The sequence below is a fragment of the Symbioplanes lichenis genome (genome assembly GCF_030709675.1).
Taxonomy (GTDB): Bacteria; Actinomycetota; Actinomycetes; order Mycobacteriales; family Micromonosporaceae; genus Actinoplanes; species Actinoplanes lichenis.
Window position 1 is genome coordinate 1 of sequence record NZ_JAUZQD010000022.1, and the last position, 56956, is coordinate 56956.

Sequence of the window (56956 nt, forward strand, 5' to 3'; positions counted from 1 at the left end):
AACCCCGCAACGCCAAATCGGGGGGTCACACCGTCCGCAGATCGAGGGTGTTCCAGGTCAGCGCGTCCGGATCCCCGGTCGCCCACCACAGCACCCCGTTGCGGCAGAACACTCCCCGCACCGCCGGACTGATCGGCAGCAACCGGTCCGCGGCCAGGTCGTAGACGTCGAGCGCCTCGGTCCCCGTGACATCCGACGTGGGCCCCGGCGTCGACACCACCTCGAACCGGTCCAGCACCGCCACGTCGTCGATCGCCGCCCGCGACGCCGGTCCCGCGATGCGCCGCCGGCCCGTCCCGTCCACGCGTACGGCGTCGATCCGGGCCAGACCCCCCGACGTGACCACCAGCACGCGGCACCAGACCGGGCTGCACACCGGCTGCTCAGTGTTCGTGGTCGGCCGGCCCGCCGACGCGCCGGTGCGCAGGGACCGCAGAGCACCCGCGCCGTCGGTCAGCCACGGCCAGGCGGTCAATGACCACGAGCCCTCCTCCCGGCGTACGACCACGGCGCCCCCGGCCAGCGGGACCGACCGGATCTCCGTGACGTCGGTCGCCGACGCCGTGACCCACCACACCGCGGACTCGGCGACCACCACGTCGTACGCCGATGCGTTGAAGATCGTGTTGCCCATGTCGGCCACGAGGTTGCGTACCCCGGTGCCGTCGGTCCTGGCCGTCCAGAGCCCGACCTTGCCGCCGTCGACCGACTCGGTCCACACGAACCCGCCGTCGAAGGTGGTGACCGTGCCGAACTCCGGGTTCCCGGCGGCGGGCAGGCGACGCAGCTCGACGTCGCCGAGCAGGAGACGCACCGAGGAGGAGGAAGGAGCCGTTCCCACCGCCGTGCGCGCGTCGAGGAAGGCAATCGGATGCAGTTTCAGATCACGGAGAACGGCTCGCTCCCCGGCGACGCGAGGAGCAGCGGGCGGAGACGGCGGGAACGCGACCAGCACCCCGCCCGCCCCGAGCGCGAGCACCAGGCCGATCGTGCGGGCGCTCACTCGTACTGCTGCTTGGGTGGGGTGATCTCCTGCCACCCGGTGACCTGGAGGTAGGGCACCTCGGCGTCGTTGACCGGGTCCTTGGCGACCTTGCCGGCCCAGGTGCCGGTGACCTGGACCCACGTGTCCGGGGCCACGCCCGCCGGGACGTCGCCCGCGAGCCCCACCTTGATCGGCCGGCCGTCGGCGGCGCAGCAGGACAGCACCATGCGCGCCAGCGTCGGCTCGCCGCCGGGCCCGGGGGTGATGAAACCCGTCAACCGCAGCGTACGGCCGTCGAGGCTGCGCCCCGCGTCGAACACCGCCCGCGACGCGTAGTCGAGCAGCCCCACGTCGACCGGCTCGCCGTCGGGCAGCGGCGGATAGTCGGAGTCGGCGTTCTGCGCGGTGAGGACGGATCCGGCCTGCCCCGCCGCGTACGACCCGAGGGCGGGCGGCGCCACGAGCAGCAGTCCGAGCACGGGCAGCAGGAGCAGCCAGCCGACCCGGGGCTCGTGATGGTGCCCGTGCCCGTCGTCGTGCTCCTCCGCGCGGCGTGACCGGAGCTCGTACCAAAGGGTCATGACGGCCGCGGCCACCAGCAGCACGCCGGCGCCGATGAGGAAGGGCCGCAGACCTTCCTTCACATACCGGAGGTACGTGTCGCCGAGGCTCGCCCGCAGGATGGCGCCCCCGAACAGCAGCATGATGACGGCCTGCGCCTGCCGGTTCACAGCAGCACCGCCCCGAAGCCGGCGCCGACGACGATCGCCGCGACGAACGTGGCCGGCGCGAACCGGACCGCGAACCGCCGCCCGAACACCCCGGCCTGCATGCTGATCAGCTTGAGGTCGACCATCGGGCCCACCACCAGGAACACGAGTCGCGACGTGAGCGAGAACTGCGACAGCGACGCGGCGACGAACGCGTCGGCCTCACTGCAGATCGACAGGAGTACGGCCAGAGCCGCGAGCGCCAGGATCGACAACAGGTGGTTCCCGGCGAGCGCGTTGAGCCAGCGCTCCGGAACAAGCACATTGATCGTCGCCGCCGCCGCGGCCCCGAGCACGAGGAACCCGCCCGCGTGCATCGTGTCGTGCCGCACCGCCGCCCAGAACGCCTGCGCCCGCGACATGCCGTCCAGATCGGGCCGGTGCGGCAGCTTGATCCACTCGGCCTTGCCCAGTCGCAGCCACAGCCAGCCCATCGCGACGGCCACGACCAGGCTGGCGACGCCCCGGCCGACGACCATCTCCGGGTTCCGCGGGAAGGCGACGGCGGTCGCGGTCAGCACGATCGGATTGATCGCGGGCGCGGCCAGCAGGAACGCCAGCGCGGCGGCGGGCGTGACACCCCGGCGGATGAGCGACCCGGCGATCGGCACGCTGCCGCACTCGCACCCGGGCAGCACCACGCCCGCGAGCCCGGCGGTGGGCACGGCGAGGGCCGGATGCCTCGGCAGCGCCTTGGCCCAGAAGCTGCGCGGCACGAACACGGCGATGACGGCCGAGAGCACGACACCGAACACGAGGAACGGCACGGCCTGCACGAGCACGGACACGAACACCGTGGTCCACGTCTGCAGCCGCGGGTCGGAGATCAGCGACGCGAGCGGGTTCCGGAAGACGACCAGGAGCACGAGCAGCCCGGCCAGCACCTCCACCGACCCGATGCGGCCCTTCTTCGGCGACGGCGGCGCGGGCGCCTCGGGCTGCGCTGTAGCGGTCAACAAACACTCCCCAGGGGGCGACGGTCGCGGTCACCCTACCCGCCCCGAGGCCCTCCCCGCCCTGTCCGTACGAGTGACCGACGCATGCTGAACTGCGCATCAGTCCAGGATCGAGCGGAGGGCGGCGGCGAACTTGTCGGGTTGGCCGTGGCCGGGGAGGAAGCCGCCGTGGTGGCTCGGGAAGACGGTGGGGGTCAGGCCGAGGAGGGCGGCGACGCCGTGGGTGGTGCGGCCGGTGTACGTGTTGCCGGTCTCCTCGCCGACGGCGATGACGATGCGGGTGGGGACGCCGGTGAGGCGGGCGGGGTCGGGCTGGTAGTCGGTGATCGGCCAGGAGGCCTGGGACAGGAGTGGGTCGTCCCCGGGTGACGAGAGAGACGCCGGGGGCAGCGGAGGGAGCTGGGCGAAGTACTCGTCGGTGAACTCGCCCGGCCACTGGGTCATCGCCATGAAGGCGGCCATGCCGGCGTCGCGGCCGCCGGCCAGGTACGCCTCGTGGAAGTGCGCGCGGGCCCGCGCGGCACCCGCCGCGTCGGGGAGGACGGCGTTGATGGGCGGTTCGTGGGCGACGAGGGTGCGGACGTCGTACGGGTGGGTGGCCACCAGCTCGAGGGCGGTGACCGCGCCGCCGCTGCTCGCGAAGACGTCGACCGGGGCGAGGGCCAGGTGGTCGATGAGCCGGTGCAGGTCGGCCGCCTGCTGTTGCGGGGTGTTGTCGGTGCGGCCGTCGGTGCGCTCGCTGCGGCCGAGGCCCCGGGGGTCGTAGCGGATGACGGTCCGGTCGGTGAAGAGCTCGGCGAGCGCCGTGAAGCCGTCGGCCGTCATGGGCTGGCCGACCATCAGCAGCGGGACCCTGTCGCCCGGGACGTGACGAACGTCGTAGGCCAGCGTGGCGCCGGGAACGGAGAGTGTGCTCATCAGGTGACACTATGACGCGGTGACGATCGACACGCATGACGCTGCGACAGCTGTCGCCCGAAAGATCGCGGACGGGCTGATCCCCGGGGCGATCGCTCGCGACCGGGCGGGCGCGGAGGCCGTACCGGCGGAGGCTCTGGCCTTGCTCGACTCCTCGGGACTGCTCGGGATCACGGTGCCCCGCGAGGACGGCGGGCCGGGGCTCGGGCCGGTGACGCTGGCCGAGGTGACGCGGATCATCGCGGCGGCGGACCCGGCCATCGCGCAGGTGCCGCAGGCGCACTTCCTGCTCGTCGACGTGCTCGCCGTGCACGGGGACAAGGAGACCCGCACCAAGCTGTACGCGGACGTGCTCGCCGGCAAACGCATCGGCAACGCGCTGGCCGAGCGGGGCGGCAAGCACGCGCAAGACCTCAAGACGCGCATCGAGCGGGACGTCCTGACCGGCAGCAAGTTCTACACCACGGGCGCGCTCACGTCGGCGTGGATCGCGGTAAGCGCCCTCGACGCGAGCAACAGGCTGACGCTGGCCTTCGTGCCGCGCGAGGCCGAGGGCGTGACGGTCGACACCGACTGGGACGTCATGGGCCAGCGGGCGACGATCAGCGGCACGGCGACGTTCGACCACGTGCCGGTGGCGCATGTCATCGACTACGCGAGCGCGTACGCGGTGCCGCAACAGCTCGGCGCCCGCGCGCAGCTGGTCCACGCGGCCATCGAGGTCGGCATCGCCGGGGCGGCGCTGCGGGACGCGCGCGCCTACCTGCGGGAGAAGGCCCGCCCCTCCACCGAGGCGGTCCGGGCGGGTGCGGCGGTCGCGGCCGACGATCCGCACGTCCTCCACCGGTACGGCCGGATCGCCGCCAAGGTCCGCGCGGCCGAGGCGCTGCTCGCGGACGCCGCCCGTACGCTGGAGGAGATCGGTCTCGTGCCGGCGACCGCCGGCGACGCCGCCCGCGGGTCCCTGGCCGTCGCGGCGGCCAAGGCGTTCGGCAGCGAGGTCGCGCTCGAGGCGGCGTCCGACTTGTTCCAGATGTGCGGCACCAGCGCGACGGCGAGCAAGTACGACCTCGACCGCCACTGGCGCAACGCCCGCACGCACAGCGTCCACGACCCGCTGGACTGGAAGTACCACCACCTGGCGGCCTATGAGCTTGCCGACATCCTTCCCCCCAACCACGGGCAGTTGTGACGGCATAAGATCCACTCGCAAGGTGACGGCGACGGAAGCCGGTGCAAGCCCGGCACGGTCGCGCCACTGTTACCGCCGCTAGGACAAGCGGTGGGAGTCAGACCCGGCGCCGTCACGACATGCCCACCAAGGGACGCGATGTTCCCGGGGAGGTTTCCGTGAAACGACTTCTCGCCGCTCTGCTGCTGTTCGTGGTGGCCGGCTGTTCGACGCCCGCCGCGGACAAGACCGACACCTTCAGCGTGGCGCTGCAGTTCCCGCCCCGATCCGCGTACGCCTTCGACGCCGACGACGGCGCCCTGCTCATGACGCTCGGGGTCGCCGAGACGCTCACCACGGTGGACGACAAGGCGGAGCCGGCGCCTTCGCTGGCGGTCAAGTGGGAGCAGACCGGGAGGACGTGGCGCTTCCACCTGCGCCCGGGCGTCACGTTCCACGACGGGACGCCGCTCACCCCGGCCGCGGTCGTGACGGCTCTCACGTACATCGCGAAGGTCAGTGCCCCGCCGCGCGCCATTCGCGGCATCGGCTTCCAGATCGCGGCGGCCGGCGCGGAGGCCGTCGACATCACGACCGCGCAGCCCGACCCGGTGCTGCCCCTGCGGATGAGCAGCGGCAACCTGGCCGTCCTGGCCCCGGCGGCGTACACGAAGGGGCAGCCGGCGGTCATCCGGACCGCGACCGGTCCCTACGTACTCGAGGAAGTGCAGGGCGCGGACCAGGCGGTCCTCGCCCGCAACGACCACTACTGGGGTACGCCCGCCGGCGCGCGCCGGGTGACCGTCCGCTATCTGACCGACCCGCAGAGCCGCGCGCTGGCCCTGCAGTCCGGTGACGTGCAGTTCGCCGAGGGCCTGCCGGACGCGTCGCTCGACCAGCTCCGGAAGGCCGGCGCCGAGGTCACCTCCTATCCGGCCGCGCGCACGATCGAGCTGCTGCTCAACCAGTCGGCGCCGCCCTTCTCCGACCTGCGTGTCCGGCAGGCCGTGACCGCCGCGATCGACCGTCCGGCCCTCGCCTCCCAGGTGCTAAACGGCGCCGCCACTCCCGCCGCCGATCTCTTCGGACCGGCCGTGCCGTGGGGCGTGACCACCGCCCCGGCCGGCGCCGACGTGGCCCGGGCGAAGCAGCTGCTGGCCGAGGCGGGCCACCCGAGCCTCAAGGTGCGGCTCTGGACCTTCCCGAACCGTCCCGAGCTGCCGCTGCTCGCCACCGCCATCCAGGCCATGCTCGCGAAGGCCGGCATCGAGGTCGAGGTGTCCGTGGGCGACTACGCGGCGCAGGAGCCGAAGGTGCTCGCGGGCGAGTTCGACATGTTCCTCAACTCGCGCAGCTACCTGTCCGACTTCGCCGACGCGGCGAGCGTGCTGACCTCCGACTACACGTGCCAGGGCAGCTACAACATCGACCACTACTGCTCGCCGGAGTTCGACGGGCTCGTCGCCGGGCTGTCCGCGTCCGAGTCGGTCCCGCGGCGGCAGGCGGGCTTCGCCAAGGCCGCCGCCATGCTGACCGAGGACGCGGCCGGAGTCATGATCGTGCACCCCGCGAACACGGCTGGGCAGCGCGGCGTGACCGGCTTCGTGCCCGACCCGCTGGGCGTCCGGCCCGTGCTGCCGCAGCTGCAGCCCGCGGGGTGAGCCGGCTGCTGCGGCGGCTGGTGCTGATCCCGCCGGTGCTGCTGGCGGTGTCGGTGCCGGTGTTCGCGCTGCCGCGGCTCACGGGCGCCGATCCCGTACGCACCGTCCTGCGCACCCGCGTCGCCTCGGAGGTCCCGGACCCGGCCGTGCAGGCCCGGGTCGCCGCCGACTTCGGGCTGGACGGCTCCCCGGTCACGCAGTATCTGCACTGGCTCGGGGCGGCGCTGCGCGGCGATCTGGGCCTGTCGTTCGTCACGCGGACCCCGGTGGCGGCCGCGATCGGCAGTGCCCTGCTCGTGTCGGGGCTGCTGGCCGTCCTGGCCCTGGCGCTGGCCGCGGCGGTGGGGCTGCCCGCCGGGGTCCACGCCGCCCGCCGCCCCGGCGGCCCGCTCGACAAGGCCCTGACCGGCGCCGGGATCCTCGGCGTGGCGGTGCCGGAGTTCGTGCTCGCCCCGGTGCTCGTCCTCGTCTTCGCGGTCGGCGCCGGCGTCGTGCCGGCCGTCGGCTGGGGCTCGCCCCGGCACCTGATCCTCCCCGTGGTCACCCTGGCCGTCTATCCCGCCGCGCTCGCCGCCCAGCTCGTACGCGCCGAGACCGTCGACGTCCTCGCCCGCCCGCACGTCCGGACCGCCCGCGCCAACGGCCTCGCCCCGGCCCGGGTGCTGTGGCGCCACGCCGCCCGGCTGTCCACCACGTCGGTGCTGGCCCTGTCCGGGATGTTCACCGCCGGGCTGATCGGCGGCTCGGTCGTGGTCGAGGTCGTCTTCGGCATCCCGGGGCTGGGCCGGGTGCTGCACGACGCGGTCCTCGCCCAGGACCTGCCGATGATCCAGGCCGGCACGCTCACCGTCGTCGCCGTCGCCCTGCTGGCCGGGGTGCTCGCCGAGGCCGTGCAGCTGGCCCTCGACCCGGTCGCCCGGTGAGATACGCGCCGGCCGCCGGCCTGCTGCTCGTGCTGGGCGGGCCGTTCTTCCTGCCCGACCCGGTCGCCGCCGACTTCGGCGCGATCCTCGCCGGTCCGTCCCCCGCCCATCTGCTCGGCACCGACCAGCTCGGCCGCGACGTCCTCGCCCGGCTGCTCGTGGGAGCCCGGCTCACGCTCGGCCTGACCGCCTCGACCCTCGCGGTCACCGCGGCGGCCGGAACCCTGCTCGGCCTGGTGGCCGGGTGGACCGGCGCCCGCGTCCTGGTCCGGCTCGCGGACATCCTCGCCGCCCTGCCGACGATCCTGCTCGGCCTGCTCACGGCGGCGGTGCTCGGCCCGGGAACGGCCTCGATCGCGGTGGCGATCGGCGCGGTCGGCTGGACGCCGTTCACGAGACAGGCCTACCACCTGACCGTACGGGAGGCCGGCCGCGACTATGTGACGGCGGCGCGCTCGCTCGGCGCCGGGCCCGCCCGGGTGCTGATCCGGCACATCGCCCCGAACATCGCGGCGCCGCTGGTCGCGCATCTGTGCACGCGGTTCGCCGGGACGCTGCTGACCGTGTCGGGGCTGTCGTTCCTGGGACTGGGCGTGCAGCCGCCGGCGCCGGAGTGGGGGGCGATGGTCGCGGACGGCCGGGCGTACCTGGTCAGCGCCCCGCACCTGGTCCTCGCCCCGGCCGCCGCCGTCGTCCTCACCGCGACCCTGGCGACGGTCCTCGGCCGCCGGTCGATCGCCCCGAACCAGTGACGCGGCCACGACAGCTTGGTTCGGCCCGGTCAATCGCCCAGGACCAGTGACGCGACCTCGTCGGCACAGCCCCACGAGAGCGTCATGCCGGCGCCGCCGTGACCGTACGCGTGGACGATCCGCCCGCCGGGGCGCTGCTCCACCTCGACGCGCGGGCCGCCGTGACGCGCCGGGCGCAGGCCCACCCGCTCCCCCAGCAGCGGCGCGCCGGCGAGCTCCGGGACCAGGGCGACACACCGGGCGATGATCGCGTCGCGGGTCGCCGGGTCGGGCGTGAGGTTCGTGTCGTTCTCCTGGTACGTGCCGCCGAGCACGACGTCGGCCCGGCGCGGATGCACGTACGTCTCCCCCACGTCACGGACGGACACCGTGATGCCGGGATTGGCGACGATCGCGATCTGGCCGCGTACCGGATGCACCGCGGGGTCGTCGCACAACGCACCCGCCGCCAGACCGGTGGCATTGACCACCACCGGCGCCTCGGCCAGCGCCTCGTCGAGACTGCTCACGCGGCGCCGCACGACGACCGGCAGTTGCCGCCGCAGCCACGGCAGATAGGTGGCCATCTCGGTCAGCGGCGCCCGGAAGCGCAGCTCACGGGTCCACGGCGCGGGGGCGTCGGCGACCCGCACGTCCCCGGCGGCGGCCGCCCACCACGGCTCGCCCGCCGGCTCGCCGCGCTCGAGGTTGCGGGTCTCGCGCACCAGCACGCCGGGCACACCGTCGGCCGCCTGCTGGACAAACTTCGTGTACGTCGCCGTGGCCCACGCGAGCACGCGCGGGTCGAAGGCGGTGCGCGTCGGGTACCAGACGGCGGCCGCCACTGCCGACACCGTGTCCAGCTCGTCGTCCGCGGACCAGAGCGCGACGTCCGCCCCGCGCTCGTGGAGCCGGACGGCCGCCGTCAGCCCGATGATCCCGCCGCCGACCACGATCACGTCCACCATGCCGTTCATCCTGCGGGCCGCCGGGGCGTGCGGCCAAGCCGTAGAGTGCGCGGGGTGGCGTACGTCATCGGGGTTGTGATCTTCGCCCTTGCCCTCAGCCTGTCGGTCGCGCTGCACGAAGCCGGCCACCTGTTCACCGCGCGGGCCTTCGGCATGCGGGTGCGTCGCTTCTTCGTGGGCCGCGGCCCGACGCTGTTCTCGGTCCGCCGCGGCGGCATCGAGTACGGCGTGAAGGCCCTGCCCCTCGGCGGCTTCTGCGACATCGCGGGCCTCACCGCGCTCGACGAGCTGACCCCGGCCGAGGAGCCGCGCGCGATGTGGCGGCACGCCACGTGGAAACGCATCGTGGTGCTCGCGTCCGGCTCGGTCACCCACGTGCTGCTCGCGCTGACCATTGTGTACGCGGCCGCGGTGAGCACCGGACTCCCGAACCCTTCGCCCACTGTGCCGCCGGTCGTCGCCTCGTCGGCGGCCCCCGCGCTGCTCCCCGGCGATCGCATCCTCGCCGTCCGCGGGCAGCCGACGCCGGAGTGGGACGACGTCGTCGCCCGGGTTCGCGCGTCGTCCGGGCCGACGCCGATCATTGTCTCCCGCACCGGCGAGACTCTGCGCCTGACCGTCGACGTGCCCGCCACGCGGCGGATCGGTGTCACGGCGCAGCTGCCGCCCGCGTTCGTGACCTATGGACCGGGCGCGGCGGTGGGGGCGACTCTCGCGTACACGGGTGATCTGACCACCGGGTCGCTGCAGCAGCTGGCCCGCTTCCCCGAGCGCGTGCCGGCCGTCGTCTCGGCGATCGGCGGCGGCGAGCGTGACCCCGACACGCCGGTCAGCATGGTCGGGGCGAGCCGGCTCGGCGGGGAGGCCGCCGACCGGGGGCTGTGGCCGGTGTTCCTGCTCCTGCTCGCGAGCTTCAACCTGTTCATGGCGCTGTTCAACCTGCTGCCGCTGCTCCCGCTGGACGGGGGCCACATCATGATCGCCTGGTACGAGAAGCTGCGCGGGCGGGGGCCGGTCGACTACACGCGTCTGCTGCCGCTGACCGTGGCGCTCATGATCGCGGGCGGGGCGATCATGCTGCTCACCGTGGCGGCCGATGTGGTCAATCCGATCCGGTTGTCCTGACGTTGGCTTTCAGCACGTCCACCTCGGCGCCTGGGGTGTGGGGGTCGAAGCCGTGCTCGGACAGCCAGCGGATCGCCGTCAGGCTGCGCAGGGCCCACCAGCCCCGGATCATGTCCACGTCGATGTCGGTGCCGTAGCCGGCGAGCAGGTCGTCGAGCCGCTCCTCGTGCCCGAGCGTCAGGATGGCCAGGTCGAAGTGGGCGTCACCCCGGCTCGCCTCGGACCAGTCGATGATCCCGGTCACCTCGTCGCCCTCGGTGAAGACGTGGGTGATCTGCAGGTCGCCGTGCGTGAACACCGGCGTCCACGGGCGCAGGACGGCCTCGGCGAGCTTCCGGTTGCGGTTCACCAGGGCGGCGGGCAGGGTGCCGCTCGTCACGAGCCATGCGCACTCGCGCTCGAGATCAGCGGCGTACTCGTCGATCGGCCTGCCCTCCCACGGCGGCAGCGGCGCCTCGTGCAAGCGCCGGATGACCGATCCCGCCGCAGCCCAGGCCCGCGGCGACGCGGCCGAGGGCTTGCCTAACACACCGAGAGCTTCCCCGCGTACGGCGGCGATCGCCAGCACGGGCGGCTTGCGCCAGAGGACCTCGGGCGTCGGCACGGGCGCCATGGCCATCGCCTCGACCTCGACCCGCGTCCGCGAGGGATGCGCGTCCACCTTGAGAAACATGTCCCCGACCCGGAGAGTCGCCCGCTCACTGTGGGCGACGACGACCTCGACCTGATCCACCGCGCCATTCTCGCGGCGTGGCGCGAAGTCGTCACCGCAATTGATCCGACGATGGTGTCGATCCGGCCGCCGCTCGTTCGACCGGTAGGTGCGCGGGCCGGACGGCGGCCACGCCGAGTGAGGAGACTGTGATGGCGAAGTACCTGTTGATCATGCGGGGCACCGACGCGTCGAACGCGGCGATGATGGCGGACATCGAGGAGCTGATGGGCCGTACGCAGGAGTTCATCGAGTCGGCAGTCGAAGCCGGCGTGCTCGTCGCGGCGGAAGGCTTGGACGATCCGGCGAAGGGTGTCGTCGTCGACTTCAGCGGCGAGGCGCCGGTCGTCACGGACGGCCCGTACGGGGAGACCAAGGAGCTCTTCGGCGGCTTCTTCATGCTCGAGGTCCCGGCCCAGGAGGAGGCGGTCGAGTGGGCCAAGCGCGTCCCGGCCGCCCCGGGCGCCAAGATCGAGGTCCGCCGCGTCCCGGGCGCCGACGAAGCCCCGCCGACCGGCCACTGATCGGGTCCGGGGCGCCCGGCGCAAGTGGACCGGGCGGGGTGCTGCCCGTCCCGCCGGTGCGCCCCTGGCCCCGGCAAGCTTCCGCACCTCCGCCCGTGTCCTCGGCGCGCCGCGATACGCCGTGCGCGATCTCGGCCGCCCCGCAACTCATCGCGCTGTTCAGCCCGGCCGCTTCCGGATCGCCGCCGGGCCGATTTCGCACGACGACCGTCGCGCCGGCTTTGAGGCGACGGGGCGGGTCAGGCCTCGCGGGGCTCGAGGGAGGTGTCGGCGGGCGGGGGCTCGTGCGGGTCGGCGGTGCGGGAGGCGTCCTGGGTGCGGTCCGCCGCCTCGGCCTGGTCGTCGTCGGTGGGTTGGGTGCCGGGGGGTTCGCGGTCGGGGGTGGGGGCGCCCGACGGGTGGCGGACCAGGTAGCGGATGGCGGTGTTGAGGACGGCCAGGAGGGGGACGGCGATGAGGCCGCCGACGATGCCCGCGACGACGATGCCGCCGGCGATGGCGAGGATGACGGCGAGGGGGTGGAGGGCGACCGCCCGGCCCATGATGAGGGGCTGGAGGACATGGCCCTCGAGCTGCTGGACGGCGATGACGATGATCAGGACGATGAGGGCGCTGACCCAGCCCTTGGCGACCAGGGCGACCAGGACGGCGACCGCGCCGGTGACGGTGGCGCCGACGACGGGGATGAAGGCGCCGAGGAAGACCAGGGCGGCCAGGGGCAGGGCGAGCGGGATCTGCAGGACGAAGAGGCCGATGCCGATGCCGACCGCGTCGACGAAGGCGACCAGGACGGTCGCGTGGACGTAGGAGACCAGCGTCTTCCACGAGTAGTGCCCGGCGCGGGCGGTCGGGACGCGGGCCTCGCGCGGGAGCAGGCGGCACAGGAAGCGCCAGATGTGGCCGCCGTCGCGCAGGAAGAAGAACAGCGTGAACAGGGTCAGGAAGAAGCCCGTGACCACCTCGCCGAGCGTGGTCGCGGTGCTCAGGGCGCCCGACGTCAGCGCGCCCTGGTTCTGGGTGATGGTCTGCTGCAGCCGGTCGACGTAGTCGTTGAGCTGGGCGTCGCTGATGTGCAGCGGGCCCGAGGCGAGCCAGCTCTGCACCTCGTTGATGCCGTCGCTGACCTGGCTCGACAGCGTGTCGATCTGGCTGATGAAGGTGCGCACGATCAGCCCGAGCCCGCCGAAGACGATCACCAGCGTGGCCAGGAGGACCAGGGCGGCGGCGAGCGACCGGTTCATGCCGCGGTTGACCAGCCCGGTCGACACAGGCTGGAACAGCGCGGCGAGCAGGATCGCGATGACCACCGGGATCAGCACGACGTGCAGCAGGGAGACCAGGCGCAGCAGGATGTACGCGGCCACCACGAACGCGATGAACCGCCAGGCCCACGCCCCGGCGACCCGGACGCCGCGGGGCAGCACCTCTTCCACGCCGTGCGGCTGATCGACGACCACCACCGGCGCGGGCGTCACACCCTCCTCGGCGAAGGGGTGGTCGTCTCTTTGGGCCGCCGCGAGGCGATTCCGGGCCTGCTCGCGGAAGGCGCGCATCCAGGTCAAAGTGTCCTCCAGAAATGACAAGTCGCCGGAGGTCATGCCCCGTTTCCTGCGCTTTCACGCTTCCCGGCCAGGTGAGCGCGGCGCGAAGGCCGGGGAGTACGGTCGGCGCCATGACGGACATGGATCCCGCCGGCCCGGGACTGCCCGGCACCTTCGCCCGTACGTTTCGCAGCCGTCTCATCCCGGCGGGGGACGTGACCCTGCACGCGGTGACCGGCGGCGCGGGCCCGGCATTGCTGCTGCTCCCCGGCTGGCCCCAGACCTGGTACGCGTGGCGCGAGGTCATGCCGGCCCTGGCCCGCGACTTCTCCGTGGTGGCCGCCGACCCGCGCGGCACCGGGCTGTCGGACAAGCCGGGCAGCGGCTACGACACGGGCACGATGGCCGAGGATCTCGTCCGGATGATGGCCGCCCTGGGCCACGAGCGGTTCGCGGTGATCGGCCAGGACGTCGGGGCGTGGACGGCCTACGCGCTCGCCGCCGACCACCCCGCCCACGTGACCAGGCTCGCCCTGGTCGAGGCGACGATTCCCGCGCTCGGCGAGGACGGGCAGCAGTGGCACGTCGCGTTCAACCGGCTCGACGGGCTCAACGAGGAGCTGGTCCGGGGCCGCGAGCACCTCTACTTCGGGCATCAGTTCGCGACGAAGGCGTACCAGGCGCTTCCGTCCTACGCGGTCGAGCACTACATCGACATCTTGCGGGACCCTGACGCGCTGCGCGCGAGCTTCGAGCCGTACCGGGCCTTGGAAGTGACCTACGCCCAGAACGAGCGCCGCGCGGCCAAGCGCCTCGGCCTGCCGGTGCTCGTGATCGGCGGGGCCCAGTCGGTCGCCGGCCGGCCGGGGGTCATGCTCGCCCCGGTGGCCGGCGACCTCACCGGCGTCGTTCTCGACAACTGCGGGCACTATCCGGCGGAGGAAGTGCCCGCCGAGTTCCTCGAGGAGATCGGCGACTTCTTCTAGGCGGTGTTTCGCGGGTCAGGGCGAGTCGCCGGCGAGGTCCAGGTTTCGTCTCGCCAGTGGGGCGGAAGGTCCGATACCGGGGTTGTATCGGGCCTTCCGCACCGCGCCGCGAGGCGGAAGCTGGGCCCGGCGGCGGCCGTCATGCCCCGCGAAACACCGCCTAGCTACCGATGGTGGCCTGCGGGCCCGCGTAGGTCTTGACCAGGGTGGGCACGTCCGCGGCGGCGTCCAGCGTGTACGAGTAGTAGCTGCTGGGCGTGAACGCGGATCCGTTGGTCTGCTGCTTGCCCGAGCTGTTGACCACGATGCTGCCGCTCTGCTTGAGCTGGGCGGCGGACGTGTCGTTGTAGTACGGGTTGGCGACGTTGTCGAAGTAGCTGTTCTCCAGGACCAGCTTCGTGCTGCCCCGCGACAGGTTGCCGTACGACGTGATGTTCTGCATGTAGTTGTTGTAGAGGTGGGCCAGGGCCACGTTGTCGACGCTGGGGTTGCGCTGGTTGGTGTCGTGGATCCAGTTGTGGTGGATCGTCATGCGCGCCGTCACGTTGTCGGTCCAGCCGATGCCGAAGGCCTTGTTCTCCGACGCGAGCACGTTCCATGACACGGTCAGGTAGCTGGTGTCCTTGCGGCTGTCGATCAGGCCGTCGTTCATGCGGGTGATCGTGTTGTGGTCGATCCAGATGTGGTCGGCGGTGTCCATCTGGATGCCGTCGTAGTCGTACACCTTGTCGTCGGGGTCGTCCTCGGGCATGGCCGCGTCGCGGATCGTCAGGTTGCGGATGATGACGTTCTTGACGCCCGCACCGAGGAAGAATCCGCCGCCGACGATGTGACCACTCGTGCCCACGCCGACGATCGTCTTGTTCGACTTCACCTTGAGCTCGGTGCCCTTGGGCGTGATCGTGATCGCCGAGGCCACCTTGATCACGTACGGCTCGGTCGCCGTCACGTACTTGGTCAGGTCGGCCAGGTTCGTGACCGTGACCGTCGCACCGGCCGCGCCGCCGGTCGTGCCGCCGCCCGTGGAGGCGAAGCCGTCGGCCGTGTTCGACCAGGTCCGGCCGCCGGTGGACACGGCGTTGAAGGCCCACTGCTTGTTCGTGTTGGCCGTACAGGTCTCCTGGATGATCGCCGCCCCCGATGCGGTCGACGCGTCCTTGTCCGAGAGACACAGCCCGCTGCCCACGTTGACGACCTGGAACGTGTTCGTCCCGCTCGCGGTCAGCTTGAACTGCTGGTTCGCCTGTCCCGAGGCACAACCCCACTGCTGCACCTGTACGCCCGAAGCCGTCGAGCTGCCCGGCACGTCGATGCAGCGGCCGCTGTTCACGTTCTGGATCAGGTAGTTCGAGCCGGCCGCCACGAGCTTGAACTGCTGCCAGTTCGCGCCCGCCGTGCAGCCCCACTGCTGGAGCAGGGCGCCGTTGTCCTTGGACGCGGACGGCACGTCGATGCACTTGCCGCTCTTGGTGACCGACAACGTGTAGGTCGTCCCCACGGTCGGCAGGGTCGCCGCGTCCGACGGGAGCACCGAGTAGCCGACGATCGCGACGGGGACGGCGAGCAGCAGCGCCGCCAGGGAAACGCGCTTCTTCTTCATGATGCCTCTCACGAGATCGGGTTCCAGCCGTCGCTGCCGGCCAGGTACTTCTGCGGGGTGTAGTTCGCGGCCTGCGCGTCGGAGAGCTGCGGCCGGTTGCTGTTGGTGGTCGCGCCCGAGCCGGTGTTCTTGTACTCACCGAAGCGCGCGTTCTCCCAGACGTTGCCGGACATGTCGGTCCACGGCTCCGCGGTCTTGATCGTGGCGCTCAGCGACGACTCGCGGTAGAGCACCTGCGCGTCGGGCCGCCACGGGCGCCCGAGCTGGGTCGTGTTGTTCGTCGCGCCGGTGATCGTGGCCTTGTAGAAGAGGAGGCCGTACGTCTTCGTGGCCGCCGTGCTGGCCGCGGTGACCGGGCCGCCGGTGGTCCGCTTCTCGTAGATTTTGCTGCTGTCGAAGACCGCGGTGCCGCCGCCGAAGATGAAGTCGACGGTGCCCTCGACATAGCCACCCTTGAAGTACGCGCGGGTGCTGTCGTTGACGAGCAGCGTGTCCTGGTCGCCGAGCAGCCGCACGTCCCGGAAGATCGCCCGGTCGGCGTTGAGGTGCAGCGCCACGGCCTGCGCGCCGCTCGTGACGGTCGACTCGTCGAAGTCGTTGCTGATCGTCAGGTTCTGGGCGACGAAGTCGTGGCCGTGGACGAACGCGGTCGCCGAGCCCGACGTCCCGTGGGTGTTCGCGCTGTGGTTGTTCACGATGACGACGTCGTCGGCCGAGTCGCCGGTGCCCTGCAGCGTGACGTAGGGCTTGGTCGCCGGCACGGTGACGATCTCGCGGTACGTGCCCGGCTTGATCGTGATCGTGACGCGGCTCGCGTTGCCCGTCCCCACGGCGTCGATCGCCGCCTGCACGGTCCGGTAGGTGCCGGTGCCGTCGGCGGCGACCGTGTTCGTGCCGGTCCCGCCCCCGCTCACGGCGTTGAAGGCCCACTGTTTGTTCGTGTTGGCCGTACAGGTCTCCTGGATGATCGCCGCGCCGGAAGCTGTGGACGCGTCCTTGTCGGAGATGCACAGGCCGCTGCCGACGTTGACGATCTGGAACGTGTTCGTGCCGCTCGCGGTGAGCCGCCACTGCTGGTTGGCCTGCGCGCTCGCGCAGCCCCACTGTTGCAGCTGGACACCCGAGGCGGTGGACCCGCCCGGCACGTCGACGCACTTGCCGCTGCTGACGTTCTGCAGCAGATAGTTGCTGCCCGCCGCCACCAGCTTGAACTGCTGCCAGGTGGCGCCGGCCGTGCAGCCCCACTGCTGCAGCAGGGCGCCGTTGGCCGTGGACGCGGACGGCACGTCGATGCACTTGCCGCTCTTGGTGACCGCGAGCTGATAGGTGCCGCCGGTCGCCGGCAGTGCCGCGGCGTCGGACGGCAGAACCGAGTACACGACCGCGGCGGTGGGGACGGCGGCCGTGAGGGCGGCCAGCAGCACGCGTCTTTTCCTGTTTGCGGGCACTTCTCGTCCTCTCGGGGGTGGGAGCGCTTCCATGCGGACACGCTGAGTGACGGCCGCCCCGGTGGAAGGCGGCACCCTGGTAGATGCGCGGGCCACCCGGCGATAACAGGTTTCTCGAAATTCTTTGGTTGTCGGAGCATCGACGCTCGTGCCACCATGGGTTCGCCGTTGTTAATACTGATGACTGTCGATGGATGGGGACGCGGGCCGGTGACGCAGAGTCAGATCGCTCCGACCGTGGCGCGGCTGGTCCGGCGGGCCCGCGAGGGCGACGCGGCGGCCACCGAGGCGCTGGTCCGGGAGCATCTGCCGCTGGTCTACAACATCGTCGGGCGCGCGCTCGCCGGGCATCCGGACGTCGACGACGTCGTGCAGGAGACCATGTTCCGGGCGTTGCGGGCGCTGCCGTCGCTGCGCGAGCCCGAGCGTTTCCGGTCGTGGCTCGTCGCCATCGCGTACCGGCAGATCCAGCTGCACCTGCGCGCCCGCCGCACGTCCCGGCTGCAGCTGGTCCCCGAGCAGGCCGAGGTGCCCGACCCGGCCGGCGACTTCGCCGAGCGCACGACCGCCGAGCTCGTCCTCGACGGCCAGCGCCGCGACCTCGTCGAGGCGGCCCGCTGGCTCGACGCGGACGACCGGCGCCTGCTCGGCCTCTGGTGGCAGGAGGCGGCCGGCGAGCTGAGCCGCACCGAGCTGGCCGACGCGCTGGGCGTCCGGCCGAAGCATGCCGCGGTGCGCGTCCAGCGGATGAAGGCGCAGCTCGATGCCGTACGCGGCGTCGTGGGCGCTTTGCACGCCCGGCCCCGCTGTCCCGAGCTCGCGGGCCTGGTCCGCCACTGGAACGGCATCGCCGATCCGCTGTGGCGCAAGCGCCTCGTCCGGCACGTCCGCGAGTGCGCGCACTGTGCCGACCGTGGCCGCGGCCTGATCGCCCCGGAGCAGCTGCTGCTCGGCGCGGCGATGCTCCCGGTGCCCGCCGCGCTGACGGCCAAGGTGAGCGCGCTGACCGTGACGAGCAACGCGGTCCTGCACCACAAGATCCTGGCCGCGTGCGGCACGGCGGCGGTCCTGGCGACCGGCGGCGGCATCGTCTACGCGGTGCACTACTCCCCCGCTCCCCCGCCGCCGGCCGTCGTCGCCGTGGCCCCTCCGGCTCCGGTCTTCACCACGACGCCGCGACCCGCCGCCTCCTCCAGCGCTCCGATCGCCACCGGCGAGGACATCTATGTGGCACCGGACGGGTCGGACGACGGCGACGGCAGCCTCGGCCAACCGTTCGCGACGCTGGGCAAGGCGGTGGCGACGGTCCGGCCCGGACAGACGATCGCGCTGCGCGGCGGGACGTACCGCCCGGCCGCCGCGGTCGAGATCACCACCAGCGGTACGCCCGGCAAGCGCATCACGCTCACCAACTACCGTGGCGAGAAGCCCGTCATCGACGCCTCCGGCGTGCCCGCCGACCAGTGGGCCGTGACGCAGCGGGCCTCGTACTGGACGGTGCAGGGGTTGACGATCACCGGGTCGGCGAGTCATGCGTACGTGTGCTCGGGCTGTCAGGGGTCGATCTTCCGGCGCCTGACCATGCGCGACAACGCCCGCTCCGGACTGCAGCTCCGCGACGAGGGCACCACCGGCAACCAGATCCTCGACAGCGACTTCACCGGCGGCGACGGCACCGGCCTGAGCATCCAGTTCGGCTCCGGCCCGGGCAACGTGGTCCGCGGCAACCGCTTCGCCGCCAACGCCCTCGCCGGCATCGACCTGGGCGCCTTCACCTCACCGGTGACGCTCGAGTACAACTGGGCGTACGACAACGGCGGCACCGGCTTCGTCCTCGGCGGCGGCAGCCCGCCCGCGACCGCCGCCCACAAGCTGCGCCACAACGCGGCCTGGTCCAACGGCAGCCACGGCTTCTCCGACGAGGGCAACACCGCGGCCCTCGATCTGACCAACAACACGGCCTGGCGCAACAAGGACACCGGCTTCCACCTCCCGGCCGCGGCCGCCACCGTCCGCGCCGACGTCTCCGCGGCCAACGGCACCCCGTACGACCTGGGGCCGGCCGCCACCCAGAGCCGCAGCACCGCCGACACCCCCTTCACCTCGACCGACCCGGCCGAGGCAACCGGCCCGCGCCGGACCAACGGCAAGCTCCCCGCCACCGCCTTCCTCCGGACCGGCAACGGCACCGGCGCCTCCATGGCCGGCAACTGAGCAATCAGGCCGGCAGCCTGGGGTCGTCGAGCACCTCGGGCAACGCCTCGGTCAGCATCGTGGCCCGCACCGACCGCAGGAGCCGGCTCATGACGAAGCCGCCGACGCCCGTGAAGCCGGTGTGCTCCCAGGTGAAGCGGGTGCCGCCGTCGATCGGCCCGAGGCGGTAGGCGACGAAGCTCGGCGCGGCCCCCTCGTCGCCGATCCACGAGTAACGCAGCAGCGCCGGCGCGCCGACCTCGAGAACCTCGCAGTCGACGACGCCGCGCCAGCCCGCGACCGGCTTGGCGACGAACCGGAACTTCGTGCCCACGACCGGCGCGAAGCCCTCGGGGCGGCCGCCCCGGCCGGTGCTGGTCCAGCGCGGCACCAGCTCGGGGTCGGTGAGCACGCGCCAGACGCGCTCGATCGGATGCGGGTAGTCACGGGTGATCCGGAACTCGCTCATCGTCGTCTCCTTTTTACTGCCACTGTAAAAATACTGTAGCAGTAAGATCGACCTGTGAGCCTGCGCGAGGACAAGAAGCGGCAGATGCGGCAGCAGCTGTCCGACACGGCGACCCGGATGTTCGTGGAGCACGGGTTCGACGGCGTCCGGGTGTCCGAAGTGGCCCGGGCGTGCGGGGTGTCGGAGAAGACGGTGTTCAACTACTTCCCGACCAAGGAGGCGCTGCTGCTCGACCGGCTCGAAGGCACGGCAACGGCCCTGCGCGAAGCGCTCACGTCGACCGAGCACCCGCCGATCGAAGCCGCCCTGCGCCTGCTCGACGCCGAGCTCGACGGGTTCGCCGGCGACCCGGAGGGCTACCGCCGCTTCGGCGACCTGCTGGAGGCGGCGCCGTCCCTGCGCGCCTACCGCAACGACATGATGGACCGCTTCGTCGCCGTGGCCGCCGAAGCCCTGGCCGCCCGCGCCGGCGCCGACCCGGCCGACCCCGAACCCCAGATCACGGCCGCCGCCCTCCTCGGCTTGTGGCGCGTGCAGTACGAAAGCCTGCGCCGCCACCCCGCCGAACCGGCCACGGTCCGCGCCGAGGTGCGCCGGGCCGCGGACGTGCTGCGCAACGGGCTCGGCGCTTCGGCATTGCGGTCATGATCTGACCGCTGGGGCGGGCACGCTGTCGGCATGACTGTTGACCGCTCGGGTTCCCGGATCGATCACCTCAACGTCGCCGTGCCGGATCTGGCCGCGGCCGTGGCGTTCTACGAGCCGGTGCTGGCCGCCATCGGCATCACGAAGATGCTGGAGATCCCGCCGGACGCCACCCCGAACCAGCCGACGGCCATGACCGGTTTCGGGCTGGCCGGGGTCAAGCCGTACTTCTGGCTCATCGACGGCGGCACCGTCGGCTCGAACATGCACCTGGCGTTCACCGTCGACACCCGCGAGGCCGTCGCCACCTTCCACCGGGCGGCGCTGGCGGCGGGCGCCACGTCACTACTGGCGCCCGCGGTGCATCCCGAGTACCACGACGACTACTTCGGCGCCTTTGTGCTCGATCCGCACGGCATCAACCTCGAGGCGGTCTGCCATCGGGGGTGAGCCGGTGGAATGGTGGAGGACAGGTTCGTCAGGGGGTGGCGACGGCGTCGCGGAGGTCGCCGACCGGCCAGTCCGGGAGGGCCCAGGCGAGGTCGGCGAGGGCCACCACGCCGACCAGGCGGTCGCCGTCGACGACCGGGAGGCGGCGCATGCGGCGGCGGCCCATGGTGCGGAGGATCTTCGCGGCGTCGTCGTCGGCGGCGACGGCTCCGCAGTCGTGGGTGGCCTCGGCCGCGGTGACCTGGGCGGGATCGCGGTCGGCGGCGACGCTGGCGGCCATGATGTCGCGGTCGGTGAGCATGCCGCGGATGCGGTCGTCGGCGCCGCGGACGGGCAGGCTGTCCACGCCGAGCCGGACCATGGTGTGCGCGGCGGCGCTCAGCGTGTCGCCCTCGCCCACGCAGGTGACGTCGGCGGTCATGATCTCTCGCGCGGTCAGCATCGGGCCGGTCTCCGTCCGTGAGAACTTGCTCATCGTCCATCGTGGGCGATCTTGGGGTCGGGCTTTACCCATTGTCCGGAAGACGATGCACGAAAGCGGCAACCGCGCCGTACGGTGAGCCGATGGAGGACTTGACCGTGCTGGCCGGCTTCGGCGACGACGCCCGCACCGCCCGTGTCATCAGTGCGGTGCAGCAGGACGGCACGCTGTGGGCCGGCGGGACGACGTGGCGCGGGCGCGCGTACCTGCGGATCTCGGTCTCGAACGCGACCACCACGGAAGAGGATGTCGACCGGTCGGCCGCAACGATCGCCCGCCTGGCGGCGGAGGTCTGAGAAAAGGCGTGGCAGAGGTCTGAGGAAAAGGGGCCCCGGCCGGAGATTCCGGCCGGGGCCCGGGCGCGCTGTTCCCCTCAGAACAACACGCCGGCGAACTGCAGGAAGTCGGGGATCGAGCGGATCGGCAGGGCGCTGGGCGGGTCGGCCAGCCCGCCGTCCGAGGGCTGCCAGGGGCGGCCACGCCGGGCCTGGTTGAGATAGGAGTCGGGGTCGCGGGCGAGCTGGCCGACGATCGTGAGGGCCACGATCCGGCTGCCCACCTCGCCGAGGGCGTCGCCGCGCTCCTTCAGCTGCGACTCGAGCAGGATGTAGTACCAGAGCGGGGTGGCGGTCAGGAAGCCCGCCGGGTCGAGGATCGCCGCCGTGGCCCGGCCGGCCCCGGCGCGGATCTCGGCCTCGGTGAGGGCGGTGACGCCCAGCTCGGCGGCGACCGCCTGGCCGGTCGGCACGTCCAGTTTGAAGCCGCGCAGCAGGTTGCGCCGGGCGAGGGTCTTGAGCAGGGTGCGGATGTCGAAGACGACGCCGGGCTTCTCGGCCGCCTGCTGGTTGACCATCTGGCTCAGCGGCAGCGCGAGGGACGTGTCGATGCGCCGGGCGAACCGGTCGCCGAAGCTGCTGTTCTTGTCGACGAAACGGTCCCACTCGATCGGCCAGTTGCTCGGCAGCGTCGGCGCGCCGAAGAAGCCGCCGGTCCCGGTGAACTGGAAGAGCTGGGTCAGCGTCGCGTTCGGCGCGTTGTTGTTCGGGCGGCCGAAGTTGCGGTTCCAGTCGTACGCGCCGCGGATCATGCTGTGGCCGAAGCGGAAGCCCGCCGTCGCGAACTCGATCGGCATGAACACCTTCGGGGCGCCGGTGATCGCGTCGAGGACGTCCTCGTTCTCGGCCAGGGCGCGGTCGGTCGCTCCGGGGCTGAGCACCGTGGCGAGGAAGTCGTTGACCGTCAGCCACTGGTAGGTGAACCGCACCAGCTGCTGCGCGCGCTGAAAGATCTGTTGCGGCGTCGCGTAACTGTTGTTCTCGTTCTCCCGCACCCAGTCGACGACCCGGTTGTGGAAGCGCAGGAACGCCACGTGCAGCTGGGCCACGACGAGGTTCTCGTCGTTGCGGCCGTCACCGATCCGGGGCTTCCTGTCCCCGCGGCGAGGCAGGTCGCGAGCGTTGTCGGCGACCGGCGGGATGCGGCCTCCGACGTTCGTGGGCGTCAGCGTCCCGAGCACCAGCCGCGTGCCCTCCGCGTCGTAGGGCACGACGATCGGGTCGTCGCCGCTGCCGGGGTCGTCCTCCGGGCGGGACCCCGCCACGCCCGGCCCGTCGCCATACACCGAGTCGAGGTTGAGCGCGGGGTTGCGGGCGTTGGCCAGCTTCGCGACGACCTCGGCGGCGGGCAACGGGAACAGGTCCGTGTCGCGGATGCTGATGCTGCTGTCGTTGTCGGTCGCGGCGGTCAGGTCGTGGTCGACGAACTGTCCCCAGTACGTGTAGACCGGCGGGATGGGCGAGTTGCGCTCGTCGGCCGGCGGCTCCTGGTCGATCATCGCGAACCCGAGGTCGTTGAGCGCCAGGCAGGTCCGGACGGTGAGCTCGCCGCCCTGGCCGTCCGACGGCAGATGGGCGTCGCGGTTGCCGACCAGCTTGCCGAAGAGGAAGCCGAACGCGGTCGTGTCCTCGGCCATGGTCGCCGCCGGATCCTGGACGGCTTCACTCAGCCTGGTCCAGCCGACCTGGCTCAGGGCGGCTGCTGCCTCCTGATCGCCGGCGATCGCGTGGCCGCCGTGGCGCATGTCCCTGATGACGCGGTGCGGCGTCCCACCGTTGCTGCTCATGGCGGCTCCCCTTCGTGCGCTGCCGGCGCCGATGCCGGGCCTCGCGCTCAGCCTTGCCCCGGCCCCGGCGGGCCCGCCTCCGGGAGGTCCCCGACCGGCGGCCTTTCCGCCGGGAGGGCGAGCCGATCGGCCGTCGGGGAACTCCCTGAGACGCCCGCCTCGGCCAGGTAGCGCACCAGCTGGGTGCGGGAGCGGACGCCCAGCTTGCGGTAGGCGCTGGACAGGTGGGTCTCGACGGTCTTGCGGGACAGGAACAGCGCCTGCGCCGCCTCGGGGTTGCTCAGGCCGTCGGCGACCGCGCAGGCGACCTGCAGTTCGCGCGGGGTGAGGCGGGCGAGCAGGGAGACCGGGTCCGGGCCGCGGCGGGGGCCGGCCCCGGCGAGCAGGGCGGCCGTGCGGCGCACGAAGGGCTCGGCGCCCAGGCGGCGGAAGATCGACAGGGCGCGGCGCAGGTGCGGCACGGCGTCGTCGCGGCGGCCCGGCATCTCCCCGTACGCGAGCAGCATGCGCGCCTGGTCGAACGGGTGCGGGTGCGCCGGGGCCCGCTCGAACCGCACCGGGTCGTCGGCCAGCAGCGCGCGGTGCAGGGCGACGTCGGCGCGGGGGGCCGGCAGGTCGCCGATGCGGGCGCGTTCGGCGAGCGCGTCGAGCTGGCGGTGGGCCTGCGGGAGGCGGCCCGCCGTCCGGTACGCCTCGACCAGGTCGGACTCCCACCCGCAGGCGGCCGGGTTGTCGGCGCCGGAGTGGGCCACGAAGTCGCGTACCGGCTCCAGGCAGGTGATCGCCTCCGCGGGCGCCCCCGCGGCCAGGTGCCGCAGCCCGGCCGCGGCCCCCCGGAAGAGGGTCAGGCCGTGCACGGCGCCCGGGCCGGCGAGGGGTGCCGCCTCGGTCAGGTGCGCGGCCTCGGCGAGACCCACCGCCCAGTCGCCGGTGTCGTAGCGGGCCATCGCGCTGAACAGCAGGGCCCGGGAGAGCGGGCCGAGGGCGCCGGCGCGGCGGGCGGCCCGGACGACGCGCAGCAGGGTCGCCTGGGCCTCGGCCGTGCGGCCCAGCCAGAGCCGGGTCAGCCCGGTCATCGCGAGCAGCTCGCCGTCGCGCAGCGGGTCGAGGGCCTCCAGGTACGCGCGGTCCTCGTCGAGCAGCCGGCCCGCGCCCGCGATCCGGCCCCGGACGGCGAGAGCCTGCGCGAGCACCGTGCGCGCCGGCGCGCCCTCGGCCCGTGCCCCGTCGCGGTCGAGCATCGTGACCGCCCGTCCCGCGTACCCGGCGGCGTCGCGCACCCGCCCGCTGGTCAGCGCGGGATTGACCGCGGCGCACCACAGCCCCGCGGCCCGGTGCGGATCGGTGTCGCCGAGGCGCTGCGCCGCCGCGACCAGGATCTCGCGGGCGCGGCCGGGCGTGCCGCACCGGTTGAGCACCCAGCCGTACGCGAGAGCGACCTCGGCGTGCAGCGCGGGCTCGAGCGCGGCCGGCAGCGCCTCGCCCAGCCAGCTCGACGCCTCCGGCAGCTGCCCGCACATCTGGGCGTCGGCGGCGGCCGCGAGCATCCGGCGCACGTAGGTCTCGCGGTCGCCGGCCAGCTCGGCGGCCCGGTGCAGCGCGCGGGCGGCCCCGGCGAACCCGGCGTGGCGGCGCAGGGTGCCGGCCGCGGCGACCAGCTCGGCGGCCGCGGCCTCGTCGGCGCCCGCGAGCTCGGCGGCCCGGTACCACGCGCGGGCGGCGCCGGTGGCGGCCCCGGCCAGCGCGTCGTAGACCCGGCGGCGCTCGGCCGGGGCCGCGGCGTGCCGGACGGCGGCGCGCAGCAGCGGGTGCGCGAGCCGGGCCTGGCCGCCCCGCTGCACCAGGAGCCCGCAGGACACGGCACCGGCCAGGGCGGCGGGGCCCGCGCCGAGGTCGTCGAGCGCGGCGGTGACCGTTCCGGCGTCGTCGGAGGCGGCCAGGGCGGCGGTGAGCAGGGCGGTGCGGGTCGCGGGCGGCAGCGGGGCGAGCCGTTCGGCGAACGCGTCGCGCAGCCCGGCGCCGATCGGCAGCGGGTCCGGCAGGGCGGCGGCCCCGCCGAGCTGGTCGTCGCCGAGGGCGTGGCCCAGCTCGGTCAGCGCGCCCGGGTTGCCCCCGGTGGCGGTCCAGAGATCCGCGCGCACGCCGGCGGCCACGCGCCCCGGGCGCAGCCGGTCGAGCAGGTCGCCGGTCGCGGCCGGGGTGAGGCCGTCGAGGCGTACGGGATCGGCGCCCGCCGCCACGAACTCGGGCGGGACCGGGTCGCGGACCGCCAGCACCAGCCCGGCCGCGTCGTGCTCGACGCGGCGCGCGGTGAACAGCAGCGCGTCGCGCGACGGCCGGTCGATCCAGCCGGCGTCGTCGACGACCACGAGCACCGGCTGCCGCTCGGCCGCCGCGGTGAGCAGGGTGAGGGTGGCGAGGCAGACCGCGTACGGCTCGACGGGCCCGGCCGCCCCGGTCAGCGCGAGCGCGGTCCCCAGCGCCCGGGCCTGCGGCTCCGGCAGCTCGCCCAGCCCCGGCAGCAGGGGCCGCAGCAGGTCGCCCAGCGTCGCGAAGGGCAGTGCCGACTCCGCCTCGAACCCCGTCGCGGCCAGCACCGTGACGTCGCGCAGCCGGGCCAGCAGCCGCGTGAGCAGGGCGGTCTTGCCCGCGCCGGGCTCGCCCACGAGCACGAGGGCACCCCCGTGGCCCGCGTGCAGCCGGGCGGTCAGCTCGTCGAGCCGGCGCGCCTGCGGGGCCCGGCCGACCAGGGGCGGCGCGGGCGGATCTGGGCGAAACGGCATCGCGGCCCCCCTCCCAGACGTACCGTCCCTCTCGACGCACCGACGCGGCCAGAGGTTTTCCCTGCCAGATCAAGGACAGCCGCCGGTCTTCTCATCCCGGCCCGGCGCCGGACGATGGTGGCTCCGTGGTTGCCGCCCGCCACGGGGCGGGCGGATCTTTGGAGGAGCGGATGCGGGTTCCCAAGGCGGCGCTGTGGTCGGTGGCCGCGGCCCTGGTGGTCACCACGGCCGGTTGCGGCAGCACCCCGGAGACGGTGGCGGCCTCACCCGACCGGGGCACCATCGGCATCGCGATGCCCACCACCAAGTCGGCGCGCTGGGTCGGCGACGGCGACAGCATGGTCAAGCAGTTCCAGCAGCTCGGCTACCGGACCGACCTGCAGTACGCCCAGGACGACGTGCAGGCCCAGGTGTCGAGCCTCGAGAAGATGATCGAGGCCGGCGACAAGGCCCTGGTCATCGGGGCGATCGACGGCACCGCCCTGAAGAGCGTGCTGAGCAAGGCCGCCGCCGCGAAGATCCCGGTCATCTCGTACGACCGCCTGATCCGCGATTCGTCCGACGTCTCCTACTACGCCTCCTTCGACAACTTCAAGGTCGGCGTCCTGCAGGCCACCGCGATCGTCGACGCGCTGGGCCCGGGCGAGCACACCGTCGAGCTGTTCGCGGGCTCGGCCGACGACAACAACGCCAAGTTCTTCTTCGACGGCGCCATGAGCGTGCTGGGCAAGGAGATCAGCTCCGGCCGGCTCGAGGTGCGCAGCGGCCAGACCGCGTTCGCGAAGGTCACGACCCAGCGCTGGGACGGCGCGGTGGCCAAGAAGCGGATGCAGGCGCTGCTCGCCGGGCCGTACAAGCAGACGCGGGTCGACGCGGTGCTCTCCCCGTACGACGGCATCAGCCGCGGCATCCTCGAGGCGCTGCAGGAGGCCGGCTACGGCCAGGGCGGTCCCGCGCTGCCCGTCGTGACGGGTCAGGACGCCGAGCTGGAGTCGGTCAAGCTCATCGCCTCCGGCAGCCAGACCGAGACGGTCTACAAGGACACCCGCGAGCTGGCCAAGGTCGCCGTGCAGATGACCAACTCCCTGCTCACCGGGGGTGAGCCCGAGGTGAACGACACCAAACAGTACGACAACGGTGTGAAGGTGGTCCCGGCGTTCCTGCTGCAGCCGGTGAACGTCGACAAGTCCAACTACGAGCGGGTGCTGGTCGACGGCGGGTACTACACCGCCGCCCAGCTGGCCGGCTGACGCGGAGCGGAGCGAGCATGAGGCTCACGAACAAGTTCTACGACCTGCCGGTACGCGTCAAGCTGACCGCTCTGGTCGTCGCCAGCCTGGCCGCCCTGGCCACCTGTCTGGTCGTCACGGTCGTCAACGACCGCACCGCCGCGCGGACCGCCCAGGAGCTGGCGAACATCAACGCCGCGAGCGCCCTGGTGCTGCAGCTGGACCGTGAGGCCAGCGAACTCAAGGTCAACGGCCTCGAGGCGGTCATCCGCACCGACCCGGCCGCGCAGAAGTCCCTGCTGGCCGAGCAGGTCCGCACCACGAACAACCTGCTCGCCCAGCTGGAGAAGGTCGACCTGCCCAGCGGGCTCGACGCCGCCGTCGGGCGCATCAAGAACGTCGCCGCCGACTACACCGCCACCCTGACCAGCTTCGTCGACGGCGCGGCAGCCGACCCGGCCAGCGCCCGGCTCTCCTGGGAGCAGATCGGCGTCGACAACTACCTGATCAGCGCGGTGCTCACCAACGAGCGCACGCTGTTCTCCGAGACGATCGCCCAGGCCGACGCCGCCTCGACGGCCAGCCGCCAGCACGCCGAGCGCATCCTGTGGCTGGTCATCGGCCTGGCCGCGGTGATCATCTGCGCCCTCGCCTACCTGGTGGTCGCCTCGATCACCCGCCCGCTGCACCGGGTCCGCACGGCCCTGCGTGCCATGGCCGACGGCGACCTGACCGTCGACACCCAGGTGGAGAGCCGCGACGAGGTCGGCCAGATGGCCCAGGCCCTCGACGAGGCCCAGGCCAACATGCGCCAGATCGTCTCGTCGGTCGCCGAGTCGGCCCAGTCGGTCGCCGCGGCCGCCGAGGAGATGGCGTCCACCGCCGGCAGCATGGCCGGCTCGGCCGAGCTGGCCTCCGGGCAGGCCCAGGGCGTGGCCAACGCCGCCGACGGCGTCTCCGAGAACGTCTCGGCCGTCGCCGCCGGCACCCAGGAGATGGGCGCCTCGATCCGCGAGATCGCCCGCAACGCCGCCGAGGCCGCCCGCGTCGCCGGTCAGGCCGTCTCGGTCGCCGAGTCGACCACCGCGCAGATCGGCAAGCTGGGCGAGTCGTCCACCGAGATCGCCACGGTGGTCAAGGTCATCACCTCGATCGCCGAGCAGACCAACCTGCTGGCGCTCAACGCCACCATCGAGGCGGCCCGGGCGGGCGAGATGGGCAAGGGCTTCGCCGTCGTCGCCGGCGAGGTCAAGGAGCTGGCCCAGGAGACGGCCAAGGCCACCGAGGACATCTCCCGCCGGGTCGCCGCCATCCAGACCGACACCGCCGGCGCGGTCGAGGCGATCAGCGAGATCAGCACGGTCATCGCCCACATCAACGACTTCCAGGCCACCATCGCCTCGGCCGTCGAGGAGCAGAACGCCACCACCGAGGAGATGAGCCGCAGCGTCGCCCTCGCCGCCTCGGGCGCCGGCGAGATCGCCAGCAACATCACCGGCCTCGCGGACGCGACGCGGGTGAGCACGGAGGGCATCGCCCAGTCCCGGCAGGCCGTGAGCGAGCTCAGCACCATGGCGCACAGCCTGCAGTCGCTGGTGGGCCACTTCCGCTACTGACCGGTTCCGCCGGTGCGGGCCCCCGATCTGTGACCGGATCGGGGGCCCGACCCGTCTATCCCGGCAGAGACCTACGACGGGAGTGCAGTGGAGAACCTGCGGGACCAATTCGAGTACGCGCTCAGCGCCGACCCCGGCGCCGACGCCGGCCGGCTGGCGGACGTGGCGATCGCCGAGGGCGGCCGCGTCCGGCGGCGCCGGCACCGGATCGCCGTGGCGGGCGTGGCGGCCGCGATCGTGGCCGCCGGCGGCGTGACCGCCGGCGTGCTCCACCAGCCGCGGCCCACCGAGGCGCTGCGAACCCTGGAAGCGGACGCCCCGGCCCTGGACAATCGAGCGATGCTGCTGGTCGGAGCGTCCTCGGACTGCGAGAACGCGCCGCCCGGCGCCGACGCCACAGACCCGGCCCTGTTCCTGACCGCCGCCGCCACCGACGGGCAGAAGTCGGCCCTCGCCGCGGCGCTGCGAGCCGACCCGCGGGTGACCGGCTCCTTCTTCATGAGCCGCGACCAGGCGTACGACCGGTTCCGCAAGCTGTGGAGCGACAGCCCCGACTTCGTCAAGTCGGTGACCCCGCAGTCCCTGCCCGAGGTGTTCTACCTCCGCCTGAAGGACGCCACGCAGTACGAGACCTTCAAGCTGGACTACGCCGCCCAGCCCGGCATCCAGGACATCATCGGCTCGGTCTGCCCGGCGAGCGCACCCATCGGGGGCATCGAGTGACGGAAACCGTGACCCCGTCCCGCCCCGCCGCCGACGCGCGCCCCGCCCGCACCACCCGCCGCCGCGCCCGCGACGAGGAGTTCACCGCCTTCGTCGAGTCCACCGCCACCCGCCTGCGCCGCAGCGCCTACCTCATGTGCCGCGACTGGCACCTCGCCCAGGACCTGACCCAGCAGACCTACACCAAGATGTACGCCACCTGGAACCGCATCCGCACCAGCCCCAACCTCGAGAGCTACAGCCGCCGCGTCCTCATGAACCTGGTCTTCGACCAGGCGCGAAGCCGCAAGAGCACCGAACTCGTGGTGGCCGACCCGCCCGACCACAGCGCCGGTCCGCCCCCGTCGCCCGAACTGCGCCTGGCCCTGGTCGACGCCCTGGCCCACCTGCCCCTCGACGACCGCGCCGTCCTGGTGCTCCGCCACGCCGAGGACCACAGCGTCGACACCGTGGCCACGATCCTCGGCCTCTCCGTGTCGGCGGTGAAGATGCGCAACGCGCGGGCGCTGGCCAAGCTCCGCACCCTGCTGGGCCAGGACTTCCTCGACCCGGAGTGAGATCTCAGTTCGCGGGCCGCCGCCGGGCCCAGATCACATGGACGGCGCAGAGAATCAGCATGAGAACGGCGACGGCGGTCCAGGCCCAGCGGGCGAAGCTCTCGCCGGCCACGACGGCGCGGATGCCGGCCAGCACAGCCAGCGCCGGCGGGCCCAGGCCGAACCACTCGGAGTGCTCGGAGAACGTCAAGTCCCTCAGCGCCTGCCGCATGCGGCCAGTCTATGTACGAACGCCCCCTCCGGTGATGGTGGCGGCTGGACCGAGGTGGGGGCCGGCCGGTCGAAGCAGGACCCGACGACGTCGCGGCGGCGGTGGATCGCCGTGGTCAAGGCGGTGCCCCGCCGCCGCGTGACCCTCGGCGGGCGCGCCTGACCGTCGATCACGGCAGGCCCGTTGTACGAGCAGCCGGACGCTCCGACATGTCCCGGCGAACCGCCGCCGAGTGGGCCCTGTGTGAACGCGCCGAAGGCACAGCCGGCATGCACCGATCGGTCAGATCATGACCGCGATGCGGCGGCCTTGATCCCACCCGGGGCACCGTAGGCCGATGGACGCCGCAGCCGAGACCGTCGACCCACTCCTGCAGAGAACAGTCCGGCGACGGCGAGCGTTCTTCGCCCTTCCGGTTGCCGCCGTCTCCGTGGCAGCGACGCTGCTGCTGTGGGAGACAGTGCGGCTCAACGTGCCGGCCGGCGCCGCCACCGGCCGGCCTTGGCGGCTGAGGATCCTCGACCTCGAGTCGGCCGCGACGATCGTCACCTTCCTGGGGCTCTTCCTCATCACGCGGGCCCAGTACGCGCAAACCGTCCGACCGGCCATCGGGTGGCAGATGCGCAGGAACTCGCGACGGGGCGGACACGCACTGCGCGGGCGAGGAGACGTGCTCGAGATCGCCGTCCACAACGGCGGCGGCACGGCGGTGATCACGAAGTACGAGTATCGGCTCGCGTGCTCGAAGAGCCCGCGATCCTCGCTCTCCTCGGCCCGGCGGAGAAACGCCGGAGCGGCCCGGGCAGAGGGCGCCGGATCGGAGCGGACAAGGAACGCCGGATGCGCGCGATCCCGGGACAGTGCGCGAAGCGCTCACCCGCCGAAGCCCCCGGTGAGCGGATCCGAGCGTGGCGACACGCGCGGTGAGCGGGGTCAGAGGGTGGCGACGCCGGCGACGACGGCCATGCCGTGGGGGTTGCCGTCGCCGCCGCCGGGCCATTCGTGGACCCAGACCAGGCCGGGGGGTTCGAGGGTGGCGTCGCCGAAGAAGCGGAGGATCTGCTCGCGGGTGCGGCCGTGGGCGGCGGAGACGTCGGTGCGGCGGTAGAGCGCGGTGATGCCTTCCTCCTCGGCGTCGGCGGGGGTGTCGGAGACGCCGTGGGAGATGACGATGCAGGAGCCGGGGGGCAGGGCGTCGCGCAGGCGGGCGACCGCGTCGTAGGCGTCGTCGTCGGGGACGAAGTGGAGCATGGCCACGATGAGCAGGCCGACCGGCTGGTCGAGGTCGAGCAGGCGGCGGACGACGGGGTGGTCGAGGATGGCGTCGGGGAAGCGCATGTCCGCCTGGACGGCGGCGGCCCACGGGTTGTCCTTGAGGATGTCGGTGCTGTGGGCGACGGCGACGGGGTCGAGGTCGACGTAGACGACGCGGGCGTCGGGGATGACGCGCTGGGCGATCTCGTGGACGTTGCCGACGGTGGGGATGCCGCTGCCGATGTCGAGGAACTGGTGGACGCCGCGGTCGATCATGAACTGGACGGCGCGGGCGAGGAAGGCGCGGTTGGCGCGGGCCATCTCGCCGGCCGTGGGCACCATGGTCAGCAGGTGCTTGGCGGCCTCGCGGTCGGCGGCGAAATTGTGGTTGCCGCCGAGCAGGGCGTCGTAGATGCGGGCGCTGCTGGGGCGGGCGGAGAAGTCGGAGTCGGCGGTCGCCATGCCGAGGAACCCTACTCCATTGTGGAGGCCGGGCAGGGGTTCGATCACGAGGCCACCAGTCCGTTCGTCCGGTCACCGGGCACGGTGATCCATTTTCCCGTACGCCGCAGCAGGCCGGGCACCTGGTGCGGGGTGGCCGGGGCGCCGAGGCGGACCCCCTGCGCGCAGTCGACGCCGGTGCCGGTCAGCGTGGCCGCGCGCCCGTCGTCGTCCACGCCGTGCACGGTGAGCGTGAGCCCGAGCGCGTGGGCCGTGCGGGCCATCCCGGCGAGCAGGTCGCGGTCGCTGCCGGCCGCGGCGGGGTGCAGCAGGGCCGCCGGCGTCCGCAGCCCGTGCACCGGCAGCTCGCGCAGGGCGGCCAGGCTCGTGGCACCGGTGCCGAAGTCGTCGAGCACGATCCGCACCCCGAGCTCGGCCAGCGCGGTGAGCACGATGAGGCTGTGCGAGCCCGCGGGTACGGCGTCGAGGCCGGACAACTGCAGGTGCAGGCGCTCGGGCGGCAGCCCGCTGGCTCCGAGCGCCTCGCGCACGATCTCGGCGGCGTCGGGGTAGCCGATCTGGTAGACCGGCACGTCGACGGCGATGAACGGGCCGTCCCACTGCATCGCCTGCCGGCACGCCTGGTGGAGCAGCCCGGCGGCCAGCCGGGTGGTGAGCTCCCGGTCGCCGGTGAGCTGCCCGATGCGGGTCAGGTCGAGGGTGCCCAGGTGCGGGTGGCGCCAGGCGACGCGGGTGTGCAGCCCGGCGACCCGCCCGGTGCCGAGCGTGACGATCGGCTGGTAGGTGGCGGGCCCGGTGACCAGGCCGGAGACGCTCGTGCCGCCGCGGGGCGAGGCGCCGGTGGGCTGCGGGTCGTAGACGGCCCAGCCGGTGCTGCCGGAGCGGGCGTGCCGCAGGGCGATCTCGGCGTCGAGCAGGATGCGGGTGGGGTCGAGGTCGCCGGCGGGCACGTCGACCACGCCGACGCAGGCGAGCAGGGGGGCGGTGCGGCCGGTGCCGGGCAGCGACGCCGGCTCGGCGAGCATGCGGGTGACGCGCTCGGCGACGTCGGCGACGTGGGCCAGGCCGCCGCTGTCCTCGACCAGCAGGGCGAACGTGGCACTGCCGTGCCGGGCGAGCAGGTAGTCGGGGTGGCGGGCGACGAGCTGCAGCCGCCGGGCCACCTCGGCCAGCACGTGGTCGGCGGCCTCGGTGCCGTACTCCTCGCCGGCGGCGGCGTGCCCGCCCAGCTCGATCAGGCACAACCCGGCGTGCCGGGCGGGGTCGTCGCCGTGGGCGGCCTGGCGCAGCCGCTGCACCAGGCGGCTCTTGTTGGCCAGGCCGGTGACCGGGTCGAAGTGGGCGAGGCGCCGGTAGCGAGCCTCGCTGTTCTGCAGGGCGACCTGGTACTCGCGGGCGGCGCGCTGGGTGGCGCGGTGCAGCGACTCCTGCTGGGCGAGGGTGCGGGCCTGCAGCGCGGCGGCGAACCCGGCGGCGAAGGCCCCCGCGACCTGCCGGGCGGGCCGCGGCACGGTGTCGCCGTCGGCCAGCTGGTCGAGCACGACGCTCATCGTGCCGGGCAGCGCCTCGTGCCGCCCGATGCCCAGCGCCACCACCTCGGTGCCGATCCGGTAGGCGGCGGCGAGATCGGCCGGGACCGCCCGGGCGGCGGCGGTGAGCTCGGCCGCGTACCCGTCGAGGGCCTGAACCGCGGCCTGCTCGCCGATCGGCAGATAGACCCCCGCGGCGGTGGCGGCGGCGAGCCAGCTGTGGCCGGCCGTGTCGCCGGGCGTGACCGCGGCGGGCATCGGCGCCAGGTCGACCGGGGTGGGCGGGCGGACGCTGAGCACCGTGCGGGCGGCCCGGTCGAGGGCGGCGTCGGTGTACTCGACGGCGGTGATCCGGGCGGCGTCGACGATGCCGTCGGCGCGGCGGCGGGCGTCCTCGATCAGCCGGTCGCAGGCGGTGTCGCCGGCGGGCGCGGGCACCGGCTCGTAGCCGCACTCGCCCAGGATCTGGTTCAGCGCCGCGATCATCATCGCGGGCGTGAGCAGCTCGGGATCCTCGCGCGGGTCCGGCTGGGCCATCAGCTCTCCCCTGGGTCGGTTCCGGGCGTGGGGCGGGGGGTGCGTTGCTCCGGGATCGCCCGCCACAGCGCCACGGCCTGCTTGCGGCCCAGCTTGAGCGCGGTGCGCACGGCCTCGGGGGTCTTGCCGACCCGGGCGGCGATCTCCGACGGGGTCAGGCCCTGCGCGGACAGCTCGAGGGCCTCGCGGCGCGCCGGGGGCAGCTGGGCCAGCACGCCGGAGAACCACTCCTCGGTCTCGTAGGCGGTCAGCTCGGGGTCGTCGGCCCGGCCCTCGGTGAGCTCGGCCATGTCGGGCACGAGCACCTCGTCGCCCGGGCCGCCGGCACGGCGCTGCTTGAGCCAGTGGGAGCGGGCGGCCGTGCGCACCCAGGCGACCGGGTGGGTCAGCTCGGGCCAGCGGCGCAGCGCCTCGCGGATGGCCTCGGCGACGGCGTCCTGGGCCTCCCAGCGGTTGGCGCCCTCGCGCATGAGGGTACGCACCAGCCCCTCCCAGTAGCGCCGGAAGAAGTCCTCGATCTCCCCGGCCGGCGGCGGGTTGGCGATGGCCGGCGCCGGCTCGACGGCGGATCCGGCGCGGCCCTCGGGCCGGGCCGCGGGCCCCGGGTCGTCGCCCACGCCGTGCGCCTCGTGCGCGTCGACCACCAAATGCCTCCGTTCGCCGCCGGACTCCCTCTAGTTAGGTCTCCGGAGGCGGTCCGGCGTGACAGCCGTGGCCAAGATTCTTTTCGGTCACCGCGAGACACCGGCGCCGGACGTGAGGCACGCCACGTGTCGCGCGTGGACCACTTACGGTCATCGCCGGTCGCCCGATAATCCGACAGGCGGGCAGGACACGGGTATTCCCACTCCCCGCCCGGGGCGGGCCCGGCATGGACGCTTTCGGACACTCGGTGTCGACATGCCGACGCGGGTACCCCGGCCGGAGGAGGGCCGGGTGCCGCGACGGGCGCCCGGCTGGCAAGATCGGTATAGACGGACGTGACCACGTGCAGGGGAGGCTCGGTGGCGGGGACGCTCTACGCGGTCAGCGACCTGCACGTCGCGTACGAGGAGAATCGGGCGCTGGTCGACCGGCTCGAGCCGGACTCGCGCGAGGACTGGCTGATCGTGGCCGGCGACGTCGCCGAGCAGGCCGGGCAGATCGAGACGACGCTGCGGCTGCTGCGCTCGCGGTTCGCCGAGGTGATCTGGGCGCCGGGCAACCACGAGCTGTGGACCCACCCCCGCGACCCGCTCACGCTGCGCGGCGCCGACCGCTACGACCGGCTCGTCGCGATCTGCCGGCACCTGGGCGTCCGCACGCCCGAGGACGAGTTCGCCGTCTGGTCCGGCGCGGGCGGCCCGGCCGTCGTGGCCCCGCTCTTCCTCCTGTACGACTACACGTGGCGAGCGCCCGGGACGGCCACCAAGGCGGAGTCGCTCGCCTACGCGTACCGGACGGGGGTGGTGTGCACCGACGAGCAGTTGCTGCACGCGGACCCGTACCCGGATCGGGAGACGTGGTGCCGCGAGCGCGTCGCGCTGACCGAGCAGCGCCTGGCCGCCGTGGACCCGGAGACGCCGATGGTGCTGGTGAGCCACTGGCCGCTGCACCGGCACCCGACCGAGGTGCTGTGGTACCCGGAGTTCGCCCAGTGGTGCGGCACCGACCTCACGACCGACTGGCACCGCAAGTTCAACGTGGCCGCCTGCGTCTACGGGCACCTGCACATCCCGCGCACCACGTGGCAGGACGGCGTGCCGTTCCACGAGGTGTCGCTGGGCTACCCGCGCGAGTGGAAGCGCCGCGACAAGCCGCCCGTCCTGCTGCACCAGGTGCTCGGGTGAAAGCGTTCGCCCTGGCCCTGATCGGCCTGCTCAGCGCCCTCACCCTGGGCACCGCGATCCTCGCCCGCGACGATCCGCGGCTCGACAGCGGCGGCCTGAGCCTGACCGACGCCGTGGTCGTCGCGGTGACCGGCAACGCCGTCGAGCTCAAGGTCTCCGACCCGGCCCGGCCGGCTCCCTGCCGGGTGCCCGAGTCCGACTTCTCCGGGGCCGCGCCCGCCGTCGGCGAGGTCGTGCCGGTCACCGACTCGTGCGAGCTGGCCCGGGTCACCGGCGTGCTGCCGCGCGGCAGCCTGACGCTCACCGGCCTGACCGGCGTGGCGATCCTGGCGCTGTGGGCGGGCCTGCGGTGGCGCCGCGCGCGCCGCCGGCGGGGCCAGGATCAGGCGCTGGCCACGTATCTGTCGCGGAATGTCGCCCGGTAGGCCTGCGGCGTCGTGCCGAGCCGCTGCCCGAAGTGGTGGCGCAGGTTGGCCGCGGTGCCGAAGCCGGTGCGCCCGGCGATCGCGTCGACGCCCAGCCCGGTCTCCTCGAGCAGGCGCCGGGCCAGCAGCACCCGCTGACCGGTCAGCCAGTCGTGCGGCGTGGTGCCGGTCTCGGCCCGGAACTTGCGGGCGAACGTGCGCGGCGCCATCAGCGCCCGGGCGGCCATCGTGTCCACGGTGTGCGGACTGTCCAGGGTGGCCAGCACCTCGGTGAGCAGCGGCTGCAGCGTCTCGCACTCGACCGCCCGCACCGGCGTCTCGATGTACTGCGCCTGCCCGCCGTCACGGTGCGGCGGCACCACCATGCGCCGGGCGATCTGCGTCGCCACCGCCGAGCCCTGCTCGAGCCGGATCAGGTGCAGCCCGCAGTCCACCGCGGCGGCCGTCCCGGCGCTGGTCAGCACCCGGCCGTCCGCGACATAGAGCACGCCCGGGTCCACCTCGGCCGCCGGGAACGTGGCCGCCAGCCGGTCGGTGTGCCGCCAGTGCGTCGTGCACCGGCGCCCGTCGAGCAGCCCGGCCGCCCCGAGCGCGAACGCCCCGGTGCACACGCCGGCCACCCAGGCCCCGCGCGCCTCGGCCCGGCGCAGCACGTCGATCACCTCCGCCGGCGGCGGCGCCGAGGTGTCGTAGGGCACGACCGCGACCAGGTCGGCCTCGTCGGCCGCCGCCAGGTCGTGCTCGGGAAAGACCGAGAAGCCCGCATGGGTACGCACGGGAGCGCCGCCGACCGTGCACACCGCGAAGTCGTACGCGGGCAGGCCCTCGGCGGTGCGGTCGTAACCGAACAGCTCGGAGAAGACGCCGAGCTCGAAGACGGACACCTCGTGCAGGGCGATCACGGCGACACGGCGCAACATGCCGCCAGCGTACGCGCGCGATGGCAGGATTTCGAGCACCTATGGCATCTCTGCCACTGTCCCGCCCCGGCGCCCGGGTCCAGACTGGGTGTCAGGCAACCCGGTGCGCACCGGCTCATTCAACGGCTGGACAGGGTGTGACCGTCATGGAACTCGTACTGCTCGTCTTCTTCGTCCTCGTCGCCGTGCTCGGGGCGACCGGCCTGGTGGCCGACTCGCGGGACAGCGCCGACTGGAAGCCCACCAGCGACGGCGTCCGCGCCCCGGCGCAGCGCCTCTGACCACAGGAGTGGCGCGGCCCCCACCCGGAACCGCGCCACGCACACACCCCTGCTGGTGTTTCCTACTTCTTCGCCTTGGCCGGGGCCGCGGACTCCTCGGCGCCGGCCTCGTCCCCGGCGCCCTGCTCGTCGCCCGCACCGGCCTCGTCGCCCGCACCGGCTTCCTCACCCGCGCCCGCCTCGTCACCGGCGCCGGCCTCCTCGCCCGCGCCCGCGTCGTCACCGGCGGCGTCGCCCGCGGCGACCTTCGCGTCGGCCAGCGTCAGGCAGGCGGTGAGCAGCGCCTCGCGGGCGTCGACCACGGCCTGGTCCTCGGCCGCGGCGCCCTCCTCGGCGCCTTCCTCACCGGCGCCGGCTTCCTCACCGGCGCTCTCGGCGGCACCCTCCTCGGCGGCCTGCTCGGCGATCTTGTCCGCGTACTTCTTCGCGATCGCCTTCTTGGCCTTCTTGCTGAGCGGCGCGTCCTCCGCACCCTTCTCGGCACCGGCCTCCTCGCCCGCGCCGGCCTCTTCTCCGGCGCCGGCCTCTTCTTCCCCGGCGCCGGCCTCTTCCCCGGCGGCCTCGGCGTCGGCGGCGGCCTGGTCCACGGCGAACTGGTCGCACGCCTCCTCGAGGGCCAGGGCCGACGCGGCGGCGGCCTCGGCGGCACCGACCTCCTGCTCGGGCTGCAATTGTTCGCCGTCACAGACAACGGCGCCGGCGTTGATTTCCAGCGCCTCGCACCCGGCCACGTCGAAGCTCGACCCGTCCACCACGATGATCTGCTTCGCGGCCTCGGCCTGCTCCCCCGCCGACGCCAGTTGCAGACCGGTCACCCCGCCTGCCACCAGCACGCCGGCAAAGACTGCGGCGCCGATCGCCTTGCGGTTGACGCCGGTACCCCGTCGCTGACGCAGTCTCATCACCACTCCAAGTCGTCGCTGAACGTCGTTGTCGCGGATCGGTACGGGACCCGGTGCACGGGGGTTCAAAAATTGCCCCACATTCGGGGGGTTCAATTTCGAACGGACTAATTTCCTTAAATTTCGGCGACCGGGATACGTCGGACCATTTCCGGCCGCATCCATCCATTAGCATCGATGTCATGACTGCTGCACGAGCACACCGGTCCGGCGCCGCGGCGGCACTCTCCCTCGGGGTGGTGCTGACCCTCGGCGGCTACACGACAGACGACGCGCGCGCCGAACCCCTCACGCCGGTCGCGCTGACCGTGGCCGGCGGCGTGGACCCCGGCGCCGCCGCCGGGCGCTCACTGAACCTGCCCCCGGGCTGGACCGCCGAGGTCTGGGCCAACGTTCCGGGCGCGCGCCGGCTGGCCTGGACACCGGACGGACGGCTGCTCGTCTCCACCGGCGCCGCCGGCACGATCGTGGCGCTCACCCCGGCGACCGGAGGACAGGGCCCGGCCGTGACGACCCTGGCCGACGGGCTCAACCATCCCCAGGGACTCGCCTTCGCCGAGCAAGACGGGCAGTACGTCCTCGTGGCCGGTGATCAGTCCCGGATTCTCGCCTGGGACTACGCCGGCGGCACGGTGACCGGTCAGCGCGCGATCGCCGACGGGCTGCCCACCGGCGGCCACGACCGCATCACGCCGGTGGTCGACGGCGACCAGGTCTTCTACAACCTCGGATCGCGCACCAACGACGACCCGATCGACCGCACCACCACCCCGCCGCGGGCGACGATCGCCCAGGTCGGCCTGGACGGCACCGGCCACCGGACCGTCGCCACCGGGGTGCGCAACGGCTCGGGCCTGTCCATCGCACCCGACGGCACCCTCTTCGCCGCGATCAACCAGGCCGACAACCAGCCCTACCCCTTCCGCGACGACACCGGCCGGTACGGGCAGCAGGTCCCGGCCTACATCAACGAGAACCCGGTCGACCAGGTCGCCCGGATCAAACCCGGGACCGAGCTGGGCTGGCCCTACTGCGTGCCGGACACCACCGGGCACCCGGACCGCACCGACCTCGGCTATGTCGCCCAGCCGCTCCGCAACCCGGACAACACCGTGCTCGACTGCGCCACCGTCGCCCGCACCGCGCTCGGCCTGCCCGCGCACAGCGCCGTCCTCGGCTTCACCTTCACCCACGGGTCCGCCCTGCCGCCGTCCCTGGCCCGCGGCGCGCTGCTCACCTCGCACGGCTCCTGGAACCGCACGCCGCCGCGCGAGCCGAACGTCGCCTACAGCGCCTGGGACGACACCGCGAACACCCTCACGCCGCCCGAGACGCTGGTCACCGGCTGGCAGAACGCCGACGGCACCCGCTGGGGCCGCAGCGTCGACGCGATCCCCGGCCCCGACGGCGCGCTCTACGTCACCGACGACCAGGCCGGGCTCGTCTACCGCCTGGCCCCGGCGCGCTGACCGGGCAGCGGCACGGAGAAACGCGACACACCGCGCCGGAAGGAGGATTGAATCCGCGGCGAGTGGTCATATGCGGGGCATGGCGTTGGACAAGACCGTGTTCGTGCTCTTCGGGGCCACAGGCGACCTGGCGCGGCGGATGGTGCTGCCGGCGTTCTACACCCTCTGGACCTCCGGCCTGCTCCCCGACGACTGGGTGCTGGTGGGCAACGGCCGCGGCGACGTGGCCCACGAGGACTTCCGCAAGCACGTGCACGACGTGCTCACCGAGTTCGGGCCGCGGCCGGAGGGCAAGCAGTGGACCGGCTTCGCCGACCGGGTGCTCTTCGCCGGCGGCGGCTTCGACACCGACTCCCCCGGCAGCCTGCTCGACGTCATCCACGAGGCCCGCGAGCGGGTCGGCGAGGACGCGCAGCTGGTGCACTACTTCGCCGTGCCGCCGTCCACCTTCGCCGGGCTGACCGAGGCCCTCGGCACCCACGGTCTCGCCGAGGGCGCCCGCGTCGTCTACGAGAAGCCCTTCGGCACCTCCCCCGACGACTTCAAGGCCCTCGACCGTACGGTCCACCGGGTCCTCGACGAGTCGCAGGTCTACCGGATCGACCACTTCCTGGGCAAGGAGGCGACGCAGAACCTGCACGTGCTGCGTTTCGCCAACGAGCTGTTCGCCGCCGCCTGGGACCGCACCCACATCGAGAGCGTCCAGATCGACGTGCCCGAGGAGCTGGACATCGCCGACCGGGCCGGCTTCTACGACGCCACCGGCGCCACGCTCGACATGCTCGTCACCCACCTCTTCCAGGTCGCGGCCGAGGTGGCCATGGAACCGCCCGCCACCCTCGACGCCGCCGGCCTGCAGAGCGCCCGCGAGAAGGTGATCAAGGCGTTCCGCCCGCTCGACCCGGCCGAGGTGGTGCTCGGGCAGTTCGCGGGCTACACCGACGTCGAGGGGATCAAGAAGCGCTCCCGCACCGACACGTTCGTCGCGGCGCGCCTCTGGATCGACAACCCGCGCTGGCGGGGTGTGCCGTTCCTGCTGCGTACCGGGAAAAGGATGGCGGCCAGCGCCCAGCGGGTGAGCATCGTCCTGCGCAAGCCTGCGGGACCCTTCGCGGGGCTGCCGGACCACGCGAACGTCCTGAGCTTCGCGCTGTCCGGCGACGGCGAGATCAGCATCGGGCTGCTCGCCAAGAAGCCCGGCGTGGCGCTGGACGTCGACCCCGCCACCGTGAAGCTGCCGCTGGCGAGCCTGCCCGAGGCCGAGCCCCTGCCCCCGTACGCCCGGCTCCTGCACGACGTCCTCGAGGGTGACCGGTCCCTCTTCACCCGGCCCGACGGGCTCGGGGCCGCCTGGAAGGCGGTGCGGCCGCTGCTCGAGAACCGGCCGCGCCTGCACAAGTACGACCAGGGGTCCTGGGGTCCGGCCGCCGCCCGCAAGCTCGCCGGTCCGCACGGCTGGCTCCTCGGCCAGTAGCCGCCGCGCCGCCTGTCGCTCGGGCGGCTTCCCGGCCGGTCCCCCGGGCGAGTGATGGTGTCGTCACTTTCCGGGGCATAGCATCGCGGGATGCCACTGCCCGGGGCCACTCCGCCGTGAGATCCGGAGCCGCGGCCGACCGCACCGGCTACTTCCACGAGGCGCTCCGCTACCACTCGGACGCCGAACTGCTCGACGTCGTCGTCCCCTTCCTGGCCGGCGGCCCGGTCGCGGGCGAACCGACCTACGTGGCGTGCGGCGGCCGCACCACGGCCCTGCTCCGTGACGTCCTCCCGCCCAGCTCCGGCGTCGAGTTCCTGGCCCCCGGCGCCACGTACGCCCGGCCGGCCGCCGCCATCCGCGCCTACCAGGCCCTGCTCAGCCGCGACATCGCCACCGGCGTCGACCAGATCCGCATCGTCGGCGAGGTTCCGACGGCCGGGCCCACCTGGCACTCCTGGGCCCGCTACGAGGCGGCGATCAACCACGCGTTCGGCGGCTTCCCGCTGTGGAGCCTCTGCCCCTACGACGCCCGCGTCACCCCGCCCGCCGTCCTCGACGACGTGGCCCGCACCCACCCCAGCTTCGCCGCGCCCGGCGATCGGCACGAGCCCAGCCGGGCGTACACGGAACCGCCGCTCTTCCTGCGGGAAGGCCGCACCGCCGCACCGGACCCCCTGCAGGCCGGCCCGCCCGCCGCCACGCTCGTCGACGCCACCCCCGCCGAGGCCCGCGCCGCCGTCCGCCGGCTCGGCGCCGGCCTCCCCGCCCCGTCCCTCGACGACCTCGTCATCGCCGTCAACGAGACGATCACCAATGCCTTCCTGTACGGCCACCCGCCCGTCCACGTGCGCATCTGGGCCGGCGACGGGCGTGCCGTCGTCACCGTCACCGACGCCGGGCGGGGCCCCGGTGACCCGTACGCGGGCCTGCTGCCCCCGCCCGCCGGCAGCGTCACCGGCCGCGGCCTCTGGATCACCCACCAGACCTGCACCCACGTCACCACCGCGCGCGACGAGACCGGCTGGACCGTCCGGATGACCGCGGAATAACCCGGCGCCCCAGGCGTTGAGACCCGTGGATCACCGAGGAGGTCACTCATGAAGACAGGTATCCACCCCACGTACGGCCCCGTCGTCTACCGCGACCGCAGCGCCGGCTACGCGTTCCTCACCCGCTCGACGGCGACGAGCGACAAGACGATCGAGTGGGAGGACGGCCGCACCTACCCGGTCCTCGACGTCGACATCTCGGCGGGCAGCCACCCCTTCTGGACCGGCAAGCAGCGCCTCCTCGACACCGCCGGCCGGGTCGAGAAGTTCCGCCAGAGGTACGCCCGCTTCTCGAAGTAACAGCTCTGCCCCGGGGCCCCGGTCACGCTCGTCGTGGCCGGGGCCTTTCGTGCTCCCGCCACCCACCCGTCACGCCCTCCAGAGCATCCTAGGAACCTACCCTGATCGCCTGTCATTGCCGACAATGATCGCTTCGCCCAGCTCCATGGGCATCCGTCCTGCCGGCTCTCTCGCCTCGACCTGGACCGGAGCGCGCCGTACCCTCGACGTCATGACCCGGGACACCGAGGCCGCCCCCCTTGCGGAAGTTCTCGCCGAACACGGCCGCCCCGTCACCGAGGACGGCATCGAGCGCGCCCGCCGCACCCGGGCCCGCCGCGCCGAGGAGCGTGACAACGGCGCCAATGCCGTCGCGCTCGCTCGCCTGCGCGCCGCGTGAGCGACCGCCCGCCCCAGCTCGTTCTCGACGTCACCGCGATCGCCGCCTGGACCCGTGGGTCCGTCGCGGTCGGTGAGCTGCTGGCCGAGATCGACCGTGACCACGGATCCGTCATCGTCCCGCTGCCCTGCCTGATCCGCGTCGCCGCCACCGCCCTCGACGAGGACAAGCAGTGGCTGGACCTGCTTGTTCACCATCCTGCCGCCGTCGTCCGCCCCGACGATCCCGGCGACTGGCGCATGCTCGCCGAGGCGCACCGGATCGTCGGCAGCGCACCCGTGGCCTCGGCGGCCTGGCACGCCCTCACCCACGGGATCGACGTGCTCACCCGCACCGCGAAGCCCTACGAGGGTCTCGGCGGCGACTTCCTTCTGCTGTTCGACGGCTGAGACGTCATGTCGCCGCCCGTTGTCAGGGGTCGGTGACGGTGACCTCGACCGGGCCGACGCGCAGGGTGCCGTCGTCGAGGGGGACGCAGCGGGCGCCGCCCTTGCCGCGCATGGCCTTGAACTGGCCCGGGGCGATCACCACGTCCATCCAGGCGCACGGGTTGGCGCGGCGCCGCAGGTGCAACCGGACCGGGCCGTCGCCGGAGTCGAGGGTCAGGATCTTGCCGATCAGGTCGTCGATCGGGACGCCGGCTATGAGGATGTTGCGGCGCGCCTGGACGAGATCGGCGCCGGGCGGCAGCGACGACGCGGACATGATGGTGATGCTCGCGTCGCGGTGGGCGGGCTGGGCGTAGTAGCGGTCGCCCTCGATGCCCAGGCCGGCACGGACGCGTACCGACGACGTGAGCTCGCCCTCCGGGGCCGGCAGCGGACCGGCCGCCGGACGGCCCTCGTAGCGGTGGATCGGCGAGGCGAGCAGTTGGAGGATCTCCGCGGTCACAGCGGCGATCGTACGGTGAACTCCGTCGCGCGGCTGCTCAGATCGATCCGGCTGCGGCGCACCGCGAGGTAGCGCGACGGATAGTTGTGCGATCGCAGCACCACGGTGTCCGGGCCGCGCTCCTCGGCGCAGAAGGTGGCGTCGCCGGCGTAGAGGCTGCCGCCGGTCTGCCGGTCGAGCCACACCTCGCCGTTGCGATGGCGCAGGAAGTAGCCGGGATAGTTCGACGACTCGAACGACACGCACGACGCGTCGGCCAGCCCGGCCCGCACGACGAACCGCGAGTCGGCGCGATCGAGGGCATTGTTGCGGGAGGCGATGCGGTCGACGCGCGCGCGGTAGTCGCGGTGCCGGACGCGGTAGCTGCCCATGCCGCCCGGCTGCAACGAGATCGCCGCCCCGACGACGAAGGGCCCGCTCGGCACGACAGGGGCGGGCGGAGGCGCCGCGGGAGTCGTCGTCGCGGGCGCGGTGCCCGGCGAGCTGACGGCGGGCGCGGCCACCGAGCCCGAGGGCGCCGCGGAGGCGCCGGCGGAGGCGGGGGCGGACTTCTTTCCCTTGGTACGCGTGGAGGCCGCGGCCGACCCGGAGATGCCCGCCGCCGCGTGACCGGACGCCGAGACGGACGGCCCGGGAACAGGGAACGCGGGCACGGTCGGCACCGTCGGCAGGTTCACGAAGCGTGCGGTCGCGGCGTCGGTGGTGCCCGCCGTCTCGTACACGGCGACACCTGTCACACCCAGCACCGCAAGCGCCGCCCCCGCGACGACCAGCACCCGCCGCCGCCCGTCCCGCCGGGTCGCCGCGCCGGCCGCGACCACGTGCGGCACCTCGGTGGTGGCCTCGGAGAAGACGCCCCCGTACGAGACCGTGCCGTTCTCGGCATAGGGCGGCACCCAGCCCCCGACCCGCAGTCCGGGCGGCTGACGATCCTCTGTGGACATGCACATCCGTTCAGAAACGAGCGAAGTGACGCGAAGTGCGCTCGCAAATACTGGAGGAAGATCGACAAGAAGGCAAGTACGGGCCCGGGACGTCGCTACGCCCGTGGCCGCCCCTCCCCCAGCCGCGTTGACGCAGCGTGATCGCCGTCCGCCGCCACCCACCCCGGAACGCCGAGGCGCCGCCGCCCGGGGTGGGCGGCGGCGCTGGGGTCTTGCCGGAGGCGGAGCCCGGCGCCGGCTTCGGGCTGCGGCGTCACCGCAGGGAGCCGGAGCCGGTGCCGGGCTCCTGGATCAGCCGTTCGGGAAGAGGCGGGCGAAGTCGGCGTAGCCGGTGGCCACGTCGACCTGGGCCCAGAAGCGGTGGTAGTTGAAGGTCGGGGCCGGCCCGCCCTTCAGGTAGGCGTCGACCTTCGGGTAGTCGGGGTCGTTCTTGTAGAAGGAGCGGATGTCGAGGAAGGAGACGCCGGGCTTGATGGCGTCGCCGTTGGGCATGGTGCCGGACCAGCCCGGCGGGATGTAGATGCCCTGGCCGGTGGCCGGGTCGTAGACGTCGTCCATGCGGTTGTAGTCGGCCCGGGTCTCGGTGACCGACACGCCCTTGCTGTCCTTGTACGCCCAGATCGCGTCGAGCAGCCCCTTGGCGGCCGTCTTCGCGGCGGCGTTGCCGGACTTGGCGGCGTAGTAGGTCAGCAGCTTCGCGAGGGAGCCCGCGACGCCCAGGTCCTGGCCGGTGCTCGTCACGGTGACGTGCAGGCCGCTGTTGCCGCCCGGGTTGGATGCGTTCCAGGTGTCGGGCTTGCCGGTCCACGCCAGGTCGGACGGGATCGCGAACGACGTGGATCCGATCGTGGTGTTGGCGAGCGCCCACGGCACCCACTTGTCGAGGACCGACTTCGCCTTGGTGTCGCCGGTCAGATAGTAGTACTCGGCGAGCCGTTCGAGCGACCACGTCTGCATGCCGAACCAGCGGTTGGACGGCGGGTCGGCGTAGACCGGGGCCTCGACGTAGGACAGGCCGTAGAACGTCGGGGTGCCGGACGGGGGCGCCTGGTAGGAGCCGTTCCAGCTGTTCGTGGCGCCGCCCGCGATGGCGCCCTCGGAGGACTGCAGCCACTGGTAGAACTCGAGCTGCCGGGTGAGCGACGCCTGCCAGTCGGCCTTGGCCGTCGACGACTTCGGGGTGAGCGCCGAGACGTTGGAGAGGACCCAGGCGGCCATCGGGTTCTGGTACCCGAAGTGGCTCGTGCTGGATCCGATCCGCCAGGCCCAGCCGGCGCTCGTGTCGGTCGCGCCGCCCCAGGCGTAGTACCAGCTCATGAGGTTGTTGGAGCTGCTCTTGCCGGTGCCCGCCGCGCAGCTGGTGGACGTACATCCGGGGTTCTTGAAGTATTTGTCGTAGAACGAGTAGCGCAGGTAGTCACCCATCTTGGCGGCGCTGGCCACGGCCGCGGAGATCTGCGAGGCCTTGCCCTGCTCGGTGGCCCAGGTGTACGCCCAGTAGGCCGCCTGCACGGCGCGGGAGTCCGCGTCGGGCGCGTTGGTGTACTTCCACTGCTTCGCGTACGAGGCATCCTGCGTGAACAGGTCGAGATAGCCGTTCGGGCCACCGTGCGCGAACGTGTCGCAGGACGGCTGGGGCACGGTCTCGAAGGTCGACTCCTGCGGGCCGCGCTGGAACGTGTTGATGTAGACGACCCGGGTCGTCTCGTCGCCACAGTGCCCGAAGCCGTACACATTGTCGACGTCCAGGAGCCAGTGCATGCCGTAGATGTCCGAGGTGCCGTACGTCGTCTTCAGTTCGTTGGCCAGCGGATCCTGGCCGACCGACACCGACGGGTCGAGCTTCGACGGGTACTGCGACGGCTGCGGGTACTCGGCCGCGTAGGTGGCCGGCTTCGACGGGTCGTACTTGTCGTTGGTGGGCTGGTCGGCGTGCGACGGGATGATGTACTTCTCCATCGTCTGCCACGCGGTGTTGAACGGCGCCCACTCCCCCGTCACCTGACCGTGCTCGGCCTCGAGCCACAGCCAGTAGCTGAACGCCTCGGAGGTCGTCTCGTGCCCGTGGTCGGGCGCCTCGTCGATCAGCGTCTCGATCGAGTGGTAGGGCACGCCCTCCTGGCTGAAGTAGCCGTTGGCCGGGTTCTTCAGGTCCGCGTAGAGCTGCGCGAAGCGGGCGTTGGCACTGCCCTCCGCCAGCACGGACGCGCTGATCGTGGCCGCGTCGACGCCGGTCCCGCTCGCCGAGAAGGTCGCCGTGCTGTTGAGCGCGGCCGACGTGGTGGCGGCGACGCCGACCGTCTGGGCGGTGTTCCAGTTGGCCGTGGTGAAGGTCAGCGAGGCGGGGCTGGCGGAGACGGCGGTGGATCCCGCGGTACGCGCGACGGACACCGTGACACTCGCGGCGGGCGCCTTCGACAGCTTCAGAGCCACCGGCGTCGACTTGCCCGGCGCCACGGTCACCGACGACGGGGTGGCGACGACGGCCGGGTTCGCGGAGGCGTCGACGAAGACGGGGACGTCGGCCGTGGTGCTGCGGGCGCCGCCGGAGTCGAAGGACACCGCCTGGACCCGGTAGGCCGCGGTCTGCGCGGGGACGCCGGTCCAGGTGTACGCGTACGGGGCGCTGGTGTCCGTACCCAGCAGCAGTCCGTCGTGGTAGAACTCGACCTTGCTGATCGTCCGGCCGCCGGAGGCAGCGGCCGTGGCGGTGATCGGGATCGAGGCGGGCGCGGTGTAGCGGGTGTTCGCGGCCGGGGCGCTGATCGCCACGGTGGGTGCGGCCGCGGCCCCGTTGCACGGGGTGCCGTTGAGGCTGAAGGCCGTGGGCAGCGGGTTCGCCGACGTGAACGTGCCGTTGAAGCCGGTGTTCACGGTCGCACCGGTGCCGAGGCTGCCGTTCCAGGCGACGTTGGCCACGGTGACGTGGGCGCCGCTCTGGGAGTAGGTGCCGCTCCAGCCCTGGGTCACCTTCTGGCCGGCGTCGGGGAAGTCGTACTCGAGCGACCACGTGCTGACCGGGTCGCCGGTGTTCGTGATCGCGATGTCCCCGGTGAAGCCGCCGGTCCACTGGCTGGCCACCTTGTAGGTGACCGTGCAGCCGGCGGCGGCGAAGGCGGGCGGTGGGGAGGCGGTGAGAACCAGGCCGGCGCCGAGGAGCACGGCGCCGCCGGCCCGGAGGGCTCTGAGTCGCATGGTGGCCTTTCCGGTCGGACGAAGGGGGTGGGAGCGCTCCCAAGACTGTGTGCGCCCCGTCACACGCTCGTCAAGAGCCGGACACAAATTCATCGACCTACGACGATATTGACAGGTGACGCCGCCGCCGGTAGGCATAGGAGACCCACGTGGGAGCGCATCCACACGAGGGAGGAATGTCATGCGGCTCCCCGCACTCATCGCCATCGCGGCCCTGGCCGGCACGCTCGTCGCGGCCCCGGCCGCGGCCGCCACGTCGCTGGCCCAGCTCGCCACGGCGAAGGGCGTCGACATCGGCGTCGCGCTGGATCCCAACCGGCTCGGCGAGGCGGCCTACAAGACCATCGCCGACACCGAGTTCAATCTCGTCGTCCCCGAGAACGCCATGAAGTGGGACGCCACCGAGCCCACCCAGGGCCAGTTCACCTTCACCGCCGGCGACACGGTCGCGGCCTACGCCGCCCAGACCGGCAAGGAGCTGTACGGCCACACGCTCGTCTGGCACAGCCAGCTCCCGAACTGGGTGTCCGGCCTGGACGCGACCGCCCTGCGCACGGCGATGCTCAACCACGTCACCACCGTCGCCACCCACTTCAAGGGCAAGGTCGGCTCGTGGGACGTCGTCAACGAGGCGTTCTCCGACAACGGCGACGGATCCCGGCGCAGCTCGGTCTTCCAGACCAAGCTCGGCGACGGATACATCGCCGACGCCTTCCGGGCCGCCCGCGCCGCCGACCCGGGCGCCAAGCTCTGCATCAACGACTACAGCATCGAGAACATCGGCGCGAAGAGCACCGCGATCTACAACCTGGTCCGCGACTTCAAGGCCCAGGGCGTCCCGATCGACTGCGTCGGCTTCCAGGCCCACCTCATCCTCGGCCAGGTCCCCGGCGACATGCGCGCCAACCTGCAACGCTTCGCCGACCTGGGCGTCGACGTCCGCGTCACCGAGCTCGACATCCGCATGGCCACCCCGCCCGACGCCACGAAGCTGGCCCAGCAGGCGTCGGACTACCGCGCGGTCGTCACGAACTGCCTGGCGGTCACCCGCTGCCAGGGCGTCACCGTCTGGGGTGTCACCGACAAGTACTCCTGGATCCCCGGCGTCTTCCCGGGCCAGGGCGCGGCCCTGCTCTGGGACGACAACTACGCCGCCAAGCCCGCTTACCAGGCCGTCGCCGAGGCCCTGGGCGGCACGACCACGCCTCCCGCACCGGCCGGATGCGAAGTGACCTATTCCGTGGCCAGTCAATGGAACAACGGATTCACCGCCGCGATCACCATCACCAACACCGGGAGTACGGCCTGGAGCGGCTGGACCCTCGGCTTCGCCTTCGCCGCCGGCCAGACCGTCGGCCAGGCCTGGAACGCCACGTCCACCCAGTCCGGCAGTGCGGTCACCCTGCGCAACGCCTCGTACAACGCGACCGTGGCCCCGGGCGGCGCGGTGTCGCTGGGATTCAACGGCACCCACACCGGATCCAACCCCGCCCCGGCGGCCTTCACCGCGAACGGCACCGCTTGCGCCTGAACGGGCAGAGAAGTTGACACTTAAATCGACGCTGATGCATTGACTGACCGTTTTCTCCTAGCCTGGGGCTGCTGTCCGACCAGGGAGGAAACGTGCGGAGAAGAAGCATCGGCGTGGTGGTGGCCCTGCTGGCCGCCGGGATCGGGGCGCCCGCGCACGCGGCGGAGCCCGAGGGGACGATCCGGGCGGCCGGCGGGGCCACTGCCGTCGAGGGGTCGTACATCGTGGTGCTGAAAGAGCGCACCGGCGCGGTCGAGGAGACGGCCCGGGCGCTGGCGTCCGCGCGGGGCGGGGCGGTCGTGCGTACGTACAGTCATGCCTTGCGGGGTTTCGAGGCCCGGCTCGGCGAGCGCGCCGCGCGGCAGCTGGCCGCCGATCCCGCGGTCGCGTCGGTCACTCAGACCCACACGGTCACCGCGTCGGACGTGCAGGCGCCGGTGCCGTCGTGGGGGCTGGACCGGATCGACCAGCGCGCGCTGCCGGTCGACGGCAGCTACCGCTACCGGCCGGGCGATCCGGTGGTGACCGCGTACGTGATCGACGGCGGCATCAATCTTCCGCACAGCGACTTCGCCGGGCGGATCCGATCGGGGCGCGACTTCATCGACAACGACGACACCGCCACCGACTGCAAGGGGCACGGCACGCACGTGGCCGGGACGATCGGCGGGACGACGTACGGGGTGGCGAAGAACGTCGAGCTCGTCGCCGTGCGCGTCCTCGACTGCCAGGGCACCGGCACGACCGCGACGGTAATGGCGGGCATCGACTGGGTCACCGCGGATCACGCCGCGGGCACGCCGGCGGTGGCCAACATGAGCCTCAACGGCCGCCGGTACGCCCCGGAGGAGGAGGCGATCACGCGGTCGATCGCGGACGGGATCACGTACGTGGTCTCGGCCGGCAACGACTCCGGGGCCGACGCCTGCGCCAACTCCCCCGCCGGGGTGCCCGCCGCGATCACCGTGGGCGCCACGGGGCCCGACGACCAGCGGGCCGCCTTCTCGAACATCGGCCCCTGCGTCGACCTGTTCGCCCCGGGCGTGGACATCGTCTCGTCGTCGATCGGCAGCGACACCGCCACCGCGACCGGCAGCGGCACGTCGATGGCCGCCCCGCACGTCACCGGGGCGGCCGCGCTGATCCTCGCCGACCACCCGGACTACACGCCGGCGCAGGTGGCGGACGAGCTGACCGCCGGCGCCACCACCGGCGTCGTCGGCGAACCCGGCGCCGGGACGCCGAACAGGTTGCTGCACGTCGATGCGACACCACCGGCCGGTGACTTCGCCGTGGCGGTCACTCCTTCCGCCGCGACCGTCAGTGCCGGCGACAGTGTCACGACCACCCTCACCGCGGGACAGCCGGTCACGTGGAAGGCGAACGGGCTTCCGGCCGGCGCGACGGCGGCGTTCGACGGGGACGCGCTCACGATCAGCACGACCGCGCGGACGGCACCCGGCACGTACCGGCTGGTGGTGACCGGGGCGAGCGCCATGGTGACCCGGGCAGCGCGCCTCACCCTGACGGTCACGGCGACGCCCGGATGTATCGGCGCGAACGACACCGACACGCCGCTCGCCGAGTCGAACTGGACCGAGATCCCGGTGACGATCACCGGCTGCGGCGCGTCCGGTGCGGCGGACAGCACGGTCGAGGTGCACGCCGAGCACGGGTACGTCGGGGACCTCACGGTCGAGCTCGTCGCCCCGAGCGGCCGGCGGTACGACCTGCTCGAGCGCGAGGGCGACGACGCCGACGCGATCAGCTACACGTTCACCGTCGACCTGTCCGCCGAGCCCGCGGACGGGGTGTGGAAGCTCGCCTTCCTGGACAACGGCCCGTACGACGTCGGCAGTTTCGATTCGTGGGTCCTCGACCTGGGCGGTGAGCAGCTGCCCGGGCCGGTGTGCGGCGGCCTGGCCCCGGCCGACGTGCCGATCCCCGAGCGCGCCACGGTGGAGAGCCCGATCACGGTGAGCGGCTGCGACCGGGCACCGTCGGCGGCGAGCTACATCGAGGTGCGCGTGGTGCACCCGTGGGAACGGGACCTGGGCCTCTATCTGCTCGCCCCGGACGGCGAGCGCATCGACCTGCAGCAGCTGCGCTCGTCGGGACAGGCCAACATCTTCCGTACGTACATCGCCGACCTGTCCGGCCGTCCGGCGAACGGCGAGTGGCGGCTCGTCGTCGAGGATCTGCTCAACGGCAACGAGGAGGGCGGCTTCCTCGACAACTGGAGACTGACCCTCTGAGCGGCGGGCCCGGTGCGCGGCCGGGCGCACCGGGCCCGGTCCCGGGTCAGCCCAGCAGGAGACGCTCGATCTCGGCCACCGGGTCGTGCTCGGCGTAGACCTTCGCGAGCCGGGCGACGTTCTCGCGGATCTCGTCGTCGCGCAGCAGAGCGGCGGTCGCCCCGGCCACCGCCTCCGGGGCCGGGGTCGCGGTGGCCAGATCGATGCCGAGCCGGTGGTGGGCGACCCGGGCGGCATTGGCGGGCTTGTCCTCGGTCTCGCCGGCCACGATCACCGGGACGCCGGCCGCCAGGGCCTGTTGCGTGCCGCCGGCGCCGCCGTTCGTGATCAGGATGCTCGCCTTCGGCAGCAGCTCGGCGAACGGGATGTAGCCGGCCACGCGGGCGTTGCCGGGCACCGGGATCGTCAGCGCGGCGGGATCCGCGCCGCCCAGGGCCGCCACGACCGTGACGTCCTGATCGGCGAGGCCGGCGAGCGCGGGCTCGACCAGCTGCGACAGGTCGTGGTTGGCGAGGGTGCCCTGCGTGACGACCACGACCGGGCGCGACCCGTCGAGCTCCGCCCACCACGACGGCGGCTCCCAGTCGCCGGGCGGCAGCGGCGGCAGGGCGCCCACCAGGTGGATCGATCCGGGCAGGTCGCTGCGGTGGAACTCGAAGCCCGGCACGCTCAGCACGGCCGTGGCGTCCGGCGCGGTGTAGGTCCCGTCGACGAACGACTCGGTGAACGGCTCGGTGGCCCCCATCCCGGCCAGCAGCTCGGCCACCCGGTCGCGGGACGGCCCGAGCGCTGCGGCGAACTGGGCGTTGCCGGCCCGGTTGGCGGCCTTCGCCGCGTCCGCGTCCGCGGCCGGGACCGGGCCGAAGAAGGTGGTGTCGTCGCTGCTGACGGCGAGGCCGACGACGCTGACGCCGACCCAGCCGAGCGGGCGCCGGCCCGGCACGCCGTACCGCAGCGGCAGCGCGCCGAGGAACAGCACGTTGCAGACCAGGTACTGGTCCGGGTCCTCGTCGAGCAGGGCCTGCAAGGCCCGGTGCTCCTCGGGCATCGGATCGGCGAACGCATGGATCCAGTCGTGGTTCAGCTGCTCGGGGCCCGGCGCCAGGCCCAGCCGCTCGCGGTCGGCGACCAGTTCCCGGATGTCGTAGTCGGCCTCCCCCGTGAGCGGCGCGAACGTCAGCCCGGCCGCCTCCGTCGCGGCCCGGAAGAGCGTGCCCGACAGCACAGTGATCCGGTGGCCGCGAGCGGCGAGCGCCCGGGCCACGTGCAGCATCGGGCCGAACTCGCCCGGTACCGGTGGCGCGGCAACGATGATCTTCGCCATGTGACTCCCTCGTCGGCGGATGAAGATCGAATCTGGCACGCCCGGCGCCCGCGAGCGGCGCTGAATGGCCCGCGGGGGAGGATCTCTGCCCGATCGGGCGCGCCCGGGGCCCACCGGCGACCGCGGGGCGAATCTCCCGGGCAGTTGTTCACCGGGCGTTACCCGCCGCGTTTCCCGGCGCCGTGCACCCTGGATTCTCCGCTGTGGAGCGAGAGTTTCGGGGGCCTCACGGTGACATTGACTCTCAATACGACCATCGCCCTGCTCAGCGTCGCTGTGCCGCTGCTCGCGTTCGTCTGGGAGTTCGCGGTCGTGCGGCGCAAGAAGCTCGGCTATCGCGTCCAGATGGACTCGCGGGCCTCGGGCACCACGCAGACGCCCGACGCCGAGGTGCTGCGGCGCATCGGGGCCAACGGGGACAAGGCGCTCACCGATCCCTCGTTCGTCCTCATCCGGATCGAGAACGCCGGATGGATGGAGATCGACGAGGGTGACTACCTGGCGCCGGGCGACGACTCGCCCGGCCTGTGGGTCAAGTTCAAGGGCAGGCGCGTCGTCGGCATGGCCTTGACCGACTACAGCGACGACGCCCTGGTGCACTTCTTCACCACGAGTGCCGGGGAGAGGCCCGGGTTCGGCAAGGAGGAGGAGCAGGAGGGCAAGGCCGGCGTGCTCCGGCTGCCGAAGGTCAAGCTCAACAACGGCGACTACTACAAGGTCATGGTGGTGCTGGAGCGCACGACCGGCGAGGTCGGGGACCCGTTCGAGCCGCCGGTCTTCGAGGGGGACCTGCTCGCCTGGCGCTTCCGGCGGCCCGCACGCGACCGCGCCCGGCCCGCGCGCCGGCACCGCTGGTCCCCGTGGAAACGGGCCCGGCGCACCGAGAGCCACACCTTCGCCTCGGGGGCGGCGCTGGTCCTCATCGGCCTGCTGGCCACGGCCGTGCTCGCCCAGTCGGGGCTGACGCTCTTCGGCCGGCAGGACCCGCCGCCGCTGGACTGCGTCGGCGGCACGCTGCACCTGCACGGCTCCACCGCCTTCGAGCCCTCCGTCCGCCGGGCCGCCGAGACCTATCAGCGCCTCTGCGCCGCCAAGGGCGCGCGCATCGACGCCACGGACTTCCAGGGCAGCGGCGCCGGCATCACGACGCTGGAGGCCGCCGGCAACGACGCCGGCGAACTGGGGACCACCGGCGTCGGCAACCACCTCACCTTCCACGACGGCGAGCCGGCGGGCCCGCACCCGCAGCTGCTGGCCCGGCCCGTCGCGTACTCGCTCTACACGCTGGTGATCAACCCGGACGCCCGGGTCCGGACGCTGACCCTGTCCCAGATCCGCGACATCTACGCGGGCCGGATCACCAACTGGTCCGACGTGAAGGGCGCCGACCTGCCGGTCAACCTGGTCAACCGCTCGAGCACCTCGGGCACGCTGCAGGCGCTCGTCGAGCGTGTCCTCAACGACCCGGGCAGCGCCACGCGGATCGGCGTCCCGCCGCCCAGCACGCCCGACTGCGCGGCGCTGGGCAGGGACAAGCCCGGCAGCTGCGAGGCCGACAGCACCCAGGCGCTGCTGGAGACGGTCGCGGAGGTCCCCGGGGCACTCGGCATGAGCGAGGTGAGCAACGCCGCCACCGCCAAGCAGGTCGTCCAGGTGCGCATCGGCCAGGTGCCCGCCACGCCGGCCGGCGTCGAGGACGGCAGATACCCGTACTGGCAGACGGAGATCGCCTACACGTTCGGGGAGCTGCCGTCCGACTCGATCGCGGCGGGCTTCCTGCGGTATCTCACCGACCAGGGCGGCAAGGACATCCTGCGCGAGTTCGGCAACCGGCCCTGCTCCGAGACCGAGTATCCCTTGGTGTGCGAGCCGACCTGAGTCACAGGCGCTGGAGCTGGGTGACGACCATGGCGACGGCGAAGAAGCCGTAGAACGCGATCGCGGCGAGCATCCCGCCGAGGCGCCAGCCCCGCAGGCGTACGGGGGAAGGAAGGTCTCGGGTGTTGAGACGCACCAGCAGGACCGAGTAGAGCAGCGTGACCACCGAGGCCGCGCACGTCGAGACGATGAGCAGGCCGAGCGGCTGGGTGAAGCCGGCCAGCAGGATCAGCGAGCCGAGCACGATCTCGGCCCAGACGACGGTCAGGTAGAGGCGGGGCTCGGTCCAGCGGGCCGATGCGGCGAGATAGTTGCGGCGCAGGAAGTCGGCGGCGAGGCGGCCGATGATGTCGAGCAGGCCCATCGCGGCCGCCCACAGCGACACCGCGGCGACGGCCAGGAAGAGGATTTTGAGCCAGGTGCCGACCTCGGTGGCGAAGATGCCGGCCTGGATGCGCAGGAAGGACGGGTCGTTCGTGAGGTCGTCGCGGCCGAAGAGGGTCTCGTAGGCGAGCAGGCTCATCACGCCGATCGTCACGAAGCACACCGCGACGAAGGTGACGAGGTGCTCGAGGTTGGCCCGCCGCCACCAGACCGTCCAGCGGTCCTGGGAGTCCGGCGGGAAGGTGTAGAGGTCGGCGCCGGCGGCCTCCACCCGGCCGGTCACGGGCGACACCAGCTGCGGGACGTGGGCGCCCATGCCGTAGCGCTTGTCGCGGATCCAGTTGCTCAGGACCAGGTTGTGGACGCCCCCGGCGCCGGCCGCACCGATCGCGCTCAGCAGCAGGGTGAACGAGATGCCGCCGGGTATCCGGCCGAACTCCGTGACGGTCGCCTTGGCCCCGGCGCCCCACGTGGACAGGGAGATCACGAAGACGACCACGACGACCAGGAAGAACAGTGTCAGCGCCACCTTGGCCGTCTCGACCCGCTCGACCGTCGTGTAGATGACCTTGGAGAAGGTCAGGAGGACGCCGATGGCCACGAGGACGCCGACGGTGATCCACACCGGGTCGCCCCCGCCGACCAGGTAGGTGAAGACGGTGGAGCCGCTGGTCGCCCAGCCCGGCCAGACGTACTGGAAGGCGCCGGCCAGGCAGATGAGGATGCCCCAGCCCTTCCACCAGCGGGAGAAGCCGGCGACGGCGGTCTGCCCGGTCGCGAGGGTGTAGCGCTCGATCTCCATGTTGATGACGAACTGCACGGCCAGGGTGGTGAAGGCGAGCCAGAGCAGGCCGAGGCCGCCGATCGCGGTCAGGTACGGCCAGAGGATGATCTCGCCGGCGGCCATGCCGATGCCGACGGCGACGACGCCGGGGCCCACCATGCGGCGCAGGGGCAGGGGTTCGGGCAGTTCACGGGTGTGGATGGTGGTCGTGCTCATGGGGCGCTCCAATGAGGTCGGCGACGTGCCGCAGCATCCGGGCGGTGCCGGGGGCGCGCCCGGTGAACAGCTCGAACGCGGCGGCGGCCTGGAAGGCGCACATCGCCGCGCCGCCGGCCGCCCGCGCCCCGGCGGCCCGGGCGGTGCGCAGCAGTTCGGTGTCCACGGGCAGATAGACGATGTCGGCGACCCACAGGCCACCGTGGAGGAGTCCGGCGGGGACGGGTGAGCCGGGGTGCGAGT

General features: G+C 72.8%; 52 protein-coding genes (1 of these 52 cut by a window edge). 27 read left to right on the plus strand and 25 right to left on the minus strand.

Features of this window, described 5'->3' with window-relative positions:
* Positions 1–25: 25 nt before the first annotated feature.
* The 4 genes from RAN62_RS37625 to RAN62_RS37640 form a co-directional block, all read right to left on the minus strand.
* Positions 26–1003, minus strand: coding sequence for a hypothetical protein (locus RAN62_RS37625; protein ID WP_305789651.1), 978 nt, complete (start codon positions 1001–1003; stop codon positions 26–28).
* A complete protein-coding gene (locus RAN62_RS37630) occupies positions 1000–1716 on the minus strand; it encodes a TIGR03943 family putative permease subunit (protein WP_305789652.1) in 717 nt (238 codons plus the stop codon). The genes RAN62_RS37625 and RAN62_RS37630 overlap by 4 nt, the downstream gene beginning before the upstream one ends.
* Positions 1713–2711 (minus strand): permease, encoded by a 999-nt coding sequence (locus RAN62_RS37635; RefSeq protein WP_305789653.1) that lies wholly within the window; start codon positions 2709–2711, stop codon positions 1713–1715. The genes RAN62_RS37630 and RAN62_RS37635 overlap by 4 nt, the downstream gene beginning before the upstream one ends.
* Positions 2712–2810: 99 nt before the next feature.
* A complete protein-coding gene (locus RAN62_RS37640; RefSeq protein ID WP_305789654.1) occupies positions 2811–3629 on the minus strand; it encodes an alpha/beta fold hydrolase in 819 nt (272 codons plus the stop codon).
* A gap of 19 nt (positions 3630–3648) precedes the next feature.
* Here RAN62_RS37640 and RAN62_RS37645 point away from each other — a divergent pair, with 19 nt between their 5' ends.
* The 4 genes from RAN62_RS37645 to RAN62_RS37660 all read left to right on the plus strand — a co-directional run bounded on the left by RAN62_RS37645 (position 3649) and on the right by RAN62_RS37660 (position 8136).
* Positions 3649–4821 (plus strand): acyl-CoA dehydrogenase family protein, encoded by a 1173-nt coding sequence (locus tag RAN62_RS37645; RefSeq protein WP_305789655.1) that lies wholly within the window; start codon positions 3649–3651, stop codon positions 4819–4821.
* A 158-nt stretch (positions 4822–4979) separates the two neighbouring features.
* Positions 4980–6461 carry an ABC transporter substrate-binding protein gene (locus RAN62_RS37650; RefSeq protein ID WP_305789656.1) on the plus strand — a complete coding sequence of 494 codons (1482 nt, stop codon included), beginning with the start codon at positions 4980–4982 and terminating at the stop codon, positions 6459–6461.
* On the plus strand, positions 6458–7384 hold the full coding sequence (locus tag RAN62_RS37655) for an ABC transporter permease (protein WP_305789657.1): 927 nt from the start codon (positions 6458–6460) through the stop codon (positions 7382–7384). The genes RAN62_RS37650 and RAN62_RS37655 overlap by 4 nt, the downstream gene beginning before the upstream one ends.
* On the plus strand, positions 7381–8136 hold the full coding sequence (locus RAN62_RS37660) for an ABC transporter permease (RefSeq protein ID WP_305789658.1): 756 nt from the start codon (positions 7381–7383) through the stop codon (positions 8134–8136). The genes RAN62_RS37655 and RAN62_RS37660 overlap by 4 nt, the downstream gene beginning before the upstream one ends.
* Positions 8137–8165: 29 nt before the next feature.
* Here RAN62_RS37660 and RAN62_RS37665 read toward each other — a convergent pair whose 3' ends face one another.
* The gene (locus RAN62_RS37665; RefSeq protein WP_305789659.1) at positions 8166–9083 is read right to left on the minus strand and encodes an FAD-dependent oxidoreductase; all 918 of its coding nucleotides are present in this window, start codon (positions 9081–9083) and stop codon (positions 8166–8168) included.
* A gap of 54 nt (positions 9084–9137) precedes the next feature.
* Here RAN62_RS37665 and RAN62_RS37670 point away from each other — a divergent pair, with 54 nt between their 5' ends.
* Positions 9138–10208, plus strand: coding sequence for a M50 family metallopeptidase (locus RAN62_RS37670; RefSeq protein ID WP_305789660.1), 1071 nt, complete (start codon positions 9138–9140; stop codon positions 10206–10208).
* On the opposite strand, the gene RAN62_RS37675 is transcribed toward RAN62_RS37670, so the two are convergent.
* On the minus strand, positions 10186–10941 hold the full coding sequence (locus tag RAN62_RS37675) for a phosphotransferase family protein (RefSeq protein ID WP_305789661.1): 756 nt from the start codon (positions 10939–10941) through the stop codon (positions 10186–10188). The two genes, RAN62_RS37670 and RAN62_RS37675, sit on opposite strands and share 23 nt — an antisense overlap.
* A gap of 131 nt (positions 10942–11072) precedes the next feature.
* Here RAN62_RS37675 and RAN62_RS37680 point away from each other — a divergent pair, with 131 nt between their 5' ends.
* Positions 11073–11444, plus strand: a complete 372-nt coding sequence (locus RAN62_RS37680; protein ID WP_305789662.1) for a YciI family protein — start codon at positions 11073–11075, stop codon at positions 11442–11444.
* Positions 11445–11683: 239 nt separating this feature from the next.
* Here RAN62_RS37680 and RAN62_RS37685 read toward each other — a convergent pair whose 3' ends face one another.
* Positions 11684–13042, minus strand: coding sequence for an AI-2E family transporter (locus RAN62_RS37685; protein WP_305789663.1), 1359 nt, complete (start codon positions 13040–13042; stop codon positions 11684–11686).
* A gap of 74 nt (positions 13043–13116) precedes the next feature.
* Between RAN62_RS37685 and RAN62_RS37690 the strand changes: the two genes are divergently transcribed.
* The gene (locus tag RAN62_RS37690) at positions 13117–13971 is read left to right on the plus strand and encodes an alpha/beta fold hydrolase (protein WP_305789664.1); all 855 of its coding nucleotides are present in this window, start codon (positions 13117–13119) and stop codon (positions 13969–13971) included.
* Between the two features lie 160 nt (positions 13972–14131).
* Here RAN62_RS37690 and RAN62_RS37695 read toward each other — a convergent pair whose 3' ends face one another.
* Together RAN62_RS37695 and RAN62_RS37700 are read right to left on the minus strand one after the other, a co-directional pair.
* Positions 14132–15571 (minus strand): RICIN domain-containing protein, encoded by a 1440-nt coding sequence (locus RAN62_RS37695; RefSeq protein ID WP_305789665.1) that lies wholly within the window; start codon positions 15569–15571, stop codon positions 14132–14134.
* An 8-nt stretch (positions 15572–15579) separates the two neighbouring features.
* Positions 15580–16995 carry a pectinesterase family protein gene (locus RAN62_RS37700; RefSeq protein ID WP_305789666.1) on the minus strand — a complete coding sequence of 472 codons (1416 nt, stop codon included), beginning with the start codon at positions 16993–16995 and terminating at the stop codon, positions 15580–15582.
* Between the two features lie 234 nt (positions 16996–17229).
* Here RAN62_RS37700 and RAN62_RS37705 point away from each other — a divergent pair, with 234 nt between their 5' ends.
* Complete coding sequence (locus RAN62_RS37705) at positions 17230–19233, plus strand: sigma-70 family RNA polymerase sigma factor (protein ID WP_305789667.1); 2004 nt, start codon at positions 17230–17232, stop codon at positions 19231–19233.
* 4 nt (positions 19234–19237) lie between these two features.
* Here the strand turns inward: RAN62_RS37705 and RAN62_RS37710 are convergent, their stop codons facing one another.
* On the minus strand, positions 19238–19681 hold the full coding sequence (locus RAN62_RS37710) for an SRPBCC family protein (protein ID WP_305789668.1): 444 nt from the start codon (positions 19679–19681) through the stop codon (positions 19238–19240).
* Positions 19682–19735: 54 nt separating this feature from the next.
* Here RAN62_RS37710 and RAN62_RS37715 point away from each other — a divergent pair, with 54 nt between their 5' ends.
* Positions 19736–20329: a TetR/AcrR family transcriptional regulator gene (locus RAN62_RS37715; RefSeq protein ID WP_305789669.1), complete on the plus strand. Its 594-nt coding sequence runs from the start codon at positions 19736–19738 to the stop codon at positions 20327–20329.
* A 30-nt stretch (positions 20330–20359) separates the two neighbouring features.
* The gene (locus tag RAN62_RS37720) at positions 20360–20776 is read left to right on the plus strand and encodes a VOC family protein (RefSeq protein WP_305789670.1); all 417 of its coding nucleotides are present in this window, start codon (positions 20360–20362) and stop codon (positions 20774–20776) included.
* A gap of 28 nt (positions 20777–20804) precedes the next feature.
* Here RAN62_RS37720 and RAN62_RS37725 read toward each other — a convergent pair whose 3' ends face one another.
* On the minus strand, positions 20805–21251 hold the full coding sequence (locus RAN62_RS37725) for a CBS domain-containing protein (RefSeq protein ID WP_305789671.1): 447 nt from the start codon (positions 21249–21251) through the stop codon (positions 20805–20807).
* Positions 21252–21340: 89 nt separating this feature from the next.
* Here RAN62_RS37725 and RAN62_RS37730 point away from each other — a divergent pair, with 89 nt between their 5' ends.
* Positions 21341–21553 carry a hypothetical protein gene (locus RAN62_RS37730; protein WP_305789672.1) on the plus strand — a complete coding sequence of 71 codons (213 nt, stop codon included), beginning with the start codon at positions 21341–21343 and terminating at the stop codon, positions 21551–21553.
* Between the two features lie 77 nt (positions 21554–21630).
* Here the strand turns inward: RAN62_RS37730 and RAN62_RS37735 are convergent, their stop codons facing one another.
* Positions 21631–23379, minus strand: coding sequence for a peroxidase family protein (locus RAN62_RS37735; RefSeq protein ID WP_305789673.1), 1749 nt, complete (start codon positions 23377–23379; stop codon positions 21631–21633).
* Between the two features lie 47 nt (positions 23380–23426).
* Complete coding sequence (locus RAN62_RS37740) at positions 23427–26162, minus strand: AAA family ATPase (protein ID WP_305789674.1); 2736 nt, start codon at positions 26160–26162, stop codon at positions 23427–23429.
* Positions 26163–26332: 170 nt separating this feature from the next.
* Here RAN62_RS37740 and chvE point away from each other — a divergent pair, with 170 nt between their 5' ends.
* The 4 genes from chvE (at position 26333) to RAN62_RS37760 (ending at position 30287) form a co-directional block, all read left to right on the plus strand.
* Positions 26333–27412, plus strand: a complete 1080-nt coding sequence (chvE, locus tag RAN62_RS37745; protein WP_305789675.1) for a multiple monosaccharide ABC transporter substrate-binding protein — start codon at positions 26333–26335, stop codon at positions 27410–27412.
* 17 nt (positions 27413–27429) lie between these two features.
* A complete protein-coding gene (locus RAN62_RS37750; protein WP_305789676.1) occupies positions 27430–29007 on the plus strand; it encodes a methyl-accepting chemotaxis protein in 1578 nt (525 codons plus the stop codon).
* Between the two features lie 87 nt (positions 29008–29094).
* The gene (locus RAN62_RS37755; protein WP_305789677.1) at positions 29095–29730 is read left to right on the plus strand and encodes a permease-like cell division protein FtsX; all 636 of its coding nucleotides are present in this window, start codon (positions 29095–29097) and stop codon (positions 29728–29730) included.
* Entirely contained in the window at positions 29727–30287 is a 561-nt protein-coding gene (locus RAN62_RS37760; RefSeq protein WP_305789678.1) for a SigE family RNA polymerase sigma factor, read from the plus strand. Before RAN62_RS37755 ends, RAN62_RS37760 begins: the two co-directional genes overlap by 4 nt.
* A 4-nt stretch (positions 30288–30291) precedes the next feature.
* Here the strand turns inward: RAN62_RS37760 and RAN62_RS37765 are convergent, their stop codons facing one another.
* From RAN62_RS37765 to RAN62_RS37780, 4 genes are all read right to left on the minus strand, one after another.
* Positions 30292–30498: a hypothetical protein gene (locus RAN62_RS37765; protein WP_305789679.1), complete on the minus strand. Its 207-nt coding sequence runs from the start codon at positions 30496–30498 to the stop codon at positions 30292–30294.
* 933 nt (positions 30499–31431) lie between these two features.
* On the minus strand, positions 31432–32214 hold the full coding sequence (locus tag RAN62_RS37770; RefSeq protein WP_305789680.1) for an SAM-dependent methyltransferase: 783 nt from the start codon (positions 32212–32214) through the stop codon (positions 31432–31434).
* A 44-nt stretch (positions 32215–32258) separates the two neighbouring features.
* Positions 32259–34280 (minus strand): bifunctional diguanylate cyclase/phosphodiesterase, encoded by a 2022-nt coding sequence (locus tag RAN62_RS37775; protein ID WP_305789681.1) that lies wholly within the window; start codon positions 34278–34280, stop codon positions 32259–32261.
* Positions 34280–34924: an RNA polymerase sigma factor gene (locus RAN62_RS37780; RefSeq protein WP_305789682.1), complete on the minus strand. Its 645-nt coding sequence runs from the start codon at positions 34922–34924 to the stop codon at positions 34280–34282. The genes RAN62_RS37775 and RAN62_RS37780 overlap by 1 nt, the downstream gene beginning before the upstream one ends.
* A 336-nt stretch (positions 34925–35260) precedes the next feature.
* Between RAN62_RS37780 and RAN62_RS37785 the strand changes: the two genes are divergently transcribed.
* On the plus strand, positions 35261–36109 hold the full coding sequence (locus RAN62_RS37785) for a metallophosphoesterase family protein (RefSeq protein ID WP_438874601.1): 849 nt from the start codon (positions 35261–35263) through the stop codon (positions 36107–36109).
* A complete protein-coding gene (locus tag RAN62_RS37790; protein ID WP_305789684.1) occupies positions 36106–36534 on the plus strand; it encodes a hypothetical protein in 429 nt (142 codons plus the stop codon). Before RAN62_RS37785 ends, RAN62_RS37790 begins: the two co-directional genes overlap by 4 nt.
* Here RAN62_RS37790 and RAN62_RS37795 read toward each other — a convergent pair.
* Complete coding sequence (locus tag RAN62_RS37795) at positions 36492–37454, minus strand: GlxA family transcriptional regulator (RefSeq protein WP_305789685.1); 963 nt, start codon at positions 37452–37454, stop codon at positions 36492–36494. The two genes, RAN62_RS37790 and RAN62_RS37795, sit on opposite strands and share 43 nt — an antisense overlap.
* 146 nt (positions 37455–37600) lie before the next feature.
* On the opposite strand from RAN62_RS37795, the gene RAN62_RS37800 reads away from it, so the two are divergent.
* Positions 37601–37735, plus strand: a complete 135-nt coding sequence (locus RAN62_RS37800; protein ID WP_305789686.1) for a hypothetical protein — start codon at positions 37601–37603, stop codon at positions 37733–37735.
* Between the two features lie 62 nt (positions 37736–37797).
* On the opposite strand, the gene RAN62_RS37805 is transcribed toward RAN62_RS37800, so the two are convergent.
* Positions 37798–38637, minus strand: coding sequence for a hypothetical protein (locus RAN62_RS37805; protein WP_305789687.1), 840 nt, complete (start codon positions 38635–38637; stop codon positions 37798–37800).
* 182 nt (positions 38638–38819) lie between these two features.
* On the opposite strand from RAN62_RS37805, the gene RAN62_RS37810 reads away from it, so the two are divergent.
* The 6 genes from RAN62_RS37810 to RAN62_RS37835 all read left to right on the plus strand — a co-directional run bounded on the left by RAN62_RS37810 (position 38820) and on the right by RAN62_RS37835 (position 43700).
* Positions 38820–40106, plus strand: a complete 1287-nt coding sequence (locus RAN62_RS37810) for a PQQ-dependent sugar dehydrogenase (RefSeq protein ID WP_305789688.1) — start codon at positions 38820–38822, stop codon at positions 40104–40106.
* 79 nt (positions 40107–40185) lie between these two features.
* Positions 40186–41580 (plus strand): glucose-6-phosphate dehydrogenase, encoded by a 1395-nt coding sequence (locus RAN62_RS37815; protein WP_305789689.1) that lies wholly within the window; start codon positions 40186–40188, stop codon positions 41578–41580.
* Positions 41581–41696: 116 nt separating this feature from the next.
* On the plus strand, positions 41697–42632 hold the full coding sequence (locus RAN62_RS37820) for a sensor histidine kinase (RefSeq protein ID WP_305789690.1): 936 nt from the start codon (positions 41697–41699) through the stop codon (positions 42630–42632).
* A 48-nt stretch (positions 42633–42680) separates the two neighbouring features.
* Positions 42681–42932 carry a type B 50S ribosomal protein L31 gene (locus RAN62_RS37825; protein WP_305789691.1) on the plus strand — a complete coding sequence of 84 codons (252 nt, stop codon included), beginning with the start codon at positions 42681–42683 and terminating at the stop codon, positions 42930–42932.
* Between the two features lie 211 nt (positions 42933–43143).
* The gene (locus tag RAN62_RS37830; protein WP_305789692.1) at positions 43144–43311 is read left to right on the plus strand and encodes a hypothetical protein; all 168 of its coding nucleotides are present in this window, start codon (positions 43144–43146) and stop codon (positions 43309–43311) included.
* Entirely contained in the window at positions 43308–43700 is a 393-nt protein-coding gene (locus tag RAN62_RS37835; RefSeq protein WP_305789693.1) for a hypothetical protein, read from the plus strand. Before RAN62_RS37830 ends, RAN62_RS37835 begins: the two co-directional genes overlap by 4 nt.
* 22 nt (positions 43701–43722) lie before the next feature.
* On the opposite strand, the gene RAN62_RS37840 is transcribed toward RAN62_RS37835, so the two are convergent.
* The 3 genes from RAN62_RS37840 to RAN62_RS37850 form a co-directional block, all read right to left on the minus strand.
* Complete coding sequence (locus tag RAN62_RS37840) at positions 43723–44202, minus strand: molybdenum cofactor biosysynthesis protein (protein ID WP_305789694.1); 480 nt, start codon at positions 44200–44202, stop codon at positions 43723–43725.
* Positions 44199–45146, minus strand: a complete 948-nt coding sequence (locus RAN62_RS37845) for an AbfB domain-containing protein (protein ID WP_305789695.1) — start codon at positions 45144–45146, stop codon at positions 44199–44201. The genes RAN62_RS37840 and RAN62_RS37845 overlap by 4 nt, the downstream gene beginning before the upstream one ends.
* 291 nt (positions 45147–45437) lie before the next feature.
* A complete protein-coding gene (locus RAN62_RS37850; protein WP_305789696.1) occupies positions 45438–48341 on the minus strand; it encodes a glycoside hydrolase family 48 protein in 2904 nt (967 codons plus the stop codon).
* 181 nt (positions 48342–48522) lie between these two features.
* Here RAN62_RS37850 and RAN62_RS37855 point away from each other — a divergent pair, with 181 nt between their 5' ends.
* Together RAN62_RS37855 and RAN62_RS37860 are read left to right on the plus strand one after the other, a co-directional pair.
* On the plus strand, positions 48523–49872 hold the full coding sequence (locus RAN62_RS37855) for a glycoside hydrolase family 10 protein (RefSeq protein WP_305789697.1): 1350 nt from the start codon (positions 48523–48525) through the stop codon (positions 49870–49872).
* Between the two features lie 92 nt (positions 49873–49964).
* A complete protein-coding gene (locus RAN62_RS37860; RefSeq protein WP_305789698.1) occupies positions 49965–52127 on the plus strand; it encodes a S8 family serine peptidase in 2163 nt (720 codons plus the stop codon).
* Between the two features lie 46 nt (positions 52128–52173).
* Here the strand turns inward: RAN62_RS37860 and RAN62_RS37865 are convergent, their stop codons facing one another.
* Positions 52174–53451 (minus strand): nucleotide disphospho-sugar-binding domain-containing protein, encoded by a 1278-nt coding sequence (locus RAN62_RS37865; protein ID WP_305789699.1) that lies wholly within the window; start codon positions 53449–53451, stop codon positions 52174–52176.
* Positions 53452–53682: 231 nt separating this feature from the next.
* Here RAN62_RS37865 and RAN62_RS37870 point away from each other — a divergent pair, with 231 nt between their 5' ends.
* Entirely contained in the window at positions 53683–55329 is a 1647-nt protein-coding gene (locus RAN62_RS37870) for a substrate-binding domain-containing protein (protein WP_305789700.1), read from the plus strand.
* Between the two features lies 1 nt (position 55330).
* On the opposite strand, the gene RAN62_RS37875 is transcribed toward RAN62_RS37870, so the two are convergent.
* Together RAN62_RS37875 and RAN62_RS37880 are read right to left on the minus strand one after the other, a co-directional pair.
* Complete coding sequence (locus RAN62_RS37875; RefSeq protein ID WP_305789701.1) at positions 55331–56713, minus strand: Nramp family divalent metal transporter; 1383 nt, start codon at positions 56711–56713, stop codon at positions 55331–55333.
* Positions 56685–56956, minus strand: partial view of a shikimate dehydrogenase gene (locus RAN62_RS37880; RefSeq protein ID WP_305789702.1) — the 3' end only. 607 nt of this gene lie beyond the right edge of the window; only the last 272 of its 879 coding nucleotides appear in the window; the start codon falls outside the window, past its right edge; its stop codon occupies positions 56685–56687. Before RAN62_RS37880 ends, RAN62_RS37875 begins: the two co-directional genes overlap by 29 nt.

Bases quoted from the DNA above. Each gene is read 5' to 3' on its own strand.
- RAN62_RS37640 (WP_305789654.1), bottom strand. From the start codon at position 3,629: ATGAGCACACTCTCCGTTCCCGGCGCCACGCTGGCCTACGACGTTCGT.
- RAN62_RS37665 (WP_305789659.1), bottom strand. From the start codon at position 9,083: ATGGTGGACGTGATCGTGGTCGGCGGCGGGATCATCGGGCTGACGGCG.
- RAN62_RS37680 (WP_305789662.1), top strand. From the start codon at position 11,073: ATGGCGAAGTACCTGTTGATCATGCGGGGCACCGACGCGTCGAACGCG.
- RAN62_RS37685 (WP_305789663.1), bottom strand. From the start codon at position 13,042: ATGACCTCCGGCGACTTGTCATTTCTGGAGGACACTTTGACCTGGATG.
- RAN62_RS37690 (WP_305789664.1), top strand. From the start codon at position 13,117: ATGACGGACATGGATCCCGCCGGCCCGGGACTGCCCGGCACCTTCGCC.
- RAN62_RS37695 (WP_305789665.1), bottom strand. From the start codon at position 15,571: ATGAAGAAGAAGCGCGTTTCCCTGGCGGCGCTGCTGCTCGCCGTCCCC.
- RAN62_RS37710 (WP_305789668.1), bottom strand. From the start codon at position 19,681: ATGAGCGAGTTCCGGATCACCCGTGACTACCCGCATCCGATCGAGCGC.
- RAN62_RS37720 (WP_305789670.1), top strand. From the start codon at position 20,360: ATGACTGTTGACCGCTCGGGTTCCCGGATCGATCACCTCAACGTCGCC.
- RAN62_RS37725 (WP_305789671.1), bottom strand. From the start codon at position 21,251: ATGAGCAAGTTCTCACGGACGGAGACCGGCCCGATGCTGACCGCGCGA.
- RAN62_RS37730 (WP_305789672.1), top strand. From the start codon at position 21,341: ATGGAGGACTTGACCGTGCTGGCCGGCTTCGGCGACGACGCCCGCACC.
- RAN62_RS37735 (WP_305789673.1), bottom strand. From the start codon at position 23,379: ATGAGCAGCAACGGTGGGACGCCGCACCGCGTCATCAGGGACATGCGC.
- RAN62_RS37740 (WP_305789674.1), bottom strand. From the start codon at position 26,162: ATGCCGTTTCGCCCAGATCCGCCCGCGCCGCCCCTGGTCGGCCGGGCC.
- chvE (WP_305789675.1), top strand. From the start codon at position 26,333: ATGCGGGTTCCCAAGGCGGCGCTGTGGTCGGTGGCCGCGGCCCTGGTG.
- RAN62_RS37750 (WP_305789676.1), top strand. From the start codon at position 27,430: ATGAGGCTCACGAACAAGTTCTACGACCTGCCGGTACGCGTCAAGCTG.
- RAN62_RS37765 (WP_305789679.1), bottom strand. From the start codon at position 30,498: ATGCGGCAGGCGCTGAGGGACTTGACGTTCTCCGAGCACTCCGAGTGG.
- RAN62_RS37770 (WP_305789680.1), bottom strand. From the start codon at position 32,214: ATGGCGACCGCCGACTCCGACTTCTCCGCCCGCCCCAGCAGCGCCCGC.
- RAN62_RS37775 (WP_305789681.1), bottom strand. From the start codon at position 34,280: ATGGCCCAGCCGGACCCGCGCGAGGATCCCGAGCTGCTCACGCCCGCG.
- RAN62_RS37795 (WP_305789685.1), bottom strand. From the start codon at position 37,454: ATGTTGCGCCGTGTCGCCGTGATCGCCCTGCACGAGGTGTCCGTCTTC.
- RAN62_RS37800 (WP_305789686.1), top strand. From the start codon at position 37,601: ATGGAACTCGTACTGCTCGTCTTCTTCGTCCTCGTCGCCGTGCTCGGG.
- RAN62_RS37805 (WP_305789687.1), bottom strand. From the start codon at position 38,637: ATGAGACTGCGTCAGCGACGGGGTACCGGCGTCAACCGCAAGGCGATC.
- RAN62_RS37810 (WP_305789688.1), top strand. From the start codon at position 38,820: ATGACTGCTGCACGAGCACACCGGTCCGGCGCCGCGGCGGCACTCTCC.
- RAN62_RS37815 (WP_305789689.1), top strand. From the start codon at position 40,186: ATGGCGTTGGACAAGACCGTGTTCGTGCTCTTCGGGGCCACAGGCGAC.
- RAN62_RS37825 (WP_305789691.1), top strand. From the start codon at position 42,681: ATGAAGACAGGTATCCACCCCACGTACGGCCCCGTCGTCTACCGCGAC.
- RAN62_RS37830 (WP_305789692.1), top strand. From the start codon at position 43,144: ATGACCCGGGACACCGAGGCCGCCCCCCTTGCGGAAGTTCTCGCCGAA.
- RAN62_RS37845 (WP_305789695.1), bottom strand. From the start codon at position 45,146: ATGTCCACAGAGGATCGTCAGCCGCCCGGACTGCGGGTCGGGGGCTGG.
- RAN62_RS37850 (WP_305789696.1), bottom strand. From the start codon at position 48,341: ATGCGACTCAGAGCCCTCCGGGCCGGCGGCGCCGTGCTCCTCGGCGCC.
- RAN62_RS37855 (WP_305789697.1), top strand. From the start codon at position 48,523: ATGCGGCTCCCCGCACTCATCGCCATCGCGGCCCTGGCCGGCACGCTC.
- RAN62_RS37865 (WP_305789699.1), bottom strand. From the start codon at position 53,451: ATGGCGAAGATCATCGTTGCCGCGCCACCGGTACCGGGCGAGTTCGGC.
- RAN62_RS37875 (WP_305789701.1), bottom strand. From the start codon at position 56,713: ATGAGCACGACCACCATCCACACCCGTGAACTGCCCGAACCCCTGCCC.